This window comes from Clostridium sp. (assembly GCF_047777555.1).
Lineage (GTDB): Bacteria > Bacillota > Clostridia > Clostridiales > Clostridiaceae > Clostridium_H.
In genome coordinates this window covers 1-57,671 of record NZ_JBKEEV010000006.1, presented here as the reverse complement: position 1 = coordinate 57,671, position 57,671 = coordinate 1, and the positions used below count along the sequence as shown (strand labels likewise).

The window sequence follows — 57,671 nt, the reverse complement described above, 5'->3', positions numbered from 1 at the left end:
TTTATATTTATCAAAAATCTGATAACAGGCTTTCCTAATATTACTTTCTGCATTTTCTTTTAATTGCTTCAAGTTCTTATCGTTTATAATTAAACCTTTTTGAACACATCCAAGCGCTGTATTCACCTTAATATCTTTAATTAATTTTACTTTATTATCCTCTTGTTTTATATTCGTATTGGTTTTACTATTTAGTATTTCCAAAGTAACAAATGCATCTTTATATTCAGGATTAGTTACTTCTAATGTTCCAAATGCCACATTATTCATTAAAAAATTGAATCCTTGCCCTTCTTCTATTGATATACTTCCTATCATTTTATCATTTTTTATTATAGCTCCTCCATTTACAAATATCTTTTTAAATTCCCCCACATCCTTTTTTACTTCTATCATAGATACTACATTAACCTTATCACCAATTAATCTTTGATTATTATAGTCATTGATACTTCTAAAAATTCCTCTTGAAGAAGATGCTATATTATCTAATAACCTATCTACATATATTCCTGTATATTCTCCTTCACTGCTTTTCATAGAAAGCAGCTCTTCTGGATCTCCTATTAATACACATACATATGGTCTTACAAGAAGCTCCTGATCTCTATCAAAAAAGTCAATAAAATTACCTATACCATATTCTGCAGCCTTCTGAGTAAATGCAATAATTTTATTTTGATTCAAATTAAGTTTATAACTTGACCCTAAGTCTATGTTCCTTAAGGCTTCAAATATAGTTTTTCCTTCTCCTTTAAATATTACCTTTTGTCCTTCTGTAGTCCCTTCCATAGGTCTAAATCCCTCTATATATAGCACAGGATTATTATACTCATTTATATCTACTACTAAAGCAATAGAAAAGACTAATTTATTTATATCTTTATAATTAAAGCAGCCAGTAAATATAAGAGAACACATAATTATTAAACATAGTGCTATCTTTTTCATTGGTTATCATCCTTTAATTCATCCTTCTTTTGAGTATCCTCATTCTGATTATTATCCTCTTCCTTAGTATTTTTTAAGTCATCACTCTTATCATTAACATATTTTTGTTTATTCTGCTTTGAGTCACTATTTTTTTCATAACTATTATTTTGCTCAATATCCTTTGAATCATCGCTCTCCTGGCTATCACCTTTTTCAATATTATCTTTTGAAGCATTCATTTCTTGATCACCATTTTGAAATATGTTATTTGATATTTTATTTAGATCTCCTCTCAATATTACATCTTTATACTTAAACAACTCCAAAGTTCCCAAAGGATACAGATATGGATATCCACAGGTTTCTAATGCTGATAAATGGGCTATAAATACAAAAAAACCCATATAAAACCCAGGCAATCCTAAAATTGCTGCAAAGACTACTATAATTATGCTCCAGATAGACACATTTTTATAAAGGTTAGGTACTAAAAATGTGGATATGGATGATACAGCTATTATTACAATAGTACCTTGAGATGCAAGCCCTGCCCCGATAGCTGCGTCTCCTAAAATAAGAGCACCTACTATACTCATAGTTTGCCCTGTTGGCTGTGGAAGTCTTATACCAGCTTCTCTTAAAAGTTGGAAAAAGAATATCATAAGCAGCACTTCAACGACTGTAGGAAAAGGTACTCCTGCTCTAGAATTAGCTAATCTAAATACAAAAGATGTTGGTATAAGAGAAAAATGGTGTGTTCCTATAGCTATATAAAGTCCCGGGAGCAACAGTGCTATAAAAAAGGCTGCCCACCTTTGAATTCTTATAAAACTAACAAAATACTTATTAAAAGAATAGTCATCGCTAGCTTCAAAGTTTTCAATAAAAAAATATGGTGCTGTTATAACTTCAGGGCTACCATCAACGAGAATGGCTACTCTTCCTTCGAGCAACTTAGATACTACTTTATCTGGTCTTTCTGTGGTATCTATTGTATTAAAAATTGTTCCCTTAGCTCTTAGTCGCTCTTCAATATAACTTGCCTCTAAAATAAACTCTAAATTTGCACTTTCTATCTTACTCCTTACATATTTTACCAATTTATCAGGAGCAACTCCTTTTATGTAAGCTAATACTGTAGTAGTATTAGACTTTTTTCCTACTTTTATAGTTTCAAATGTTAAATTCTCATTTATAATTCTCTTTCTTATTAAAGCAATACTATCCGCTATCAGCTCATTAAAAGCTTCATGAGGTCCTTTTATTACATTTTCTCTTATATTTTCTGAAACGGCTCTCCGTGCAATATTTTTTGTCTCACAAAATATAACAGATTGAAAAAATTCAAATATTAATACTACATCTCCAGATAAAATATGAATAATAGCATCCTGCTCATCTTTCACATCTCCAAGTATACTTGTATATAAAACTTGACTTTTTACTGCTTCTATGTCCTCAAATTTATTTGTTTTCATTAAAGGTAAAATTATATACTCACTTATATACTTTTTGTCAACTAAACTATCTATAAAAATTGCATATATTTTTCCTTCCTTAGCCTGAATTTCTCTAAACTGAACATCAAAGCTATTTTTTAGTTTTTCTTTAATATAATTAATATATTTTTTATCCATAAAACCTCACCTTTAATATTGTTTGTGAAAGAATAGAATATTATTCACTTAGCTGTAGATACTAGAATTATAATAAGGAAAAATTTATTAACAAAGGGAAGGATTTTATGGATAAATTAAACAGCAGACATCTCATATTTATTATTTTAGGAACTTGTATAGTTTCATATAAAACTTATCCAAATATAATTGTTCAATGTGGGAGAAGGGATTCTTGGATAGCAGTTTCGATAGCTTCTATATTTCTAATTTTATATGCTATTTATACTTTAAGAATTTTTATAAAAACTAAATGCTATGATTTATACAATATATATACTTCTGCACTAGGAAAAAATTTGGGAAGCATATTTTACATATTGTTTATTTTTACCCTGTTTTTAACTTTAGTCGAATCTGCTTCAGTGGAAGCTAATTCTATGCATCAAAATATGATATTAGAAACCCCAACTTGGTTTATACTTTTACTTTTTATAATAACTACTGCTTATTGTGTAAAAAAAGGGCTTAGACCTCTTATAATAACTACAATTGCCGGAATGTTCTTTGTAATGTTAGCAGGCACTAATTTAGGAATACTTACTCAGAAATACAAAGATAATAAATATCTATATCCTATATTGCAGTGGGGATTTGATAAGAATATGATTATAGCTACATTAAGATCCCTAGCTCTATATGGACCTATATCCATACTATTTCCATACCTAAATAATATAGTTGATAAACATAGAATAATAAAAACTTCCTTAGTTGGTATATTAATCGTAGTACAGATGCAAATATATTCACTTATAGGTGTAGTTACCACCTTTGGATACAAAAAAGCTTTAACTATATATTATCCTAAGTTAATTCAAACTCAGCTAGTAAGTCACTTTGATTTCTTAGAGGCCGGAGAGCTGTTTGTTATGCTGCAAATAGTAGGTGGATGGTTTATAAAATATATTCTAACCTTCTACGCATTTTTAAAATTAATAGAAATATTCTATAATAAAAAAAAGAGTACAGCTATATTGGTAATTTCCATATTAGTTTTTATCCTTTCACATTTTACTTCAAAAAACGGATTTTTGATGCTAAAATTGCTGGTTATTTATAATTATATTGTTTTAATAAACTTTATAATAATCCCTGCAATTATATTCACCATATATTCAGCTAGAGTTTCTAATCATAAATCCAATAAAGATGAATCCGGAGATAAATCCTCCAAAAAGGAAGAAAACTCAGAAGATGTTAAGCTCCTGGAAGCTAAGAAAAATCTTAACAGTAAAAACATTGACAGTTGACAATGATAGATAGTCTTGCTATTAGAAAACTATGATAAAACAAAATGCTGAATTAAGATATCTTAATTCAGCATTTTGTTTTCCACTTTAAACTAACTTTCCTAACATTCTAACTTTCTCTTTTATGGAAGTTCTATCTTTGGTTTATTCTTTGATTTTTTATAAAGTACTAAAGTGTTTCCTATAGCTTGAATTCCTTCACAATTTATTTTTTCACAAATTTCATCTGAGGCTTCTCTTGCTGTATATTCGCTATTATTAAGTACTTTTATTTTTATGAGTTCCCTTGCCTCTAGCGCATCCTCAACTTGCTTTAAAAATGGTTCATCTATTCCATTTTTGCCCACTTGAAAAATAGGCTGAATTGTATTTGCAAGTCCTCTTAAATAGCTTCTTTGCTTACTACTTATCATGTCTATCCTCCTAATAATTACAATAAAAATTCAAATTCAAAATCGTTTAGTCTTACTAAATCTCCATCTTCAATTCCCATTTCTTTTAATTCATCCATGATTCCTTTGCTCTTTAGAACCTTTTGGAAATATCTTAGAGAGTCTGGATCATTTACATTTACACTTCTTAAAAGTCTATCTACAAAACTTCCCTCTATAATATAAACTCCATCTTCCACTCTAATATCATAAGTAAATTTCTTGTCTTCCTCTACATACATTTCTTCTGGATCGATTTCTAAATCTTTTACTGGAATTGTACTTAAAATTCTTGCTGCTTCTTTTATTAATTCATTTACTCCTTCATTTGTAGCTGCAGAAATCTTAAATATCTTATCATATCCCATATTATTTAATTCATTTTTAAAGTTTTCAAAAACCTCTTCATCATATAACATGTCGCTTTTATTAGCTGCAATAATTTGAGGTCTATCCCAAAGTTTTACGCTATAATTCTTTAACTCCTCATTTATTTTCTTAAAATCATCTACAGGATCTCTTCCTTCAATTCCTGATATGTCTACTACATGTATTAAAAGTCTTGTTCTCTCTATATGTCTTAAAAAGTCAAAGCCAAGACCTACACCTTCTGAAGCACCTTCTATTATTCCTGGTATATCTGCCATAACAAAAGCTGGTACTCCTTCAACTTTTACCACACCAAGATTAGGCTTTAAAGTAGTAAAATGATAATTCGCTATTTTAGGTCTAGCTTTACTCACCATAGATAACAAGGTAGATTTTCCTACATTAGGAAATCCTACTAGACCAACATCTGCTAATAACTTTATTTCTAAAGTAATTTCTCTTTCCTCTCCTGGCATCCCTGGTTCTGCAAAATTGGGTGCTTGTCTTGTAGGTGTAGCAAAATGATAATTTCCTTTACCGCCTTTACCGCCCCTTGCGACTACACAAGAATCCCCATCATGAGATAAGTCCGCCATTATTTTATTGGTTTTAGTGTCTCTTACCACTGTTCCCATAGGCACTTTTATGTATAAATCTTCACCTTTCTTGCCAGAAGATTTAGAACCTGAGCCGTTTTGTCCTTTTTCTGCCACATATTTTCTACGGTATGTAAAATCTAATAAAGTGGTTAAATTTCTATCTGCTACAAGAATTACACTTCCTCCATTTCCTCCATCTCCTCCATCAGGACCTCCTAAAGGTACATACTTCTCTCTTCTGAAGGAAATAGCTCCATCCCCTCCATCTCCTGACTTTACAAATATCTTCGCTGTATCTATAAACATATATATCACCTTACCTCAATTTTTAATTTACGCCAAACAAAACTTTTAGTTATGCCATTTTTAAAACAATCCTTACAGACCAAAAGTCAATCTATAACCTATTTTGTTATTATACATATATTTGTGTAACTTTATGTCTTGTATTTCAGATTCAATTACCTGCCAATCTTCCATCCAATCTAGCTCATTAGCGCAGGACTCTTCGTTAGTAATAAGAATACTTTCTCCCATATCATCTTTAAATATATATATGTATACAAATTTACATTTGTTATTTTCAAGTTCATTAATTATATTATTTACTAAATCAATTTTTTTATTGCTCTCTGATTCAAAAACTTCTCTTGAAAAACTATCTATTTCTATATCGAGTTCTACTGAAACTTGTTTTTTTCTGAGGTTTTTTAAGAGTTTCTCCATAGCAAAAGCAAATCTATTATCACCTAGTGCATACATTCTACTTAACATCATGTTGTTTTTCGAAATATTAGCTATATAGTTTAAAGCTTCATTTTTTTTGTTCAACTGTAAATATCCATAAATTATTTGAATATCATTCATATGATCATGTCTTGCTCTTCTAAGTTCACTTACAAAATCATGAAAACTATCCATTCTAATCCCCCATCAATGAGTTTTAAAAAAGCACCCTTGTGTGGGTGCCTTAAACTATTCTGCTACTTTTTCTATTTCTACAGGATAAACACTAGCTTGTTTTTTATCTCTTCCAACTCTTTCATATTTTACTATACCATCAACTTTAGCAAAAAGTGTATCATCTCCACCTTTACCAACGTTAACTCCTGGATGAATTTTTGTTCCTCTTTGTCTTACTAATATATTTCCAGCAAGAACAAATTGTCCATCTCCGCATTTAGTTCCAAGTCTCTTTGATTCAGAATCTCTACCGTTTTTAGAACTACCTACTCCTTTTTTATGAGCAAATAATTGAAGGTTAATTAATAACATGAATTACACCTCCTCTACCTTTACATTTATATAGTCACCGTAAGTTATTTCAATGTTCTTTAATCCGAGCAACATAGTTTGAAGTAAAACCTGGCACTTTTCAACTTCTTCCATGGAATTCTTCTCTAAACTCAAATTTAAAAAACCATCTTCGATGTAGTATTCTACATCAATTTTTAAAACTTCCAAAATACCGATTAAAGTGGTTTGTGAAATCATAGATATAGCACTGCATACTATATCTTCTCCTTCTTCCTTAAACCCTGCGTGACCTTCTATTTTGAAAGCAATTAAGTATTCATACTTCTTTTTAAAAAAAACACTTGTCATAATTAAGCTTCAATCTTTTCGATTTGTAACTTAGTATATGGTTGTCTGTGTCCTCTTTTCTTTCTAGAATCCTTCTTTGGTTTGTACTTAAATACAACAACCTTTCTAGCTTTTCCTTGTTTAAGAACCTTAGCAACAACTTTAGCTCCGTCAACAACAGGAGTTCCAACTACTAAGTTACCATCTTTATTAACAGCGATAACATCAGTTAATTCAACGTTTGTATCTACTTCAGCATTTAGCTTTTCAACGAATACAACGTCTCCTTCTTGAACTCTGTATTGCTTTCCACCTGTTTCAATTATAGCGTACATTAAAATACACCTCCTTATAAGAGTCTCGCCGCCTTCGGTACGCAAACTTTTGCGTTTTTTGACCTTATGCGTGCGGTTTACAAATGCCATTGTAACATACAGGCTTTTGTTTGTAAAGATAAATTTAGCCATAAATCTTTAAATCTTCAAACTTTTTTATCTGACTTGCAAAAAGCAAAGGTTCCACTTTGAAATATTCTAAATTCTCCATAAAGTTTATATACACTTTCTTATCTAAACTATCAATTTCACCTATAAACTTTAAGACATCTCCTAAAATTTCCTTTTCGTATATTTTGTCTATTTCAATATATATATCTTTAATTTCATAATCATTGCTGATTTTTACTATATCATTTCTAATCAGTTTATTTAGATATGAAAGTTTTATTCTCTTTGCCTTTCCATGACATACATTGCAGTCTTCCTCTATATAGTCATAAATAGATTTTCCTCTTCTTTTTCTTGCAATTTGAACTAGATTTAGTTCTGTGAATGGGTATATAACTGTCTTTTTCTTATCATCCCTAAATCCTTCTTTTAATGTCTTCATTATTTTTTTCTTGCTTTCAAGACTATTCAAATCTATAAAATCTACAACTATTATTCCTCCTAAATTTCTTATCATTACTTGTCTTGCAATCTCTTCTGCCGCCTCTAAATTTGTGATAAAAGCAGTTTTATCTATGGAACTCTGTTTTGTATTTTTCCCCGAATTTACATCTATAACATACATTGCCTCTGTCTTTTCTATTACTATGTTTCCTCCACTTGGAAGGGCAACCTTACTATTTCTAAGAGAAAGAATTTCTCTTTCTATATTATAATAAGAAAAAATACTTTGCTTTTCTAAGTGGAGTTCTATTTGTGGATTTAAGTCTGATTTACCATTTACAAAGCTCTTTATGTATTCATAATCTTTCTCATCATTAAGTACTACCTTACTTGTTGAACTGCTTAGTACATCAATTCCTACTCTTCCCAAGCTTCCTCCTCTATATAAAAGACCAGGTTTAATAGAATATTTACCTTCATTAACTATTCTTTTATAATGCTCATATAATTCACTTATCTCTGTATTGACATCATCTATATCTACTTCTAAAGCATTAGTTCTAATCATAATACCAACGTCTAAAGGTTTAATTATATTTTCTTTTATGTATTCTTTGAAATTTTCATTATCACTAATCTTTTTAGAGAAATTAATTTTATTGTTATAAGTTATAATAACAGCATATCTTCCTGGAATACTTATAAAATTTGTAACTTTAGGGCCTTTCTCTCCGATGGGCTCCTTCATAACTTCTAGTAAGAGTTCATCACCCTTTTTTATATTTTCGTTATTAAATTTTTTATGCAGATACATATATGCATTTTTCTCAAAACCAATATCTATAAATGCACATTTAATGGCAGGAACTATATTTTTAACTATACCCTTATATATTTCTCCGGGAGAGGGCTCATTGTTTTCCTCTTCTATAAAGCATTCTTTTAATCTTCCATCTTCTTTTATTGCAATTCTTAAAATATCTTTTTCTCTTTCTATATAAACTTCTTCCAAAGATTTCACCTCATTTAGTACATTCTATAAATCTTTTATAAACCTTTCTTCAAGTTCATATCCATTAATAAGCATATTCTCCGCTATTCTCATTACTAATCTCGCATCTGGCAGTGCAATATGCCTATTTTCTATAGGGATATTTAAAATACTCAAAGCTCTATCTAAAGATGCATTTTGCTTCAGTTTATAAAATTTTTTAAATTCTGCAGATAAATCTAAATAATCTTCCTTCAAAAAAGGCATTGTAATATTATAAACTGCACATACCTTTTTTAAAATATCATACTCAGATCTTCCCCAAGATATCCATATTGTTTCTTTAGGAATATACAGTTCCTCCATATCTTTAAAAGCTTCACTTATATCTATTCCGTTTTCTATTTCTTCAAAAGATAGCCTTCCTCCATAAATACTTTGATGCTTATTTGGGGAAGACATAAAATATCTCGGCTTAATAATTTTGCTGTATTCATTAACTAAATTTTCACTTTTTTGTACTGCACCTATCTCTACTATTTCTTGAAAGTACTTTTTTGCCTTATTATCTATAATTCTTGTAGTTACAAATTCAAAATCTACAGCCATTATGTTATAAGGAACAAAAACTAAATTATCATCACTTAATAAATAAAAACTCATTTATGTTTTCTTCTCCATAGAGCATAAAATTTGTCATTTTTTATTATACCCTAACTTTCATGAAAGTAAAAGTTGAAAACCAGAAAGGTTATAATATGGCAAAACTTGATATGACAGGTTATACTAATAATGTTATACTAATAATATTCAATCACTCTAAACTATATAGAAAGGGATCATAATATGAATTTTACTAAATTAAACAACAAATATAAAGGCATATTATTTATAATAATGTCTGCTTTTGGCTTTGCTATGATGTCAGCTTTTGTTAAATTATCTGGAGATTTGCCCTCTTTCCAAAAAACCTTTTTTAGAAATATAGTAGCAGTCTTAGTAGCACTTATATCAATAGTAAGTCACAAAGGCAAATTCTTTGGAAAAAAGGAGAATCAAAAATTATTATTACTCAGATCTTCCTTTGGAACCTTAGGAATAATTTTTAACTTTTATGCTATAGATAAACTAGTTTTATCTGATGCTAATATGTTAAATAAACTTAGTCCCTTTTTTGTAATTATATTTTCATATATATTTTTAAAAGAAAATATAAACTTAAAACAAATACTATCAATAATAGTTGCTTTTATAGGAGCATTATTCATAATCAAGCCATCTTTTAACTCAGAGATAGTTCCGGCAATTATTGGAGTATTAGGTGCAATATGTGCAGCATCAGCATATACCTGCGTTAGAGCATTGGGAAATAAAGAAGCACCAGATACAATTGTATTTTATTTTTCTTTTTTCTCTAGCATTGCAACTTTTCCATTAATGCTGCTCTCCTATAATCATATGAGCATACTTCAATTAACTTATTTAATTTTAGCTGGAGTCTTTGCAAGCGTTGGACAATTTGGAGTAACTTATGCTTATAAGTATGCCCCTGCTAAAGAAATATCAATATTTGATTATTCAAATATTATTTTTTCAGCAATAATAAGCTTAATCTTCTTTGGAATGCTTCCAGATTATCTAAGCATCATAGGTTATATTATTATATTTATGGCTTCTCTATACATGTTTCTATATAATAAAAAATGCTGAATCAAGATAACTTGATTCAGCATTTTTATTATAAATTCTGGGTATAGAACTTTTTAACTATGCCATTAACCTTCTCTAAATTGCATCAATTAAAATATTCATTAAGTGGAAGCATCTTCTTCCCCTTATATGCAAACATATCTATTCTTTCAATATAAGTAAATGCCTCTTTATCCAATCCATCAATATTTCCTTTTAGATACTCCGTAATAAGCTGTGCTGATAAATTTTCCTTGCTTCCAGCAGTTACTAAAGTTTCTATATGAAGAACAGAGTCTTTTATACTAAATTTAAATTCTTTAATTAAAGGCTTTATATTTACTTCCTTTTCACCTTTTTTACTTCTTTTTACTATGCTCCATTCTGATGACTTCATTAATTTATTTAACTCTTCTTCCACATTCTTTTCATCAATACATCTTAAATCGAGAGTATATTTTGCAGCCTCTACTGCTGCCATAGCTTGAGGCAGCTTTTTCTCTCCATCTTTATCTTTAACTTTCACCACATCTAATACTTTAATTCCTGCGGGTGCATTTTCATTAAATTCTCTTTTTATATAATCTTCATCCACTTCTTCGCTAAACTCTACATCCATATATTCTCCTTTAGAATACACTCCCACAGAAAGAGGTTGAGCTATTGATAAAATTATATGAGGATTAAATCCTTTTGAATATGCTACAGGAAGGTCAGCTCTTCTAAGAATTCTCTGAATAGTTCTCATAAGTTCTAAATGAGATACATATTTTATATCACTACCCTTAGTATATTTAATTAAATATCGCATTTTCAAAACAAGCCCCCTCTTTAAAGCATTCTGATGTGTTTATACCACAATTTGTACATCCAAGCCTACAGTCGCGAGTAACTTCTGTCTTCTTAGCACGTTCATTCTCTTTTATTAAAAATTCCTTTGTAACTCCTATATCTATGAAATCCCATGGTAAAATTTCTTCATAATCTCTTTCACGATAAGCATAGAAATCTCCATCAACACCACATTCAGCCATAGCTTCTTTCCAAATTTCAAAGTTGAAGTATTCTCCCCAACCATCGAACTTAGCTCCTTTTTCAAAAGCCCTTACAAGAACATCACAAAGCTTTCTGTCTCCTCTTGCAAATACAGCTTCTATATAGCTAACTGGAGACTCGTGCCAATTATATACTATTTGTTTGTTCTTTATTGAGCCTCTTAAAAGCTTAATCTTTTCTTTAACTTGCTCCATAGTGTCTTGCGGTGCCCATTGGAAAGGTGTAAAAGGTTTTGGTACAAATATAGAAGTACTTAAAGTAACCTTAAGTCCTTTTTTCCTCTTTTCCTTAGGAACTTTATAATACTCTTCTACAACCTTTTCTCCAAGGTCTGCTATGCCAACTATATCTTCATTGGTTTCATATGGAAGTCCTAGCATAAAGTAAAGCTTTATAGTAGACCAACCTGACTTAAAAGCACTAGATACGGATTCCATAAGATCCTTCTCTGTAACACCTTTATTTATAATATCTCTCATTCTTTGACTTCCAGCCTCTGGTGCGAATGTAAGTCCTGTCTTTCTTACCTTCTGAATTTCATTTATTAATTCTACTGAGAAGGAATCTATTCTTATAGAAGGTAAAGATACTCCTACTTTTTTTTCTTTATACTTTTCTATTAAAGATCTTACAAGATTTTGAATATCTGAATAATCACAAATGCTTAAAGATATAAGAGAAACTTCTTCATATCCTGTAGATTTTAATAATTTATCTACCTGTTCTATTATTTTACCTGTAGTCTTTTCTCTAACTGGTCTATATATTATTCCTGCTTGACAGAATCTACATCCTCTAGTGCATCCTCTAAAAGTTTCAACAGTAACCCTATCATGTACAATTTCTCCATATGGAACTATTAATTTATCTGGAAATTCTACTTCATCTATATTTCTAATTACTGCCTTAGTAACCTTTGCAGGTACATCTTCATACTTAGGTTTAAATTCTTTTATAGTTCCATCTTCATTGTAGCTTACTTCATAAAGACTTGGAACATATATACCCCTTATTTTAACTGCTTCTCTTAAAAATTCTTTCTTACTTAACCCCTTCTTTTTGCATTCCTGATACATATCTAATACTTCATTTAATTGCACTTCGCCTTCTCCTAAGGCAAACATATCAGCAATGTCATAAAGTGGTTCTGGATTATAGGCACATGGTCCTCCACATATAACTATTGGATCTTCTTCACTTCTTTCAGAAGCTCTTACAGGAATACCTGCCATATCAAGCATGTTTAGTATATTGGTATAACTCATTTCATACTGTAGTGTAAAACCAACAAAATTAAATTCCTTTAAAGAATCCTTAGTTTCTAAAGTATACATAGGAATGTTATTTTCTCTCATAAGCTTTTCCATATCTGGCCATGGTGCAAATGCTCTTTCGCAGAAAGTATCCTTTCTTTGATTTAGGACATAGTATAGAATTTTAGTTCCTAAGTGAGACATTCCAACTTCGTATACATCTGGAAAACAAAAGGCAAATCTTATGTCTACCTCATCTTTATTCTTATAGAAAGAATTTAATTCTCCACCTGTATATCTGATAGGTTTTTCAACCTTATATAATATATCATCTGATATTTTATTCATCAATCTTCCTCCTGTGTTAATTCTTCAATCATATCTTTGTATTGTACCATAATTTTAAAAATAAAATCAATTGGTTAAAATTCTTTCTTATCTTCCTTCCATTGTTTCCATTCGTCAATAGTCATTTTAGCAAGCTTATCCATCTTATCTATTTCGTCTGTATTCTTCAAATATTCTTCTATTGTCATATTTCCATATATCTTTAACGCCTCCACTAATTCTTCTTCATATATTACATTTATTGCCTTCATCTCACTATCCAATACTATAAAAATATTATATTTATTTTTATCCACTATGCTCAAAGCATCTAACAAAGTCTTTTTGTAATATATGGACATACTTCTATTTCCTATATATCCTCTCTTTATAAATTTATATTTTTTTTTCACAATATCACTCATAATTAAATATACTATCCTTTCCTTTTCTTTATATGATGTAATTATTATTAAAACTCCTATAATGCCAATACCAATATATCTATATCCAAATACCACGAGCATTAAAAAATAACCCGTTATGATTATTCCTATACTAATACTAATATTAACTGTTATCTTGTTAGCTCTTTTATAAAATGTCCTGAATGATAGAATATCTCTAATTATTCTCCCTCCATCCAAAGGAAAGGCTGGAATAAGGTTAAAAATTCCTAATGATAAATTGCTCATATATAATATATCCAAATAACCACTTTGAAATCTAAGATTTAATAAATAAACAATGGCAGCAAAAACTAAATTAAACAAAGGACCGCTCAAAGATATTATTAAATCTTCCTTTGGATCAGCTTCATCTAGCTCTTTAAATTTAAGTACTGCTCCTATTGGCAAAATTTCTATGCCAAATCCCCTAAATCCCAACTTTTTAGCTGTTGCATAATGTACAAGTTCATGAAGAAATACAAGCACAAAGGAGACTAAAATCTTTCCTTTAAATCCTATGATTATGAGCACAATTATATAGGGAATAAAAAGCTTGCTGATTTTTATGATTAGCTCTTCTTTTTCTTTCATTGTTTATTTCTCTGCCCTAACCATCTTTTCTAAGCCTTTGTTCTGTCCCATAAATAGAATTTCAAAATGAACATTTTTTATATCATTATTTTTATTTTCTGCTATACTATCTCCCTTTTTTACTATGTCATTTTCCTTTACTAATACTTTATCTAAATTGGAATATAAAGTTTCTATACCCTCTCCATGATCTATTATTATATAATTTCCAAGATTAGTATCTTCTCCACATTCTTTTACTCTTCCATCATAGCTTGCAGAAATCTCTCCTTTTTCTGAAGTTCCTATGTTTATGCCCTCTTCTTCTTCTTTAATAATACCTTCAGCAGGTAATGTAAATTTTTCTCTTATTTTTTCTTTTATAGTTTCTCCTCCTGTAAATTTTGTTTTTATCTTATCTATGATTTCTACTGCTTTATCTTGAACACTTTCATCTTCATCCAAAGCTTTTACTTTACTTACAATTCCTTTATAATCTAAATTAGTGTTTACAACCTGTTTAGAATAATTATAAATTATTTGTGTTTGTGGAATTTGTATAATCTTACAAATGATAACTATTATAAGCATAACAAGTACTCCACATAAGTCTTGAATTATTCTCCTTGTTACAGGATTTCCCTTAGACCTTTTTTCTGAATATTTTTCGAAATAATTTTTACTGTTACTCCTTTTATTTATAATAGATTTATAATAATTTTCATACTGAGAGTTATAGTTTCCCATCTTTTATCCCCCTATCTACAAACTTACACTATAATATATATTTGCTTAGAACTATTTCTATTACAATGAATAAAAAAAAGGCACTTCTTCATATGAAATGCCTTTTTACTGCTATTCTTTATTTAGTGCTTCTAACAAAGCATTTAAATCAATTCCATGTACCATAGCTGCCTCTTCAAGAGTTTCACCTTGAGATGATGGACACCCTACGCATCCCATTCCAAAGTCCATTAAAACTTCTGCTTTTGATCTGTCTATCCTTATTACTTCTCCTATTGTCATATCTTTTGTAAATTTCATAATATAATTCTCCTTTTCTTTTAATACTGTAGGATATGATTTAAAATTGTAGAATTCATTAGATTTCAAAGCCGTTTGAAATCACATTTCATTCACCAATTTTTAAAACATAGCCTATTATATATTTCCCCAATAAGATAAAAAATAAGCATTTTCTAAAGTGCTGTCTTTAGAAAATGCTTGTTTTTATTGATCCACAATTTGAGTCATTTTTAAAGAATATTCTTCTTTTTGAGCAGTTTTTTTGCTAATCTTACTTAAGATCCAGTATGAAATCCCAAGAGCTACAATTCCCAATAAAAAGCTTAGAATTTCAGCATTTCCATATCCTAACGCAGCGAATACTTTCATACCTACTCCTATTCCAACTGCTAGCATAATCAATGGAAAAACATATACCCATAAAAGCATTTTGTTAAAAGCATTCTGCTTCATTTCAACTTTTACCTGATCACCTATCTTAGCTCCCAGTGTATTTTTTATTTCAGTTGTAACCCCTGCTGTTGAACAAGCTAACTTACAGCTAGCACAGCTGTCTCCACAGCCTCCTTGTCTTTTAAATGCAACTACAGCATATTCTCCATGAATAGAAGTTACATATCCTGTTTGTACCATTGCAACCAACTCCTAAAAGTGTTCTTAATCACTACGTTTTCGTTGTTATTATATCATATATCTATTTAAATTTCTAAGATTTTAATCACACTTTTTATTGAGGAATAAACATAGTTTGAGTAGTATATATCTTATCACAAATTACGGATACATCTACTGATACTGCATATCCTGGTTCAGCTAATCCAACTAGGACAGGTATAATACCCCTTTCATTATTTTCTATCACTCCTGAATAATAAACATCTCCAGTTTTATAATGACAGACTATCCTAACCTCAGCTCCTGCTGGACCTGTCACGGTTATATTTACAATTGAATTTTGTGAAGGTAAAGCATTATCAACACTTGCTGTCACGTTAGGAGAAGATTTTTCAATTTCAACTTGAAGAGCAAATGCTGTTTGTCCCTTAACATCAGCCATTACTACTTCGGCAACTAAAATAAAGAGAATCGTTGTTACTATTATAACAAGTCGTTTATTGTTTAGTCTTATACATCTTATCATTTCCTGTCCTTCTTTCATTATCCTCATTATATTGAATATTAAAGATATGAACTACAAGAATGCATAGTAACACTAGGTAAAAGTAGTATATAACAATATTATTATAATATACTTAAAATAATTAAATTGATGTTTATATTATTTTAGTTGTCCACTCCTCACAATTCCATATTTCAGTTACTACATCTCTATAAAATTCTGGTTCATGGCATACAAGAAGTATTGTTCCCTTGTATTCCTTTAAAGCACGTTTTAATTCTTCTTTTGCATCTACATCAAGATGGTTTGTAGGTTCGTCAAGAATTAATATATTTGTTTCCATATTAATCAATTTTGCAAGCCTAACTTTCGCTGCTTCTCCTCCTGAAAGCACCATCATCATACTTTCAATATGCTTTGTAGTAAGCCCGCATTTAGCAAGTGCTGCACGTACCTCATACTGAGTATATCCAGGAAACTCATTCCAAAATTCCTCTATACATGTATTTTTGTTTCCTTCCCTACTTTCTTGCTCAAAGTAACCAATGTGTTGATAATCTCCTAAGATTACTTCTCCACTTATGGGTTTAATTTGCCCCATTAAACTCTTAAGAAGAGTAGTTTTACCTAAGCCATTAGAACCTACCAAAGCAATTTTTTGACCTCTTTCCATAGAAAGATTAAGAGGTTTTGTTAGTGGATGATCATATCCTATAACTAAATCCTTAGTTTCAAATATCATTTTACCTGAAGCTCTGGCCATCTTAAAATTAAAAGTTGGTTTTGGTTTTTCATGAACAAGTTCAATTCTTTCCATTTTATCAAGCTTCTTTTGTCTAGATTTAGCCATATTAGCCGTAGCTACATTAGCTTTATTTCTTGCAACAAAATCCTCTAGCCTGGCAATTTCTGCCTGTTGTCTTTCATAAGCTTGTTCTAATTGTTTCTTTTTAGCTTCATATATTCTTTGAAACTCATTATAGTTGCCTACGTATCTTGTAAGCTGCCTGTTTTCCACATGATATATAATATTAACTACTGAGTTTAAAAATGGAACATCATGTGATATTAATATAAAAGCATTTTCATACTCATTTAAGAACCTCTTAAGCCATTCAATGTGTGCCTCGTCTAAATAGTTAGTAGGCTCGTCTAAGAGTAATATATCAGGAGTTTCAAGTAAAAGCTTAGCAAGCAAAACCTTTGTTCTTTGTCCTCCACTTAAATCTGTAACATCTCTATCTAGACCTACATCTAAAAGTCCAAGTCCTTTAGCTGTTTCTTGAATCTTAGCATCAATAACATAAAAACCGTTATGATCAAGCATATCCTGTATTACTGCTGTTCTTTCAAGCATCTTCTCAAGTTCTTCTGGAGCTGCCTCTCCCATTTTTCCATAAAGTTCATTCATCTCAGTTTCTGCATCAAACAGATATTTGAAAGCCCCTCTTAAAACTTCTCTAATTGTAAGTCCTTTTTCTAGTACAGCATGTTGATCCATGTATCCAACTCTTACATTATTGGACCACAGAACTTGTCCCTCATCCGGCATAAGCTTACTTGTTATAATGTTCATAAAGGTAGATTTACCTTCTCCATTGGCTCCAATCAGCCCAACATGCTCTCCTTTTAAAAGTCTAAAGGATACATTCTCAAATATTGCTCTATCTCCAAAGCCATGGCTTATATTTTTAACTGTTAGTATACTCATACTTTATTTTTCTCCTTACGTACAAAATTACACAGTATATAGTTTAATTTATGCGAATATGCCTTGTCAAAGAAATTTTAAAAAAGAAAGCCATAAGCATAATTTATCAAATAAATCAATGCTTATGGCTTCTTAAACACTTTTTAACTTTAATCCTTTTTACTTGCTTTGTGTTCTCTAAATCTCTTAACTTTTATATTTTTTAAACTACTCCTTGTGCCATCATGGCCTCTGCAACTTTTACAAATCCAGCAATATTTGCTCCTACTACAAGATTATCTTCATATCCATATTCTTTAGCAGCCTTAGATGAATTTTTATAAATATTTTTCATTATATCTTTTAGTTTTGCATCTACTTCTTCAAAAGTCCAAGAATATCTCATGCTGTTTTGAGACATTTCTAAAGCAGAAACAGCAACTCCGCCAGCGTTAGCAGCTTTTGCAGGTGCAAAAAGAACTTTATTATTTATAAATACATCTATAGCTTCTAAAGTTGAAGGCATATTAGCTCCTTCTCCAACAGCAATTACTCCATTTTTAACTAGCATCTTAGCGTCTTCTTCATTTATTTCGTTTTGAGTAGCACAAGGAAGAGCTATATCACATGGTATACTCCATACGCCTTTTCCTTCTGTGTACTTAGCTTCAGGATGATATTTAACGTACTCTGTCAATCTCTTTCTTTCCACTTCTTTGATTTTCTTTAATACAGCTAAATCAATTCCATTTTCATCATAGATATATCCATTAGAATCACTGCATGATACTACTTTTGCTCCTAATTGTTGAGCTTTTTCTATAGCATAAGTAGCAACATTACCTGCTCCAGATACAACTACAGTTTTTCCTTCAAGGCTCATACCTTTTGCATTTAACATTTCATTAACAAAGTAAACTAATCCATAACCAGTTGCTTCTGTTCTTGCAAGGCTTCCTCCAAAAGTTAATCCTTTTCCAGTTAAAACTCCTTCATAAGAATTTGTCATTCTCTTATATTGTCCATATAAATATCCAATTTCTCTTCCACCTACTCCAATATCGCCAGCAGGTACATCTATATCTTTTCCTATGTATTTTGCAAGCTCTGTCATGAAGCTTTGACAAAATCTCATGATTTCTCTATCAGATTTTCCTTTAGGATCAAAATCTGAACCACCTTTTCCTCCTCCTATTGGAAGCCCAGTAAGAGAATTCTTAAAGATTTGCTCAAATCCTAAAAACTTAATAATGCTTAAATTTACACTTGGATGAAATCTAAGTCCTCCTTTATATGGTCCTATAGCACTATTAAATTGAACTCTAAATCCTCTATTAACCCTAACCTTTCCTTCATCATCTACCCACGGAACTCTAAACATTATTTGTCTTTCTGGCTCAACAATTCTATCTAAAATTCCCTCCTCAATATATTCAGGATGTTTTTCTAAAACTGGAACTAAAGACTTTAAAACCTCTTTTACTGCTTGATGAAATTCGCTTTCACCTGAATTTCTTTTTAATATACCTTCAAATACCTGTTCTACATATTGTTTTGCTTCCATAAAACAACCCCCTAGTATTTTATTCCTTTGTTATTTAATATAATATCATAAATTTAATAAAACTAACATAGTTTTTTTTAAACTTATATAAATTTTTGCAGTTTTTTTTAGCAATTTAATAATATTTTTATATACATGCTTTATTTTCGAAAAATAAATTTAATTTATATATAAATCATAATAATTGTTTAGTATACATCTTTTTGTACTTATTATGCAATATTAACCTATAAATTATTGCAAATGGCTTCAAAAAAGTTAAAATACACTGCTTAAAAACTGCAGTGTATTTTAATTTATTATCTAATTTATTAATCATAAAGTTTGCTCTGATTTTAAAATATCTTTAATTATTTCTCCGGCCATTATCATACCTGCAACAGGTGGAACAAAGGATATACTTCCTGGAATCTGTCTCCTATGTGAACATTTTTTACTTCCTCCTGTGCATACACAGCCTTCCTTGCAGGTAATAACTTCTTCTAATTTGGGCTTAAGAGGTGCTTCTTCTGAATACACTACTTTAAGTTCCTTTACATTTCTTTTTCTAAGTTCGTATCTCATAACCTTTGCTAAAGGACAAATCTTGGTATTATAAATATCTGAAACTTTAAATGCTGTTGGATCCATCTTATTTCCAGTACCCATACAGCTTATTATATTTATATTTTTTTCTTTGCACCAAACTATAGTAGAAATTTTAGATGATACAGTATCTATAGCATCTGCTACATAATCTGCATCTTCTTTTATTATTTCACCTATGTTATCTTCTTTTATGAATGTTTCGTAAACTTCTACATTACACTTAGGATTTATATTTAATATTCTATCTCTCATAACCTCTACTTTTGGCTTGCTTATAGTATCAAATTTAGCATGTATCTGTCTATTTAGGTTAGTTAAACAAACAGTATCATCATCCACTATAACTAAATTTCCTATTCCTGCTCTTACTAAAGCCTCAGCAGTAAAACTTCCAACTCCACCTAAACCTAAAACTATCACTTTGCTGTTTTTTAATCTATCTAATCCTTCTTTCCCAATTAATAATTCAGTTCTCGAAAATAAATGTTGTTTCATAAAGCCCTCCTATATCCTACTTTTCCTATAGGATATATTAAGCAATTATCATGTGAAAGTCAATATATTTTTATAAACCTCACCTAAAATCAAGGTTAATAAATAGCTCAATTACTTTCTTTATTTGAAAGTAATTGAGCTATTTATTAATACAATTATTCTCATCAACCATCTCTTCAATTTTTTTAGCAAACTCATTGCTTATTTTTTCTACTAACTGCACATCTTTAGATTCCGTATATATCTTGCATAAAGGCTCCTCTACATCTGGAATAACAAGTATCCAAGCATCTCCGTATTCAAATTTAATTCCTTCTATAATTTCTGTAACTTTATAATCCATTTTCTCCATTAAACTGCGCATTATTTTTCCTTTAATATTGGAAGGGCATCTTACCTTTTGTTCTTTCTTATGATAAGTAGAAAATCTAGATATAATTTGAAATAGAGAAATGTTATCATTTGCCATTAAATTTAAGGTAAACATCAGTATTCCTACAGCATCTAAAGTAATCAAATATCCATTTATAATATCCATTTTTGTTAAACTTTTTTCATTTTTTATATACTCATCTAAAATACTCTTTTGTGATGTCTTTGTTCTTATAAATTTAACTTTACACATAGAAGCAACTTTTTTTATTGCTTCAGATGAAGTTACTGGTACCACTAAGGTATTAATTTTAGAGTATTTCAACATTATAAAATACCTTAATGCATCATATGAATCTTCTTTTATTATATTTCCTTTTTCATCTACAAAAATTGCATATTCCCCTTCATCGGAAATATATACTCCTAAATTAGCTTTGTTTTCTATAACATTCTTGCTAAGCCCAACTAAATCCTTAACCTTTTCATATAATACAGCATTAACTTCCAGTTCAGAAAAAATTTCTTTTATCATATAACATATTAAGGAATTTCTAGTACTTATTACCACCTTATATTTTTTTAGTTTAATCTTTTGTACTTCTAATTTATTAATAATGGATCTGATATAGTATTTTTCATTATTATCAAAAGGAACTACACTTTTAAAGCAATCTGTCCTTACCCTTCTAAAGTCTTCTCTTATAAAACTATTTTCAATTTTTCTTTCCATGGATTTATCAATATCTATACCATTCTCATTCATAAATAATATATTAACCTTTTGTGGATTATCTCTATCTACTATAACGTGAATAGCTCCGCTAACTCTGAAAAACTTAACAGCATATCTTGTCATAGCTGTAGTCATTTCTTTCAGATCATAAACTTCCATGCCCATAGATAATAGCCCTGTAGCAAGAGAATATCTAATCATCTGAGCCGCTCCATTATCATTACAGCTTATAGCTACTCTACTTCCACATCTTAGCATGGAGCCGTATGCAGAGCCTAACTTTGAGACAAATTCTGGAGTTATATCTATGTTTATACCTCCACTTATCCCTTTCTTTCCAAAGAGAGTTCTAGAAAACTTTTCACCCCAGATAATATTTGACTTTACTATAGTATTTGACTCTATTAACTTGTTAGGCCATATTTTAACTCCCGGCTTCACTATAGATTTTGTTTTAATTAATGTATCGTCACCTATTGCAGTACCTTCGAATACTGATGTTCTCGATTCTAACTGTACATTTTTACAAAGAACCGTTCCCCTTACCTCTGCATTGTTTCCTATATAACAATTGTCAAATAATATGCTTCTTTTTATAGTTGCTCCAGCTGATATAATGTTGTTTCTACCAAGTACAGTATACGGCCCTATCTCAGCGCCTCCATATATTCTCGTATTATTTCCTATAAATACAGGAGGTATTATCTTTGTTTTTATATCTATTTCACAATTTTTTCCTACCCATATTTTATTTTGATGTTTTTCTAAATTCACTTTTAATTTAGCATTTCCTCTTAATATATCGAAGTGACACCTATTATACTCTTGAATAGTTCCAATATCGCACCAATACCCATCAGCAACATAGGTATATAAAGTTTCTCCATTATTAATTAGCATAGGGAATAAATCCTCACTAAAGTCGAATTTTTTGTTTTTTTCATAATATGAGAAAATTCTTGGTTCCAATATATATATCCCTGTATTTACCTTATCACTAATAACTTCATTCCATCTCGGCTTTTCCAAGAATTCAGTAACTCTTCCTTCTTTATCAGTTAAGACTACTCCATATTCTAAAGGGACTTGTACTTCTTTTAGTACTAAAGTCCCTATAGAATTTTTACTCTTATGATAATCAATAACTTTAGATAAGTTTATGTTTGTTAATGAATCTCCACTTATAACAATAAAAGTATCATCTAAAAAATCTTCCGCATTCTTTACACTTCCCGCTGTTCCTAATGGAGTTTCTTCAATGAAATATGTTATCCTAACTCCAAACTTATTCCCATCTCCAAAATAGTTCGTTACTTCATCTGCTAAGTATTGTAAGGTTATTCCTATATCCTCTATGCCATTTTTCTTTAATAACTCTATTATATATTGCATAATAGGCTTATTCAGTATTGGCATCATAGATTTAGGTGTATTACAGGTAAGCGGCCTCAGTCTGCTTCCAAATCCGCCTGCCATAATAATTGCCTTCATGCACTTCACTCCTCTTACAATCCTTATCTCTACATCTCTACTCCTGACCTGCCCACTCAGTTCCTTTAGCTTCTTCTAGTACCTGTTTATATACTTCAGTTGTAAGCTCAGCAGCGCGTTGCCAAGAGTAGTTTTCCTTTACACTTTTTAATCCATTCTCCCTTAATTTATTTGCCAATTCAGTATTATTTAATAGTTCTAGCAAACTGTCATTTAAACTACTAGTAGAGCCACTCATAAATTTCAACCCATTAATTCTGTCCCGTATTATTTCTGAAAATCCTCCTATATCAGAGACAACCACAGGACATCCTGCTGCCATAGCCTCTAAAGCCACTATTCCAAAAGGTTCATATATAGAAGGGAAAACCGCTGCATCGGATATTCGATATAATTTATTCTTTTCTTCCTCACTTACATATCCTGTGAATATGACTTTTTCTTCAAGTCCTTCATTTAATACCATATCTTTTAATTCTTCTGTCATGCTTCCTGTCCCAGCTATTACAAATTTAATTTTATTATTTTCTTTTAATATTTTAGGCATTGTATTTATTAGTATATGTATTCCTTTTTCAAAAACGTGTCTCCCTATATATAAAACAATCTTTTCATCTTCTTTTGCATATCTTTTCCTGACATTGTATAAGTCATTTTTTTCCAAAAAGTTTTCAACCTTTACTCCATTAGGTATAATCCATATTTTTTCTCTCGGTGTAGAAAATACATTTGCAATCTGTTCTTTCATATAATTACTGCAAACAATTACCTTCCAAGCTTCATATGTAAGATTCCATTCTGTAGAAGATATATAGTTTTGCATATCTGTTTTAATTCCACCATTTCTTCCATATTCGGTAGCGTGGATAGTGCCTATAACTGGTATATTATAAGCCCATTTTAGGGTTTTAGCAGCAAATGCGGAAAGCCAATCATGAGCATGTATTATATCCATTCTTCCTTGTGATTTTATTATCCTTATACTTTCTTCTATCATTGCAAAATTTAACTGCATTACCCACTTTACAAAATCTTGAGTTTGTATTTTATACGGTTCTACTCTATAAATAAAAACTCCATTATCATTTTCCTTTATAGGAGCTGTCCCATCTTGACAGGTTACTACATGAACTTCATGCCCCATTTCACACAAACTATGGGATAAATAATAAACATGATTGGATAAGCCTCCAACATTTTTAGGTGGATATTCCCATGATAACATTAATATTCTCATTTATTTACTACGCTCCTTTAACCTGTATACTAATCTTTAGATTAATTTATTCTAATTTTTATTATAATGTATAAATATATATTTTCAACCATTTTATGTAAATATACTTCAAAAGAAAAACAGATGCTTAATCTAAGCAACTGTCTTTCCTTTCACCATACTTTAAGTTATTTTTCATTTTTAAGCATTTCACCTATAGCCGCTATGCTGCCAAGAGAAGATAAAGTTTCATTTGGAAGTATAAGTTTATTTGCAGGGGAATTTGCCATTTCTTTAAGAGCTTCTACCTGTTTTAAAGCTATTACAGTTTCATTGGTTCCAGATTCAATTATAGCTCTATTAACTCTATTTATCGCCTCTGCTTCTGCCTTAGCCACAATCTCTATGGCTTTAGCTTTACCTTCAGCTTCAAGAAGCTGAGATTCACGAAGCCCTTCAGCACGTCTTATATTAGCTTCTTTTTCTGCTTCTGCCTGAAGTATTCTTGATTGCTTTTCTCCCTCTGCTCTTGCAATTTCACTTTGCTTTTCACCTTCAGCTTGTAATATTGCAGCTCTCTTATCTCTTTCTGCTTTCATTTGTTTTTCCATAGCCTGCTGAATTTCTGCTGGTGGTATTATATTTTTTATTTCTACAGAGAGAATTTTAATTCCATAGGCATCTGTAATTTCATCGATTATTTCTAAAAGCTTGGAGTTAATTCTATCTCTTCCTGATAAGACCTCATCTAAAGACATATCTCCTACTATATTTCTCATATTTGTAATAGTAGAGTAAATTATACCTGATTTATAATCTTCAATATTATAAACTGCATCCTTTGCATTTAAAACCTTAAAAAATATAACATTATCGATAGAAATTTTAACATTGTCCTTAGTTATAACACTTTGAGGTTGTATATCTAAAATTTGCTGCTTAGTTGATATCCTTTTTCTTACAAAGTCTGCAAATGGGATTGTAAAGTGCCATCCTGGCTCAAGAGTCCTATGATATTGACCAAATCTCTCTACAATGTATACATATCCCGTATTTACAATTTTAATAGATGATATTAATGAAACTAGGATTATCACTAAAATTACTATACCTAAAATATTAAAAAACATTTTCTTGCCCCTTCCTTATTATAATTTCTTAATTACCAATTTATTACCTTCGATACCAATGATCTTAACCTTATCCCCTTTATTTATACTCTCCCCTTCATTTTTTACAGTCCAGTATATTCCTTCGTATTTTATTGTAGCTTTATCTACTATATCTTTATCAATTGTAAATTCTCGTCCAATGTAATTCTCTTCCATAGTCAGAGTTATGGGAACAGTTTTTTTAATGGTCTTTTTAACATATGGATAACCTACAGCCATTAAAGCTATGCTTAACCCTACAAAGCTAATAAATTGAGCTGAAAAAGAAAATCCTAAAATTGCAAGTATCAATGATACAATTCCTCCAATTGTAAACCATATAAATAAGAAACTACTAGTTACTATATCTATTCCTAAAGTCACACCAGCTATAATTATCCATAATATTATATATCCCCTCATAATTAATATCACCTTCTTTCATTAAATATTCTCAATAATACTACAAAGTTATTATACATTAAATATATGCAATTTAACATAATTAGTAAAATTATTCTTTCCTTAGTTTATGTACATTGATGTTCGATATAATATGTTGACAGACAAGCATTTTAGGGGTTAAAGTTTAATAGTAAAAATATTATAAATTTAATACACAAACAAAAAGATGGAGTGTGAATTTAATGAACTTTATTAGAGTAGCAGCGGCATGCCCTATGGTCAATGTTGCAGACATAGAATTCAATGCTAAAAATATAAAAGAATGTATAAATACAGCTTTAAAAGAAAATTCAAAATTAATAGTATTGCCAGAGCTAGCTATAACCTCTTATACTTGTGGAGATTTATTTCTACAGCAGCATCTTATTGATGAAGCTATTAATGGAGTACAGGATATTTGTAACTTTTCTTTGAGCAAAGATATTTTAATAGCACTTGGTGCTCCTTTACTTTATAAAAATCGCTTATATAATTGTGCTTATATTATATATAACGGAAAAATACTTGGAATTGTTCCTAAAAATTATATTCCAAATTATACAGAGTTTTATGAAAAGCGATGGTTTACTGAAGGTTATGATATAATTAATCAGTATGTAGATCTTTTTTTTCAAAAACATATACCTTTTGGAATAAACTTAATATTCTCAAGTGGAGTTTTTAAATTTGGATTTGAAATTTGTGAAGATTTATGGACTGTAGTGCCACCTAGTTCATATCTTGCTCTTCTTGGTGCCAATATAATAGGAAATCTTTCTGCATCCAATGAACTTGTATCAAAATCTAGCTATAGAAAATCTATAGTATCTTCGCAAAGTGCTAGATGCATTTCTTCTTATGTTTATTCTTCTTCAGGAGTATTTGAATCTACCACAGATTTAGTTTTTAGTGGACACTTGATTATAGAAGAAAACGGAATTCTCTTAAAAGAAAATCATAGATTTCAGAGAGAAAATGAAATTATCACTTCAATTATTGATGTAGATAAGTTGCTTAATGAAAGAATGAGAAATTTGAGTTTTAGAGATAGCAGCAGGCTTTGTACTTTTGAGCCATTAGAAATCAACTTCGACTTCGAAAACACTAAACCTTATAATTTTGATAGATTTATAGATAAACATCCTTTCGTACCTTCTAATGAACATGAAAGAGAAGAACGCTCAGAGGAAATACTAAATATACAATCTGCTGGACTTGCAAAGCGCTTAAATCATACTGGAATTAATAAAGTTGTTATTGGAATTTCTGGTGGATTAGATTCTACTTTAGCTTTGCTTGTATCAATTAGAACTTTAGATATGCTAAAACTTCCTAGAAAAAATATTATAGCTATAACAATGCCTGGTTTCGGAACTACAGACAGGACTTATAATAATGCAGTTCTTTTATGCAAAGAACTTGGTACCGATTTTAGAGAGATAAATATAGTAGATGCATGTCTTCAGCATTTTAAGGATATCGGACATGCAGCAGAAATTCATGATGTTACCTATGAGAACGTGCAAGCAAGAGAAAGGACTCAAATTCTTATGGACATAGCCAATAAGGAAGGTGCTCTTTTAGTTGGAACCGGCGACCTTTCTGAGCTGGCTTTAGGATGGGCTACATACAATGGAGATCATATGTCTATGTATTCTGTAAACTGCTCTATCCCTAAAACCCTTGTTAGATATTTGGTTGAATATTCAGCTAATCATAATTTTTCTCCTACAATCTCAAAAACTTTAAAAGATATATTGGATACACCAGTAAGTCCTGAACTTCTTCCAAAAGACAGTAATGGAGAGATAGCTCAGAAAACTGAAGATATTGTAGGACCTTATGAATTACATGACTTTTTTCTATACTACTTCATGAGACATAGTGCCACTCCTGAAAAAATTCTTTTCCTTGCAAAAGAAGCTTTTAAAGGAGACTATGATGATGCTACTATTGAAAAGTGGTTTGATAAATTTATAAGAAGATTTTTCACTCAGCAATTTAAACGTTCTGCTATACCTGATGGTCCTAAGGTTGGAACCATAAGCCTCTCTCCAAGAGGAGATTTACGAATGCCATCAGATGCTAGCTATAAACTATGGATTAAGTAGTCAGTAACCAAATTACTGTTATTTAAGTTTTAATGCAATAACAAATAAGATTTTGTTTAATCTATAGCTGCTAATCACTTGTCCAAAGATTAAGAATAAGTGATTAGCATTTTTTATTTCTATTATTTAAAAGCAATAGCACGCCTACAGCTCCATTTGGCGCCTCCACTTACTTATATATGTCTACTATGAGCCCACTTATTTCATCAATAGTACTTGCTATACTTAAGTTTTCCTTTTCATCACTTAATAGCATTTGTGTAAGTTCTTCTAACTTACTATCTATTATTTCAACTGTTACAAAATATTGAGTTTGCCAAAAGCTTATATCTTGTTTAACCCTATACATATAGTCTAAAACTGACTCTAAATATTCCTTTATGATTCTTTTATAAGCTGCCACATCAGCATAACATTTTGTAATAACTAGTCTATTACCTTTCTTCTTTATATCTTCTAGCATCTGCTTTAATTGCTGTTCTGATTTTTTTTGTTGTGCAAAGTTAAAACTTTGTGAAAAGCCTTTTTTACTTGATACAGCTCTTCTTTTAGAATTTATTTGAGTTCTTCCATTTATTCTTGATATTTCCACACAATCACCTCTATCCTATACTCTAGTTAATCTCATTTTCATAAATATTATAACATATGTAAGAATTGCTATAATATCTATTTTTACATTTAGTTATCCACAGCTTTTAATTGATCCTATTTTAGGAATAATCCTTATGTAATTTCAATATTATCATAGGTAGAATGAAATCCTCTTTATTCTCTTTAAAGTATATTTTTTTAAATCTATTATATAAATATTATGAGGTGATTTTAATGTATCATAGTTTAGAAATTGAAGATATAATAAAAAACTTTAGCACTGACCCTTCTAACGGTCTCTCATCACAAGAAGTGGAAAAAAGAAGAGTAAAATATGGATTAAACAAGTTAGCAGCTCAAAATCGTGATACACTCCTTACTCTTATCTGGTCTCAAATTAATGATATTCTAATTTATATTCTTATTGGAGCTGCAATAATATCTTTTCTAGTAGGAGAAACTAGTGACGCTGTTATAATAGGCATAATCATAATTTTAAATGCAGTAGTTGGAGTTGCTCAAGAATATAAAGCTGAAAAATCCTTAGAAGCTTTACAAAATTTATCCACTCCAAAAGCTATTGTAAAGAGGAATAGCCAATTAATAGAAATTCCTTCTGAGGAAATAGTACCCGGAGATATTGTAATCATAGACGCCGGAAGATATATTCCTTGTGATTTGCGCCTCATTGAAACAGCTAATCTAAAAATTGAAGAATCTGCTCTTACAGGCGAATCAGTACCAGTAGATAAAGATGCTAAGCTAATACTTGAAGACAGTAAAACCACATTAGGTGATCAAAAAAATATGGCTTTTATGTCTACCTTAGCCACCCATGGAAGAGGTATTGGAGTTGCTGTAAGTACTGGAATGAATACTGAAATAGGAAAAATAGCTTCTCTTCTAAAAGAAAATAAAAAAGAACTTACTCCCCTTCAAAAGAAACTTGAAGAATTGGGTAAAACATTAGGTATAGCTGCTATATTCATATGTGCTTTGATGTTTTTAATAGGTTTCATTCAAGGAAGAGACCTATTTGAGCTATTCTTAACTTCCATAAGTTTAGCTGTTGCTGCTATTCCAGAAGGACTTCCTGCCATTGTAACTATAGTATTAGCCTTAGGGGTTCAGAGAATGATAAGAGAAAACGCCATAATAAGAAAGCTTCCTGCTGTAGAAACTTTAGGTTCTGTAAATATCATATGTTCTGATAAAACAGGAACTCTAACACAGAATAAGATGACTGTGACAAAGTTCTATGCAGATAACATTTTTGACAATATAAATAAACTAGATATTAATAATCAAATTCACAAACTGCTTATAGAAAACTTAGTTTTATGCAATGATGCCACATCTTCTGAAGAAAGCTCCACCGGTGACCCTACAGAAATAGCCCTTTTAGATGTTGGTGCTTCCTATAATCTTTTTAAAGATGAACTTCAGAAAGAACATGAAAGAGTTAATGAAATCCCATTTGATTCTGATAGAAAACTTATGACTACAGTAAACAAGTATGAAGACAATTTTTATGTAATGACTAAAGGTGCTGTAGGCAGACTTTTAAAAATTTGTACCAAAGCATTTATAGGTGGAACTGAAGTACCTTTGACGGACAATATAAAAGACTCTATTTTAAAAGCTGCCTCAGCTATGTCCAGTGAAGCTCTCAGGGTTTTAGGTGCTGCCTATAAAACTATCAATGATATTAATGTGGAAACAAATACTTTAGAGAAAGAGTTGATATTTATAGGTTTAGTAGGGATGATTGATCCTCCTAGGTTAGAGGTGAAAAATTCCATATCCTTATGTAAAAAGGCTGGAATATCTACAGTTATGATAACCGGTGATCATAAGGATACTGCCTTTGCCATTGCTAAATCCTTAAATATAACTGAAAATCCACTAGAAGTTATATCTGGTTCAGACTTAGATAAACTATCCCAGGAAGAATTAAATGAAAAAATAATGAATTTAAGAGTATTTGCTAGGGTATCACCAGAACATAAGGTTAAAATAGTAAAGGCTTTTAAGTCCAAAGGAAATATAGTATCCATGACTGGCGATGGTGTAAATGATGCACCTTCGCTAAAGATCGCAGATATAGGCGTAGCTATGGGCAATACGGGAACGGATGTGGCAAAAGAAGCCTCAGACATGATATTAACTGATGATAATTTCTCTACCATAGTTTCAGCTATTGAAGAAGGAAGAAATATATACAATAACATCAAGAAATCCATCTTATTTCTAATATCTTGCAACATGGGAGAAATAATGTCCATTTTCTTTGCCATACTTTTAGGATGGGCATCTCCTTTAAGATCAATACACATACTATGGGTTAACCTTATAACAGACTCCTTCCCTGCTCTAGCCTTAGGTGTAGACCCTAGAGATGATGATGTAATGAAAGAAAAGCCAAGAAACTCTAATGAGACTATTTTTACAGGCGCCATAGGAAATCTTCTCTTTAGCGGAGCCTTAATAGGTGCTTTAACTTTAATGGCTTTTCAGATAGGACTTCACAGATATCCTGGTTCTGTAATACATGCACAAACTATGGCTTTTTTAACCATGAGTATTTCAGAGCTAATTCATTCTTTAAATATGAGGAATGAGAAAAAGTCTATATTTAAGATTGGATTCTTTTCAAATAACTTTTTAATTTTTTCAATTATACTAGGTATACTGCTCCAAATTATAATACTATATATTCCTTATTTAAGCAGCATATTCAGTGTATATCCTCTTAATACTACAGATTGGAAATGGATCACTCTATTAAGCTTAATGCCGCTTGCTATTAATGAACTTCTAAAGCTTTTAAGAAACAGAAATTGATAATCTTTTTATATTGAACTGTAATATGAGATTTGCATTGTAGAAAGCGTTGAACAAGCGTTAAAAGCTATTTATTTCTGGATTTAAAACACCGTAAGAACCTTCTATTGTCTGAACCACAGTGAGTTTAGAAGGTTTAAGGGTTTTAAAGTCAGAAATATTAGAGCTTCTTTGCGTAGTGAAGCTTTCCTAAATGCAAATCTCATATAGAATATTCAATATTAAAGATTGTCACAATTTATTTCTATTACTCCCAGTTCATGTTTTCAATAAGTATTTTCACAAACTTAGTGAAGTATTCTTCTTCCAATTCTCCAAATCTTGAAAACTCCTCACTATCTATATCCAAAACTCCGTATACTGTGTCATCTTTTATTATTGGAATGACTATTTCTGAATTTGAAGCAGAATCGCAAGCGATATGGCCTTCAAATTCGTGAACATTGTCCACCCTTTGAAGCTTTCTTTCTGACACTGCAGTACCACATACTCCTTTTCCAACCTTTATTCTATTACAAGCAGGTTTTCCCTGAAAAGGTCCTAAAACTAATTCTCCATCCTTCATTAAATAAAAACCAGCCCAATTTATATTATCTGTCATAAGATTTACAATAGATGCTGCATTAGATAGATTTGCTATTAAATCATCTTCTCCTGAAATCTGTCCTTTGAGCATTAAAAGCATAGTCTCATAATTATCTTTTTTATTCATTAGTTTTTTCCCCCTATTCTTTGTATATCATATATATTCCTCCACGCATAAGTTTCTTATTGCATATTTTGTTCTTGAAGAATCATATTATTTACTATATAATACTACATGTAGTATCTGAAATCAATCCAATTACTACATATAGTATCAATAATTAGGAGGGTTTATATGAATTCCATATCTAATTTATTTAAACGACACTTTACCAAGGAACTCGAAAAAGATAATTCCAAAACTGTTTACGATTTATTTGCTTGGAAAAAGGTTGACGTTATTTTAAAAGACTATAAAACTGGTAAAATTATTACAAATATAAAGAATCTGGAGTTCCCAAAACATTATTCTCAAAATGCCTGTGATATAATAGCTTCAAAATACTTCAGAAGAGCTGGAATTCCTAATGAACTAGGATATGAAAACAGTATGAAAATGGTAGCTCATAGACTAGTAAGCTTTTGGATGGAAGCTTTAAAAGATGAAGGAATAATCAAAACAGAGGAAGAAAGCAAAATATTTTATGATGAGATGGTATATGGATTGCTAAATCAGATGTACGCTCCAAACTCTCCTCAATGGTTTAATACCGGACTTGCTTTGGCTTATGGTATAAAGGGTAGTAAACAAGGTAATTTCTATTTTGATGAAAAAGAAAACAAAGTTATGGAATGTAAAGATGCCTACAGCAGGACTCAAGCTTCTGCTTGTTTCATAATCTCTATAGAAGATAAACTTTTAGGTCCTCATTCTATATCAGAGCAATACATAACAGAAACAAGATTGTTTAAAGGTGGTTCTGGAACCGGAACAAATTTTTCTCCTATAAGAGCTAAAGGAGAACCTTTATCTGGTGGAGGATATTCTTCTGGCCTTATGAGTTTTTTAAAAGCTCTTGATAGAAATGCAGGTGCCATAAAATCTGGTGGAACTACAAGACGTGCTGCTAAAATGCTTTGTCTTGATATAGATCATCCTGAAATTATGGATTTCATAACTTGGAAGGCAAAAGAAGAGGACAAGGTTAGAGCTCTTGGAAAGGTTGGTTATGATACAAGCTTTGAAGGTGAAGCTTATGAAACTGTATCTGGCCAGAATGGAAATAATTCTGTTAGATTATCAGATGAGTTTATGAAAAAGGTTGATAATCTTCAAGCTGACCCTGATGCTACTATAGAACTTAAAGGTAGGGTTAGCAATATAGTTAATAAGAATATAAAAGTATCTGAATTATGGAATGCCTTTAACGAATCTGCTTGGAAGTGTGCAGATCCAGCTCCACAATTTTCTGATACTTTTAACGCTTGGCATACATGTCCATGCGGTGAAGATGGAAAATTTAACGCTCCATATAACAGAATAAACTCTACAAATCCTTGTGGTGAATATGCCTTCTTGGACGATACTTCCTGTAACTTAGCTTCAATAAATATATATAGGTTTTATGATACAGCCTCAAAAGAGTTTGACTTAAAAGGATATGTACATATAATTGGATTAATTCAGCTTGCCCTTGAAGCTTCTATTCACTGGGGACAATTTCCAACGGAAGATATAGCGAGAAAGACTTATTTATTTAGAACCACTGGCCTTGGAATTGCTAATATATCTTCACTTTTAATGGCTTGTGGATATCCATATGACTCTGAAGAAGCTAGAAATTTAACAGCTGCACTTATAGGAATATTAACTGGACATTCTTATTACATATCATCATTAATGGCAAAAGAGGTTGGAACCTTCTCCAAATATGATATAAATAAGAATTATATGCTAAGTGTCATAAGAAATCACAGCAGAGTAGCTGGAGCCCTTGATGATTCTTATGAAAACTTAAATTATACTCCAGTAAAAGTCGATCATATCTTATTAGAACAATTAAAACTTAAAAACTTAAGCAAAGCTTTAAAGGATGCTTGGAAAAATGCTTTGGAATATGGCGAGAAGTACGGTTATAGAAACGCTCAAGTTTCCGTTATAGCTCCAACAGGTACAATATCATTAGCTATGGACTGTGGTGCCACTTCTATAGAACCATTTTTCAGCCATGTAGTATATAAAAAACTATCTGGCGGTGGATTTATGACTATTGTAAATCCAGTACTTGAAGTATCTCTTAAAAATCTAGGATATTCTGATAAAGAGATCAAAGACATAGTAGATTATATAATGAGAACAGAGATTGTGGATGAGAACGGATTCCAGTACGAAAAAATAATGGATGGAAAAATTGAAGGTGCTCCACACTTAAAAGAAGAACACTTACCAATCTTCGATACAGCTAATAAATGCGGCAGCGGAAAAAGGTATATTTCTCCAATGGGACATGTTAAGATGGTTGCAGCTATAACTCCTTTTATCTCTGGTGCTGTATCTAAAACTGTAAATCTTCCAAAGACAGCTACTATTGAAGATTTTAAAGATGTAATCTTATCTTCTTGGAAGCTTGGAGTTAAGGGTATAACTCTTTATAGAGATGGCTCAAAGGCAAGTCAACCTCTTAATACTACTCTGTCTGAAGATGGAAATAAAAAACTGGAAGATTTAACTTATGATGAGCTATTACAAAAGGTTAAAGAACTTCAAGCTAAACATCATTATTCAAGAAGAGATAAATTAATAGGTATAAGGCACGGCACTACTCATCCTGCTCAAATTGATGATGTTAAAATTTATACTACTGTTAATAGAAACTCTGAAGGAGAAATTTCCGAAATCTATATAACTACAGATAGAGAAGGAACTATAATCACTGGACTTTTAAACTCTCTTTCTAAATCTATATCTGTTATGCTTCAATATCACGTACCACCTCAAGACATTTCTAGAATGTTAAGAGGACAAAAATATGAACCATATGGTTTTGTAAATAAGCATCCTTATATTAAATATGTAACTTCTATATCGGATTTAATAAGTAAAATCATAGATATAGAACTCGGCGATTTTTCAAGATGCCAGATTAAAGATGAGGAATATTTGTCAAATATGTTCACTATAAATTCTGAAACAGCCTTTGGATCTTCTAAAGATATTGGTTCAGCAGGTGAAAAAAAAATAGATGGAGAACGCCTTTATGATAGCACCTGTCCTATGTGCTCAAGTACAAGAATGGTAAGAAACGGAACTTGTAAGGTTTGCTTAGACTGTGGATCTACTACTGGATGCAGCTAAAGCAGCACCCACTTGGGATATTCTAAACGTAATTAAGTTTAAAGTTTATATTTTAAGGCAAAAAAGACTGCATAGTCCTGCAGTCTTTTTTACTTATTGAATTTTATCTTATATCATCTTATATCAATGTTTATTCTACTACAGTTTCAATGGTCAATGAAAGTTTATTCATTAAGTCTATCTCATAAGGTTGTATAGGCATTTTTGTAATGCTGTCATATACAATCCTAATAACGGGCCTATCCGGTAAATTTTTGTTTTGTCTTATAACATATCCTTCTACTCCATTGGAAAGTCTTACACAGCATCCTAGTGGATATATTGCAAAGTTCTCCTTGAACTTCTCTATAACTTTCTTATCAAATTTACTTCCCATTCCTGATAAAATAAGTTCATAAGCTTCCTTTGGCTCAAACTTATTCCTATAACTTCTATTTGCACTTACTGCTGTAAAAACATCGCTAACTGATATTATCTTTGCATAATCAGATATTTTATCTCCTCTAAGTCCATTTGGATACCCGCTTCCATCCACTCTTTCATGATGATGAAATACTCCATCTATAACCTTTTGTGAAAATATTCCCCTCTTCTCCAAAATCTCTTTTCCATAAGTAGGGTGATTCTTTACTATTTCAAATTCTTTTTCTGTTAATACTCCTCTTTTATTTATAATTTCATTTGGGATTTTTATTTTGCCTATATCATGAAGAATGGCAGAAAGGCCTAATTCCTTTATCTCAGAACGATTTAGTTTTAGACAATTTCCTAGGTAGATTGACATGATACTGGTATCCACACAATGTATATATGTATAATTGTCATAGGCTTTTACTTCATATAGATTTATGTTTATGCTATTTTGACTAATAATATCTTCAACTAACTCTTCAATCATGCTCACGGATTTGTTACAATTATCTCTATCTCCTTCTAATAAATCATTAAACAAATTAGGCATCATTTCTAATGTAACTTTTTTTAATTCTGTTAAATCATTAACACATGTAATATCAGAAAATCTGTCATCTTCTACATATATCATAAAAACACCATACTTAGAAAGTTTAGATATTAGATTTTTACTCAACTTTGCTCCAGACCTTAAAAGTACTTCTCCATTGCCGCCTATTATGTCTTTAGCTAATATTTCTTCTCCCTTTAAATTCTTAAGAAATTCAAGTCTCATATCCTATCTCCTATCCTATGAACGTTATGACTTTAGTTAAATTATAACATATCTTACATATAATACACACAATGTTTTTAATAAAATAAAATATTAATATAGACCTTTAACTATAGAATTTTAAGCATAAGGAGATAATGTAATGTTAAATCAACTTTTTATAGCTGTTCCTCAAAATAATGCTACTTTGACTGATAGGCTTCCTGAGATTTACTTGACAACTTTTAATGATAAATATATTGATAGCTTAGTTGATATAAAAATGTATGTAGACAATAAAAAGGTTCATCACAAAGTCTATAAAAATAAAATTATATATATTCCTAAAAAGAGACTTAGCTCTGGAAAACATGATATTAAAATCTTCATTAAAGATTTCACAAGGCAGATACAAGAAATTCAATGGTCATTTACTGTAGCCAGCAGTTCTTCTAAGTCAGAGAAATATAATTTTTATTATGGAATTCCTCATGCTCATACTTCCTTCTCTACTGGAAAAGGTACTCCATTAGAAGCATTTAAATATGCTTCTAAAAAATCTCTAGACTTTTTAATAATTACGGATCACTCAGGGTTTCTTAATAAAAAAGTCAAATATAATTCTAATGAAATCTCAAGATGGAATGCTGTAAAAATCAGTTCCATATATTTTGCAAAGGAAAGCAAAAAACTTTTACCCCTATATGGATTTGAGGTTTCATCTAGAGGTCTAGGTGATTTTAATATTTTAAATACAATAAATCTGTACAAGGGCAAAATAAGAAACTTTAAGGATTTTAAGGCCTGGCTTCAAAAAGAAAAAAATCCTATAGTTTGTATTAACCATCCACATAAATACATTGAATCTCTTCAATATGATGATGTTCTAGATAGGTATATAAACTTTATAGAAGTTGGAAACGGATCCCCTCCTTTTAAATATTTAAGAGGAGAAAAATATTACTATAAACTCTTAGATAAAGGATGGCATTTGGGAGCTATAAACGGACAAGATAATCATAAGGAAAATTGGGGAGATACAGATAATCTAACTGTAGTCATATGTAAATTTCTAAGATATGATGAGTTCTTTGAGGCCCTAAAATCTCGTAGAACTTATTCTACAGAAACCCGTTCCTTAAAGCTTGTTTTTAAAATAAACGGAAAATGGATGGGAAGTATAATTGAAAACAACTCTAGTAAAATAAACTTGGAGATCATAGCTGAAGATAAGAGAGTTCCTATAGATAAGATACAAATTATATCCAATGGTGGAATTGTGGTAAAGAAAAAAAGTGCTCATAAAAAAAATAAGGTGAAATGGAATCTATCCTTACCTTTTAAAAAAGGTGCTTGGTATGTAGTAAAGGTGCTTCATATCAACGGAAAAATTGGGATATCATCTCCAATATTTACTTAATATTTGGTGCTAAACACTTAAAATTAAGTGTCTAGCACCTTATGCAAATTCCATACATTACATTGCTAAATTAATTCCATTTTTCTATTTTTAAAATATACCATTCTTAAATTACATGTTTCTACCATTTCCTTTGCTATATTAAAATAGCTTCCTATGGCTTCAGCAGAATGAGCATCAGAGCCTATAGTTAAAAACTCACCGCCTAGCTCCTTAAATCTTTTGTATATCTTAAGAAGATTGCAAACAGATTCCTTGTTCTCCATCCTTCTGGTATTTAATTCTATAACAATTCCTTTGTCTATTATAGTTTTCAATACATTATCTATAAGCTCCTTATAATCATCATAGTATATTTCCGTATCCTCATATTTAGCATATCTACAAATATAATCTATATGTCCTAAGCTATCTATAAAAGGATGTTCATTTATACAACTGACCATTTCAAAAAGATACTCTTCATAAAACTCCTTTTTGCTCTTGCTTCTGTACAGTTCATCAGCTTCATATAAATCCGTATCATACATTTCATGTAGGGATCCTAAAACATAATCAAATGGATATTTCTCAACTAAATTTTTATATTCATGTGAAAATTTATTGTTCATTCCAATTTCAATTCCTAAAAGCAGATTATCTGTTCTATAATCGGAATAGCTTTTAAAATAATCCTCAGGATCTATTCTAAACATACTACTATCTCTATAATTTAAATCCATATGTTCTGTAATTATAGCTCCTAGATTTTCTTGTTTCATCTTTTGAAGTACTTCTTCTATCTTCATCTTTGAATCTGTAGAAAAGTTTGTATGAATATGAGTATCAAACATAATTTCCTCCCAAAAAACAGCAAAACCTTAAGTTTTGCTGTTTCTTAAACATTATTTTTTCTTTTTCTTACCTGCTTTAATAACTTCCATATTGTTTTTATTAATTCTATTTGGCTTAGCTTTAGCTTTTATTGCAGTGCTATTCTTATTGCCTTGATTAGATGCCTGTCTATTAGATAATCCTGCTAAATCCATAAACCATAAAAATAGTATTAAAAATACTCCATTTTGTATATACATAAGCCAAGGCAGCGTACGCAGCTTGTTACCCAATACAATATTAGGAATAAGAAATACCATTGCTGCAAGTATAAGCACTACCCACTTATTAGCTTTAATATGTTCTAAAACGTAAATCTTTAATATGTTGTATAATGACAAAACAACAATTACCATTATAAGCATTTGTATCAATGCTTTAAAAAAAGCCATTAACCTCATTCCTTTCCTCTAAACGTTTATTATATTATTATACATTCATATATGCATATTTATCAAGATTAATTATAACTTCAACAATATAAGAAAAAATAACTTTTATAGCAAGTATCAATCTGAAGCGAATTTAATATTTTTACTTTATAACTCTTTTATTATTAAGCATATATTTATTTTGATAGTTTATTAAAAATTCTGATATAATGTTAATAAATATTATATTCTTTTGAGGTGATTTCTGTGGATTTAAAAATAAATGGTCTCGATGACTTAGATATTCAAATATTAGAAATATTAATAAAAGATTCTAGAACTCCTTACTTGGAAATAGCAAGAAAATGTCATGTTAGCGGTGGTACAATTCATGTAAGAATGAAGAAGATGGAGGATATGGGCATAATTAAAGGTACCAAGCTGATTTTAGATAATACTAAACTTGGTTATGATGTATGCTGTTTTATCGGTATATATTTAGATAAAGCTTCTTCTTTTTCCCATGTATTGTCAGAGCTAAATAAAATTAAAGAAGTTGTAGAATTACACTATACTACTGGAGAATATTCAGTATTTACAAAAGTAATATGTAAAAGTATAGCAGACCTTCAAAATTTGCTTATGAATAAAATTCAGGTTATTCCAGAAATTCAAAGAACAAATACTTTTATCTCTCTTTCGCAGCCTATTGACAGGAATATACAATTATAATTTATTCATACTTTTAAAATATTACATAATTAAAAAAATGCCTTTACTCTAGAGAAGGTGCAACTTTTTTTACTTTTTTCATATTTTCACTAATATTTTTATTTTTTTACTAATATTTTTTTTAAAACTGTAAATAATAATGCTGTAGAAATTATTATTTAAAGGAGATGTAATTTTTATGAGAACATTAGATACGCTTGCACTTATACTAGTAGTTATAGGCGCTGTAAATTGGGGATTAATTGGCTTTTTTAGGTTTGATTTAGTTGCTGCTTTATTTGGAGATATGTCAGGCTTTAGTAGAGTGGTATACGCATTAGTAGGATTAGCTGGATTATATGCTATTTCTTTCTTTGGAAGAGATAGAGAAACTCATGAAGTTAAATAATAAAAAATAGTGTTTAAAAAAGCTTCAAAACTTTTAAAATTTGAAGCTTTTTTTATTGACTTTATAACTTTATTATATTAAACTTTAATATAACAAACATTTTAGTAAATAAAGTAAAAAATCATTGATCGGGAATAGTAGCTAATGATCTTAGTTTAAGAGAGTTGAGGATGGTGGGATCTCAATACTTTAGACTTTAGTGAATGGACCTGTTAGATGTAAACCGAAATCTATTTTTAGAAAGTAGTATTTACCGTGTTTCGCACGTTACAGCGATAGGATATGTTAGTATCTGAAATGAGATATGTTTAAGTATATATAGATTAAATTTATGTCTATGCCTTAAACATAATATAGGTGGCAACGCGAATAACACTTCGCCCTATTATTTAGGGTGAAATTTTTTTTATTATATTATAAAAAATTAGGGGGGTGAGTTAATATGGCATGAACTGAAGATGTATCACATTGGTACAGATTACTTTATAATTTTAAAAAGATTTGTTTAAGAAAGGATGATATCATTATGAAATCAAATTTTAAAAGAAATATTATTAACTCACTCTTGCTTGCTATAGGATTTATTTTGCATCAAGTTGCTCCTCCTATATTTTTCGGAATGAAGCCAGACTTGTCTTTAACTATGGTTTTTATAATTATAATTTTAAACGAAGACTATAAAACTACATTGATGGTAGGTATAATTGCTGGAATTCTATCTGCTCTTACTACAAGTTTCCCAGGTGGACAGCCAGCCAATGTTATAGATAAAATTATTACCTCAAATGTAATTTATTTAGCATTATTACCTTTTAGAAATAAGTTAAATAATCAAATTAAAGTTATAATCTTTACTGCTATAGGAACTGTATTAAGTGGAACCGTATTTTTGACTGCGGCTTCTATACTAGTTGGATTACCTCAATCATTTACAGCAATGTTTCTAGCTGTAGTCCTTCCATCAGTCTTAGTAAACACAGTAACTGCTCCAATATTATTTAATGCTATCCAAATATCTTTAAAACATTCAAAAGTCACATTATAAGAAAATTGCGATGCAATTTTCTTAAGTGAAGAAGTGGAGGCGCCTGTGGCGCCTTCACTAGAAAGCATAAAAAAAGAACTTAAGACTTTCGTCTTAAGTTCTTTTTTTATGCTCCTTGCTTTGCTTCAGTTTCCTGCAGCATTTCTTCTGTTTCTACAGGTTTACCTACAAATCTAACTAGTAACGCAATTAAAATTATATCTATTGGTAAAACCAAAGCTATTGGTGCTCCAAATCCTACTGGAATATATCCGGCAAATATAGTTATAGCTCCAACAGTTATAACGTAATATAATTGAGTTTTAACATGGTCCATATGGTCACAAGCGGAGCCCATTGACGATAAAATGGTTGTATCCGAAATTGGTGAACAGTGATCACCAAATATGGATCCTGTAAGTACTGCACTTATAGCAGCAATCATATATGCATGTTCTGGATTTATATTGAATGCAAGAGGTATTGTAAGAGGCATTAATATACCCATTGTTCCATAAGAAGTACCTGTTGCAAAAGAGATTATTGAAGCTAGTATAAATATAATTGATGGAAGTACAAAAGCTGGTAAGGTATCTTTCAAAGCACTTACTAAGAAAGCAGCTGTTCCAAGTTCCTTAACAACTGAGCTTAATGACCAAGCAAGAAGTAGTATAACACCTGTAATAATTAAAGACTTCATTCCTTGTACCCATATATCAATAGCTTCTCCAATTGTAAATATCTTTTGACTAACTCCCATTATCATAGCCACAATACTTGCTACTAAAGCAGCTTGGAATAATACTACACTGGCATCAGAAGCACTAAAAGTTTCTCTTATTGCCATAAATGATATTGGTGAAGTTTGAAGTAACTGTATCAATGCTTTATCCTCTCCACCCATAATTGAATTGTAACCATTGTAGTAAAATCCTAAAAAGGCTCCTATTATTAAAACTAATATAGGTACTACTGCATTAGCAACTCTTAAATTAATTCCTTCTTTTGGTTCAAGATCTGTAGCTTCTGATGAAACCATAGGTTTTGCACCTTCACGTAAAACCTTACCTGTAGATCTAGCACGCCTTTCTGCCTTAAGCATAGGACCAAATTCTCTTAAAAATAGAGCTGTAAACACTATAAATATTAGAATTAAAATATTATAAAATCTATATGGAATGGTTTCAAGAAATATATTATATGCACTTACACTTTGTCCTATAGACTCATAACCATCTTTAATTAAGCTAAGCTCAAGTCCTATCCATGTAGATATAACTGCAATACCAGCTATTGGAGCAGCAGTTGCATCAACTATAAATGATAATTTTTCTCTTGATATTTTCATTTTATCAGTAACAGGTCTCATCATAGGACCTACTATTAATGAATTTGCGTAGTCATCAAAGAAAACTGCTATTCCTAAAATCCAAGTAATAAGTTGAGCACTTATTGGACTTTTAGCTTTTTTAGATAAAGATTCAGCTACAGCTTTAGCTCCCCCCATTTTAGAAACTAGAGCTATAAGTCCACCAATTGTTAAACATTGAAGTATAATACCAGCATTCCATGGGTCTGCTAAAGATCCTAATAATCTATTAATAATATCTAAAAATCCGTGAAATAAAGCACCAAATATATTAGCACCTTTTAATTGTAGTAAAAATGTTCCTGAAAGTATTCCTAAAAAAAGTGATATAACTACGTTCTTAGTTATAAAAGCCAAAATTATAGCAACTAATGGTGGCAGCAATGTCCAAATTCCAAATTTATCCGCATTTACCTTTGCTGGATCCAATTCAGCTCCTAGTGCAGTAGTGGCCAATACAAAAATCATAAGCATGAAAGTAACTATAAAGACTCTTCTTTTTCTCATCATTTTTCCTCCTAAATAAAATTTTACTGCACATATATCGAAAATTTTGTGAGAAAACACTCTTGTGGAAATTAAAAAGCCTTGAGAATTCACTCAAGGCTTATTAAACACTACATATACACATGATATATAAACAATAGTACCTAATAAGTTGAATGATAGCTCTCCACAAATTGCTTTGTGACAGTCTTGCATATATTCTATGCAAGACCAGCTATATAGCCTTAAAGCTTCAGCTATATGCTTCGGCGATATTTCCTTTCTTGATGTTTCATCGTGCTTTTCTCCACATCAGTACTCTTAAATACCGCACCTCTATCACTAAACTTCGATATACGCTTTTATTACATTATAAATTAAAACTTTCTTATAGTCAAATACTTTTGCTAATTATTATTTATATATTTTTTTATTCCCCTTGTCAAAGTTTTGCTATAATCTATAAAGTCATATATATCTTCATCAAATAATTCACTAAACTTCTTTAATGTTTCTACATCTAATTCCTCTATAGCAACATCATTTTCTTCGCAATATAAAACTATAGAACCTATTACCCCATGAGCATCTCTAAATGCCATTCCTTTGTTAACAAGATAATCTGCAGCTTCTGTAGCATTAAGGAATCCCTTTTTTACAGCTCTATACATATTGTTTTCTTTAACCTTAAGTCCAGACAACATTCCATTCATAACCTTTAAGCATTTCATAACTGTATCTGAAGCATCAAAAAATCCTTCTTTATCTTCTTGCATATCCTTATTATAAGCTAATGGAATTCCTTTCATAGTTGTTAAAATCCCCATCAAATCTCCATATACTCTTCCACTCTTTCCCCTTATAAGTTCTGCTGCATCGGGATTTTTCTTTTGAGGCATAATACTGCTGCCAGTTGAAAATTCATCGCTTATTTCTACAAAATCAAATTCTTTACTGCACCATAATATGATTTCTTCACTTAGCCTGCTTAAATGCATCATAATTATAGAAAAAGCACTCATAAGATCTATCAAATAGTCTCTATCACTAACACCATCCATAAAATTATCTACTGGTTTTTTAAAACCTAGTTCTTTTGATGTAAAATCTCTATCTATATTATAAGTACTTCCTGCTAAAGCTCCACATCCAAGAGGACTTTCATCCATTATATCAATATCGCTTAACAATCTTTTTTTGTCCCTACTAAACATATTATAGTAAGCCATCAAGTGATATTTAAATGTTACCACCTGAGCTCTTTGAAGATGAGTATACCCAGGCATCATTACATTATTTTTTTCTCCTACATCTTTAATTGTATTCATCAGTTCTTCTATTTCTTTTAAGATTTCAAAAGCTTTAGCTTTGGCATACATTCTCATATCTACTGCAACTTGATCATTTCTGCTTCTTCCTGTATGAAGCTTTTTTCCAACTTCACCTATTCTTTTTATAAGGTTGATTTCTACAAAACTATGGATATCCTCATAATCTCCTTCAATAAGCAATTGACCTTTTTCTATATCCTGCAATATAGAGTTCAACCCATCTATTATTAATTTCGCTTCCTCTTCTTTTAAAATATGGCACTTTGAGAGCATCTTAACATGAGCAATACTTCCATTGATGTCCTCTTTATATAATCTTTTATCAAAGCTTAAGGAACTATTAAAATCTTCCATAAGCTTATTCTCGCTTTCTTTAAATCTTCCACCCCAAAGCTTCATTTAAAAAATCACTCCGTTCTTCTATAAGTTGCAACGTTTCGCTAAGATATATATCTTTTTAGATATTAGTGACTAATTATTACGTTTTTTTATTTATTTTTATTTAGCATTGCGTTGATTTTATAAGGAAGACCAAATAAATTAATAAATCCTTCTGCATCCTTGTGGTCATATAGTTCACTAGCTCCAAAGGAAGATATGGTCTCTTCATATAAAGCATAAGGTGATTCCATTCCTGCTATCATAATATTTCCTTTATACAATTTTAGTTTTACACTTCCAGTTACCTTTTCTTGAGTTTTATCTAAGAAAGCATCTAATCCTTCTCTCAAAGTAGAAAACCATAATCCATTGTAAACAAGTTCACCGTATTTTTGAGATACAATTTCTTTAAAGTGGAAAGTTTCTTTTTCTATAGTTAAATATTCTAATTCTTTATGAGCAGCATATAGTATTGTTCCACCTGGTGTCTCATAAACTCCTCTTGACTTCATTCCAACTAATCTATTTTCTAGTAAGTCTACAACTCCAATTCCATTTTCTCCACCTAATTTATTCAATTTATTCATCATATCTATTGGATTTAATTCTTCTCCATCAATTTTTTTAGGTATTCCACTTTCAAAATATATTTCTACATAAGTAGGCTCATCTTTAGCCTTCTCTGGTGGCACTGTCATAAGATACATTTCGGATTTATGTTCATTTTTTAAATTCTCAAGATCTCCTCCTTCATGACTAGTATGCCATATGTTTCTATCCCTTGAATATATTTTTTCTTTAGTTACTGGAACTTCAATTCCATTTGCATTAGCATAGTCTATAGCATCTTCTCTTGATTTTATATCCCAAATTCTCCAAGGAGCAATTATCTTTATAGTAGGATCAATAGATGCTATACCGACTTCAAATCTTACTTGGTCATTTCCTTTTCCTGTACATCCATGACATATATATTTTGCTCCTTCTGCATGAGCTATCTGTACTAATTTTTTAGCAATTAAAGGTCTTGCAAATGATGTTCCTAAAAGGTATTTTCCTTCATATACTGCATTTGCTTTAATTCCTTTAAAAAGATAGTCTGTTATAAATTCTTCTGTTGCATCCTCTATATATATTTTAGAAGCTCCTGATTTAATTGCTTTTTTCTTAATTTCTTCAAAATCCTCATCTTGACCTACATTAACGCAGCATGCTATAACTTCTAAATCATAATTATTTTTTAGCCAGTGGGCTATAATAGAAGTATCTAAGCCTCCTGAATATGCTAAAACAACCTTATCTTTCATATATATAATACTTCCTTTCATTTGGTAAATTTATAAACTCATATTAATTTAAAATTAAGCTTTATCTATAATATCCTGTCTAAAAACAGTTTAGTTCTTTCTTCTTTTGGATTCGAAAATATGTCCTTTGGAGCACCTTCCTCTATAATTTTTCCTCCATCCATGAAAACCACTCTATCTGCTACTTCCTTTGCAAATCCCATCTCATGAGTCACAACTATCATGGTCATTCCATCTTTTGCAAGTTCCTTCATAACATTTAAAACTTCTCCTACAAGCTCTGGATCCAGTGCTGATGTAGGTTCATCAAATAACATTATATCAGGGTCCATAGCTAAGGCTCTTGCAATAGCTACCCTTTGTTTTTGTCCTCCTGATAACTTGGAAGGATAATAATCTTTTTTATCAGCCAATCCCACCTTATCCAATAATTTATGAGCCTTTTTTAGAATAATATCTTTATTTACCTTCTTAACTGTAATTGGAGCTTCAATTATATTTTCCTCCACAGTCATGTGAGGAAATAAGTTGAAGTTCTGAAATACCATGCCCATTTTTTCAATTTTTAATCTGGTATCTTTTTTATTATGAACATTTAAAGGCTCTCCCTCTATGATAATTTTTCCAGAATCAGGTATTTCCAAAGTATTTAGACATCTCAAAAATGTACTTTTGCCAGATCCTGATGGACCTATAATTACAAGAACCTCTCCTTTTCTTACTTTCATATTCAAGTTTTCAAATACTTTTAGACTTCCAAAACTTTTAGTTAAATTTTGGGCTTCAATCATATTCATTAATAAACACCTCTCTTAATATACAGACAGTTTCTTTTCAGTTGCTGAAAATATAGTTGTAAAAACTGTTGTCATAAGCAAATAAAGGCATCCAGCTGTAAGAAAAGCTTCTACTGGCCTTGCTGTAGCTGAAATTTGAAGTTGGGCATTTCTCATAAGTTCTTCCATTGCAATACTGGATACTAAAGAAGTATCTTTTAGCATAGTAATAAATTCATTTCCTAAAGACGGAATAATCACTCTAAAGGTCTGTGGTAATATTACCCTTTTCAGTGTTTGAAAATTAGTAAATCCTAAAGCCTTGCAGGCTTCAAATTGGCCCTTGTCTATTGAAAGTATGCCTCCTCTTATTATCTCAGCCATATAAGCTCCTGAGTTTAAGCTTAAACCTAATATAGCAGCTTGCATAGAAGTTAGCTCCAACCCCATAAAAGGTAAAGCATAATAAAAGAAGAATAATTGCAAAAGCATTGGTGTTCCCCTAAACAACCAAGTATAAAAAGATGCAATAATGACTATTCCTCTATTTTTAGATAATTTTAGAGTGGCAATAATTACACCAATAATACTTCCTAGCACAACTGATATCACTGTGAGTTCTACGGTAACAATACATCCTTTAAGAAGTATAGGAAACATATTTTTTAAGATTTCTATATCCATTTCGTCCTCCATTCTTCATAAATTTTAATGACAAAGATTGGGACCTACTTTTATTTTTTATATGCATCATAACCAAACCATTTAATAGAAAGCTTTGACAAAGTACCATCTTTCTCTAATTCATCTACTATCTTTTGAATTTCATCTTTTAATTCTTTATCTCCCTTTCTATATCCAATACCCATTGGCTCTTCGCTTACCATTTCATTTAATACCTCAAACTCACCTGGTTTCTTAGAAATATAGTAACCTCCAACTTGAGCATCCATAATAACAGCATCTATTCTTCCTATTGTAAGTTCACTAAATGCCTGAGTAATTTTTTCATATTTTTTCAGTTCCTTTATATCTTTTAAATTATCCTCTGCAGATTTTTGTCCAGTTGATCCTAATTGACATCCAATTATTTTTCCTTTTAAATCTGCAAGAGTTTTTATAGATTTATTTCCACCTTTAATTGCTATTACTTGTCCTCCCATTACATAAGGTTCAGAAAAATCTATAGACTTTTTTCTCTCCTCTGTAATGTTTAATCCAGCTATTATAGCATCAAATTTTTTAGATTGGAGAGCTAATAATATACCGTTCCATTCTGTTGGCATAAACTCCACTTTCACTCCTAATTTTTTACCAATTTCATTAGCAAAATCAACATCAAACCCTACCAAATTATTCTTTTCATCTCTAAACTCCATTGGTGGATAACCATCATCTAATCCAATCACTAATTTACCAGCTTCTTTAACCTTTTCTAAAGAAGTATCTGTTTTACCGTCTGAAGTCGATGCAGTTGATGAATTCTCCTTACCCCCTATACTTGTTTTTGTATTTCCTCCACATCCAACAAATAGTGAAAGTCCCATAGTAATAGTTAGCAAAATTACCCCTATCTTTTTCATATTATACGCCCCTTCTCATACTTAACTAAATTTATGATTACATGGTAATGTAAAATCATGTATCCATTTTTTATGATTATAATTATACATTTATAATCATAATTATGCAATAGTTTTTTGTATATTTATAATATATATATGTATTCTTATTCACAAACTCAATATTTTGTGCGTACATTTATGAAAAAACCCCAGTTATAAAATAACACCAATATTTTCATAGGTATACTTATGCTATAAAAAAGAAAGATACGCACTTAAATGCGCATCTTTCTTGCATATATTATAATATATATTTATAATCTTTTTATTATTTCCTCTGCAAATTCTGTAGTTTTAGCATTTCCTCCTAAATCGCAAGTAAGAATTTTGCCTTCTTGCAATACTTCCGATAGAGCTTTATCTATTTTCTCAGCTGCCTTAAATTCCCCTAAATGTTTAAGCATCATAACCCCAGTTAGGATAGCAGCAGTAGGATTAGCTATATTTTGTCCGGCAATATCTGGCGCTGAACCATGTACAGCTTCAAATACAGCTATATCATCTCCTATATTTGCTCCTGGCACTACTCCAAGCCCTCCAACTAGTCCTGCAGCCATATCTGAAAGTATATCTCCATATAGATTTGGCATTACAAGTACATCATACTTTTCTGGACTTTGAACAAGCCTCATGCTCATAGCATCTACAATCATATCAGAGAATTCAATATCCTTATTTGCTTCTGCCACTTCCCTAGCACACTTTAAAAATAAACCATCTGATAGTTTCATTATGTTTGCCTTATGCACCGCTGTAACCTTTTTTCTTCCCTGCTCTTTAGCAAGATTAAAAGCAAACTCAACTATCCTATTACTAGCCTTTTTAGTTATTATCTTTATACTCTCTGCTGCTACATCTCCTACATTATGTTCGATTCCTGCATATAAATCCTCTGTATTTTCTCTAACTATTATAAGATCTACATCATCATATCTAGAAGGAATACCTTTGTAAGTCTTCACAGGTCTTACATTAGCATAAAGATTTAATGCTTGACGTAATCCAACATTTACACTTCTAAAACCTTTTCCTACTGGTGTAGTAACTGGTCCTTTAATAGCAATTTTATTTCTTTTTATGCTCTCTATTACATAATCCGGAAGAGGAGTTCCATGCTCTTCAATAACTCCTTCTCCTGCATCTACTATTTCCCAATTGATTTTAACTCCAGATGCATCTATAACATCCTTAGCAGCTTTCATTACCTCTGGACCTATGCCATCCCCTGGAATTAATGTTATGTTATAACTCACTGTTTCTCCCCCTTTTTTAATAAGGAGTAGGACTTTAAATTACTTAACTTAAAATCCTACTCTTTAATATATAACTTTTAACCTGCAGATTATTTTTCTTACTTGATACTATTTATAAGTCCACCCTTTAATATCATTTTCTTTTGTCTTTCAGAAAGTTGAAGGCTCATAGTATACTCTTCATTTTTAGTTTTATTCTTTACTATAATTTCTCCTTCTTCAACACCATTTATAGCATTAACTATTAATAGTTCGTCAAATTCATCAATTTTATCGTAATCATCTGCATTTTTAAATACTAAAGGCATTATTCCATTATTTATAAGATTAGCCATGTGTATTCTTGCAAATGATTTTGCTAGTACAGCTTTAATTCCAAGGTAAAGAGGAACTAATGCTGCATGTTCCCTGCTGGAACCTTGACCATAATTTAATCCTCCGATTATAAAGCCTCCATTATTTTCTTTAGCTCTCTTTGGAAATTCTGGATTGCAAGGTGCAAGACAGTAATCTGATAAATAAGGTATATTAGATCTAAAAGGTAAAAGTTTTGCATTAGATGGCATTATATGATCCGTAGTTATATTATCTCCTACCTTTATAAGCGCTTTTCCTTCCACTGTGTCTTTTAATTCTTCTCCCTTTGGGAAAGGCTTAATATTAGGTCCTCTTACAACCTCAACTTCTTCTCCATTTTCTGCTGGCTTTACTATCAAATTATCATTAATTAAGAATTCTTTTGGCATTTCTATATGTGGAGCCTCTCCAAATTCTCTAGGATCTGAAATATATCCATTTAGTGCAGATACAGCTGCAATTTCAGGACTTACAAGATATACTCCAGCAGATTTTGTTCCACATCTTCCTTCAAAGTTTCTATTTATAGTTCTTAGTGATACTGCGTTATTTGCAGGCGCTTGTCCCATTCCTATACATGGTCCACATCCTGATTCTATTATTCTAGCCCCAGCTGATATCATTTTTGCAAGTGCTCCATTTTCAGCCAGCATATTCAATACCTGCTTTGATCCAGGTCCTATAACCAAAGATACATCCTCATGAATAGTTTTTCCTTCTAAAATTTTTGCTACCTTCATCATGTCTACATAAGAAGAATTTGTGCAACTTCCTATAGTAACTTGATTAACCTTAATTCCTTTTAATTGTGATACCTTCACCACATTATCTGGACTATGAGGACATGCAACCATTGGTTCTAATTCGCTTAAATTTATTTTTATAACTTCATCATAATCTGCATCCTCATCAGCCTTAATTTCCACAAAATCTTCTTCTCTGTGCTGAGCTTTTAGGAATTCTAAAGTGACTTCATCACTTGGGAATATGGAAGTAGTAGCTCCTAACTCTGCTCCCATATTAGTTATAGTTGCTCTCTCAGGAACAGAAAGAGTTTTTACGCCTTCTCCTCCATATTCAAAAACTTTGTCAACTCCGCCCTTTACAGTAAGTCTTCTTAAAAGTTCTAGTATTATATCCTTCGCAGATACCCAAGGGTTTAATTTTCCACTAAGTTCTACTTTTACAACTTTTGGAGTTTTTATATAATACTCTCCTCCACCCATAGCTACTGCAACATCAAGTCCTCCTGCTCCAATTCCAATCATACCTATTCCTCCTGCTGTTGGAGTATGGCTGTCAGAACCTACAAGTGTTTGTCCTGGAATTCCAAATCTCTCTAAATGAACTTGATGACATATACCATTACCAGGCTTTGAAAAATAAATTCCATGCTTTTTAGTAACCGTTTGTATATATCTATGATCATCCGCATTTTCAGGACCAGTTTGAAGCATATTGTGATCTATATATGCTACGGACCTCTTTGTTTTAACCTTATCTACTCCAAGCGCTTCAAATTGCAAATAAGCCATTGTCCCCGTAGAATCTTGTGTCAAGGTTTGATCTATTCTAATACCTATCTCACTACCTTTTTCTATTTCTCCAATTACCAAATGTTCTCTTAAAATTTTTTCTACAATATTATAGCCCATATTTTTCAGCCCCTTTTTTTAGATTATTTATATATAATAAGATTAATCTATGAATTAATAATATAATATATGTCATATTTATACACGATTATATCATATTTATAGGTTATTATCAAAATTTTTTGCAACATTTCTATATAAATTATTCATTTTTGCAAAAATAATTAGTTACCACCTATTTTGTAATTGATTATTATTCCCTATTGATATGCATTATCATTAATGGTATTATATAAATTAATTTAGCGTATACTAAAAAGAGGTGATTTATTTGTTTGAAAATATTAAAAATAATAATATTTATAAGAATTTATATAATGGTGAATGGATAGAATCTATTAATCCACCTATAGATATCATTTCTCCCATAGACAATACATCATTTGGTAAAATTCAGTCTATGAATGAAAAAGAAGTGAATACAACTGTTACGAATGCTAAGCTATCTCAAATTACTTGGGGAGAAACTCCTATAAATGAAAGAGCAGGTATATTACACAAAGCCGCAGAGATTTTATTAGAAAATAAACATGAATTATCCCTTATACTCCAAAAGGAAATTGCTAAGGATAAAAAATCCTCACTTTCAGAAATTGAAAGAACTGCAGACTTTATCAAATTTACAGCTGATGAAGGAAAACATCTCCATGGGGAAACTGTAGGATCTGAAAATTTTCCTGGATTTAAGAAAAATAAGATTTCCTTTGTAACTAGAGTACCTGTAGGCGTAGTTCTTGCTATTTCTCCTTTTAATTATCCGATAAACCTTGCAGCTTCTAAGATAGCTCCTGCTCTAATTGCTGGAAATAGTGTAGTTTTGAAACCTGCAACTCAGGGTGCTATATCTACGCTTTATCTTGCTGAAGTGTTTAATAAAGCTGGCCTTCCAAAGGGAGTTTTAAATACAATCACTGGCAAAGGCTCTGTTATCGGCGATTATATAGTAACTCATAAGGATATAAATTTCATTAATTTTACTGGAAGCTCTGAGGTTGGAAGACATATAGCTTCAATTGCTGGAATGGTCCCTATGCTTATGGAACTTGGTGGGAAAGATGCTGCTTTAGTCTTAAAGGATGCTGATTTAGAAAAAACCGCAGACAATATAATATCTGGTGCATTTAGCTATTCTGGCCAAAGATGTACTGCTGTAAAGAGAGTTTTGGTTGAGGAAGAAGTAGCAGATAGTCTAGTAGAAAAACTTAAAGAAAGAGTAGAAAAATTAAAAATAGGAAGCCCTGAAGATGAGGTAGATATTACTCCTTTAATAAGCAGCGAAGCTGCTGACTATGTTGAAGGACTAATAGAAGATGCTATAGCTAAAGGTGCTTCTTTAATCACCAGAAGCAAAAGGAAGGGCAATTTAATTTATCCTGTTCTTTTTGATAAAGTCACTACTGAAATGAAAATTGCTTGGGAAGAACCTTTTGGTCCTGTATTGCCAGTAATCCGAGTTAAAGATATTGATGAAGCCATAAAGATAGCTAATGCTTCCCAATACGGGCTTCAATCCTCTATATTTACCAAGGATATAGATAAAGCTTTTTATATTGCAAATAAATTAGAGGTTGGAACAGTACAGATTAATAATAAAACTGAGAGAGGACCTGATAATTTTCCTTTCCTAGGGGTAAAATCTTCTGGAATGGGAACTCAGGGTGTAAGATATAGCATAGAAGCTATGAGCAGACCCAAAGCCATAGTTATAAATATTGAAAACTGATAAAAAGAAAGTTCATAGCAACATATGATATGCATATTGCTATGAACTTTACATTCTACTTATGGACATGTTCTCATATTTTACTTCTGGGAATGGCTTACCCCAAGAATCGTAGGTATAACTTACAACCTGAGTACCGCTCTTATCATATAATCCTAGTTTATCTTTCCAGTTATCATCGTCATAACCATAATCATAATTCTTTATAACATCTCCTAGTACTTCTGTAGTATAACCATACTCTTTCTTACTTGTTATATTTCCTCCACCATCATAAGAGTATGTTATAGTCTTGTTTAATACTTCATTATCTTCTCTTATAAGCTGATTCAATCCATCATAGTAATATGTTATTACTTTTCCATCTTCAGTAATTGTTTTAATATTACCATTAGCATACTTATATTTTAAGGAAGTTCTATAGCCAAGCTATAGAACTAAGCGATTCACACCAAATTAGAAATTTGGGTTCTCTACTTAAGATTTTGGTTCTCTGCTTATCTTTCCATTATTGTCTATTTCACTTACTTTTGTTGTTGTAGTATTTGCAGCAGCTCCCGCTTCAAAGGCATATTTTGTATTGTAATTAAATATCCCTGTATTTAGTGCCCTGTCAGTTAGTCTTCCTAAACTGTCATATTTATCTGATGATTACCCGCTCTAATACTTCCATCTTTTTCAAAGTGGAAGTAAAGAGCGGCTACATCCCTAGATAACGATTTCTAAGCCTCAGGTGGAGTAAAAACTCCATCTGAAGCTAAGAACTCTGTTTATAGCTTACCCAGTTTCCTCTTCCATTTGTGTATATGCTGTTTACTTCTTCAGAAGTTAATGCTGTATTATAGCTGCTTAGTCCTTCTAGTTGTCCATTTAGTTGATAAGCACCTGTTACTGTTCCTCCTACTGCTGTTTTTACTCCTGTAAAGTCTTTGAAGCTCGCGGTACTTCCTGAATAAACTCTATCGTTTAGATATAGTTTTGCATTTAAGGTTGTCCCTGATACACTCCAAGTGAAGGCTGCATAGTTCCATGTGTTTACTGTTACAGCTTCTGTAGATGTTATTAAAGTTAACCAGCCTCCGCCACTATCTCTTACGGTTAGGTTAAGCTTGTTGCTGCTATCTAAATAAATACTTAGTAAGCTTATATTCTATCCAAATACCAATGAAACAATGGCTGCCTCAAAACTTTGTTTTGAAACAGCCCCTTTATATTTTACTTGCAGACATACTTCCATATTTTTAATTTTTCGAGTAGTACCACTTGCTTTTTCTCTATAAATTAACTGATTTTTTCAGCTACACTATACTCGCCCTTGGTATTTTATGGCTTCGCCCCAGAGGAACTTCCAGAAAAAGGTCGACGCTAGGAGAGCTTTTTCTGGTTGCTATTAAATAAATCACTTATCTCCTTAAATTCACTTTCTTTAGCGTAATCTATTGCTGTTTTTCCCTCTTTATCTTTAATGTCCTTATCAGCACCAGCTTCAATCAATATCTTTGCAACATCGTAACTATTATACTTTATAGCATATATTAGAGGAGTCCATCCCATCACATCCTGTTTATTAATATTAAATTTCTCATTGTTAATCAGATATTTAGCGATTAAACTATTATCTGAGAAAGCTACATTGAAAAGAACATTCCTTCCTGATACATCCTCTACATAAATATCTGCACCTTGCTCTACTAATAACATAAATACCTGGTAATTAATTAACTCCTCATCTTTATTTTTTATTCCGTTCTTTTCTCGTAACACCTTTTCCGTCTCTATTAATATAGGTGCGTCACCATCAAAATTTTTTAAATTTACATCAGCTCCATGTTCGATAAGCAACTTAACAACCTCTAACTTATTTGGGTAATATCTCATTAATGCTGCCTCTAAAGGACGCCAAGAATATTTGCTAGTATTCATTGAAGCACCATTGTCTAAAAGTATCTTTATTATATTTATATTACCTTCAAAAGATGCTTTAGTTAAAGGACTATCATTAGGAAAGTCCCATAATAGCGGTATATGGGGTATACTATTAATATTTCCTGGAAACTTTAATATCTTTACAACCATTGATTCACTATTACTTTCTATAGCATTATTCAACCTTTTAGCATAACCATAATTATACTCATATAGTAATAAAATCCATACAGGTATCATTATAATTATAAAAATTAACTTTTCCTTTTTTTTCATAGTTTAATACCCCTTAATATTCACAGAATCAGGTCCAAAAATGGTAACTTTCATTCTATCAAAGAAATTTGTAGGATCATCAGGACTATTACCCCATATATAATATGGTATTACATCTCTAAATAAATGAGGAAGTCCAAATAGATCCTTGGGACCATTAAAATTATATGTTCCCATATTTACTGGATCTATTACTAATTTTCTAGTAGTAGGATTGAAAACCGCCTCTTTATGCCCATCCTTAGAAACATATTTCTCATTATTCTTATTATTTTTACCAATTTTATGGTAAATACTTTGAGATGGAGGCAATTGTTCATATTCTCCTTTGCTTACAGAACGCTGCATATCATCATACGTTTCTGGAATACCAGTATTAAAGCTTTGTCTGTTATAATGTTGTGTTTTATCTGCTTCTCTCTCTGAATATGTTGGAGCAAAAGCCATTACTATTGGTGCTATTACTATTGTTGCTATAATAGCTACTATCAAAATAGGAAAATGTCCTGACGGGTCACTATACATAATAGGATTATTTTTACAATAAGTAAATACATTGTGAGATAGTAGTTCTCCAACCACCCCACCTAATGCATCCGCATTAATAAACCTTCCCCACTCAGGATTATAGTACCTACTTTGAAGATAATATAATCCAGTCTCACTATCATACCTATATCCTCTGTATCTATAAGGATTCTTAACTCCTACAGTGTCTTTAAGACTTCCATCAATAGATATCAACTTACCCCATGAATCATAGATATAGCTTACAACCTGTATACCATTTTTATCATACAAACCAATTATATCACCTTGAGCATTTCTAATGTAGTAGTATTCTATTCCATTTAAGTTCATACTTACAAGATTAGCTCCTGCATCATAAGTGTAATAAATTTTATCAGTACCATTATCCTCAAAGGTTACCTTATCCCCTACAAGATGATATTTTGTTGTTATCCCATTTACTGTTTTTTCAGTCCTTATACCGTCAACGTTATATTTAAAGCTTATGTCATAATCGTTGCTCTTCATTGTTGCTAGCTGTCTGCCTTGTTCCCAAGTAAAGGTATAACCATCATAAGTTAATGGATTTCCTATGGCATCATAGGTTATATCTTTTTCATTATAGCTTGTAAGCTTGTCTTTCCAGTTAGTATCTTCATAATCGTAGGATATTGTTGAAGTTGGATCTCCTAAGGTTCCTGTTGTATGTGGATATTCTGTTTTACTTAGAATATTTCCTCCACCATCATAAGAGTATGTTATAGTCTTGTTTAATACTTCATTATCTTCTCTTGTAAGCTGGTTCAATCCATCATAATAATATGTTATTACTTTTCCATCTTCAGTAATTGTTTTAATATTACCATTCTGATCGTAAGTATAAGCTATCTTCTTACCATTATTGTCTATTTCACTTACTCTTGTTGTAGTAGTGCCTGCAGCAGCTCCCGCTTCAAAGGCATATTTTGTATTGTAATTAAATATCCCTGTATTTAGTGCCCTGTCAGTTAGTCTTCCTAAGCTGTCATATATATCTGATGATTACCCGCTCTAATACTTCCATCTTTTTCAAAATGGAAGTAAAGAGCGGCTACATCCCTAGATAACGATTTCTAAGCCTCAGGTGGAGTAAAACTCCATCTGAAGCTAAGAACTCTGTTTATAGCTTACCCAGTTTCCTCTTCCATTTGTGTATATGCTGTTTACTTCTTCAGAAGTTAATGCTGTATTATAGCTGCTTAGTCCTTCTAGTTGTCCATTTAGCTGGTAAGTTCCTGATATGGTTCCTCCTACTGCTGTTTTTACTCCTGTAAAGTCTTTAAAGC

General features: G+C 31.0%; 51 protein-coding genes, 1 riboswitch and 1 other annotated feature (1 of these 53 running past the window's edge). Of the genes, 10 read left to right on the top strand and 41 right to left on the bottom strand.

Features of this window, described 5'->3' with window-relative positions; all coding sequences use genetic code 11:
* Both ACFWTK_RS10230 and ACFWTK_RS10225 read right to left on the bottom strand, forming a co-directional pair.
* Window positions 1-951: the 5' portion of a Ger(x)C family spore germination protein gene (locus tag ACFWTK_RS10230; protein WP_415875918.1), read on the bottom strand. The gene continues 165 nt to the left of window position 1, outside the view; the window shows 951 of its 1,116 coding nt (coding positions 1-951); its start codon is at window positions 949-951; its stop codon lies beyond the left edge, outside the window.
* Window positions 948-2,570: a spore germination protein gene (locus ACFWTK_RS10225; protein ID WP_415875917.1), complete on the bottom strand. Its 1,623-nt coding sequence runs from the start codon at window positions 2,568-2,570 to the stop codon at window positions 948-950. Before ACFWTK_RS10225 ends, ACFWTK_RS10230 begins: the two co-directional genes overlap by 4 nt.
* 107 nt (window positions 2,571-2,677) lie before the next feature.
* Here ACFWTK_RS10225 and ACFWTK_RS10220 point away from each other — a divergent pair, with 107 nt between their 5' ends.
* Window positions 2,678-3,862, top strand: a complete 1,185-nt coding sequence (locus ACFWTK_RS10220) for a GerAB/ArcD/ProY family transporter (protein WP_415875916.1) — start codon at window positions 2,678-2,680, stop codon at window positions 3,860-3,862.
* A 122-nt stretch (window positions 3,863-3,984) separates the two neighbouring features.
* Here ACFWTK_RS10220 and yhbY read toward each other — a convergent pair whose 3' ends face one another.
* The 8 genes from yhbY to ACFWTK_RS10180 form a co-directional block, all read right to left on the bottom strand.
* The gene (yhbY, locus tag ACFWTK_RS10215; protein ID WP_415875915.1) at window positions 3,985-4,275 is read right to left on the bottom strand and encodes a ribosome assembly RNA-binding protein YhbY; all 291 of its coding nucleotides are present in this window, start codon (window positions 4,273-4,275) and stop codon (window positions 3,985-3,987) included.
* 17 nt (window positions 4,276-4,292) lie between these two features.
* Entirely contained in the window at window positions 4,293-5,567 is a 1,275-nt protein-coding gene (gene obgE / locus ACFWTK_RS10210) for a GTPase ObgE (RefSeq protein WP_415875914.1), read from the bottom strand.
* Between the two features lie 72 nt (window positions 5,568-5,639).
* Entirely contained in the window at window positions 5,640-6,182 is a 543-nt protein-coding gene (locus tag ACFWTK_RS10205; protein ID WP_415875913.1) for a Spo0B domain-containing protein, read from the bottom strand.
* A 54-nt stretch (window positions 6,183-6,236) separates the two neighbouring features.
* Window positions 6,237-6,536 (bottom strand): 50S ribosomal protein L27, encoded by a 300-nt coding sequence (gene rpmA, locus ACFWTK_RS10200; protein ID WP_415875912.1) that lies wholly within the window; start codon window positions 6,534-6,536, stop codon window positions 6,237-6,239.
* A 3-nt stretch (window positions 6,537-6,539) separates the two neighbouring features.
* The gene (locus ACFWTK_RS10195; RefSeq protein WP_415875911.1) at window positions 6,540-6,866 is read right to left on the bottom strand and encodes a ribosomal-processing cysteine protease Prp; all 327 of its coding nucleotides are present in this window, start codon (window positions 6,864-6,866) and stop codon (window positions 6,540-6,542) included.
* A gap of 2 nt (window positions 6,867-6,868) precedes the next feature.
* Window positions 6,869-7,180 carry a 50S ribosomal protein L21 gene (gene rplU, locus ACFWTK_RS10190; RefSeq protein ID WP_415875910.1) on the bottom strand — a complete coding sequence of 104 codons (312 nt, stop codon included), beginning with the start codon at window positions 7,178-7,180 and terminating at the stop codon, window positions 6,869-6,871.
* Window positions 7,181-7,304: 124 nt separating this feature from the next.
* On the bottom strand, window positions 7,305-8,747 hold the full coding sequence (locus tag ACFWTK_RS10185; protein ID WP_415875909.1) for an Rne/Rng family ribonuclease: 1,443 nt from the start codon (window positions 8,745-8,747) through the stop codon (window positions 7,305-7,307).
* Between the two features lie 24 nt (window positions 8,748-8,771).
* On the bottom strand, window positions 8,772-9,389 hold the full coding sequence (locus ACFWTK_RS10180; protein WP_415875908.1) for an exonuclease: 618 nt from the start codon (window positions 9,387-9,389) through the stop codon (window positions 8,772-8,774).
* Window positions 9,390-9,572: 183 nt separating this feature from the next.
* Between ACFWTK_RS10180 and ACFWTK_RS10175 the strand changes: the two genes are divergently transcribed.
* Window positions 9,573-10,436 (top strand): DMT family transporter, encoded by an 864-nt coding sequence (locus ACFWTK_RS10175; protein ID WP_415875907.1) that lies wholly within the window; start codon window positions 9,573-9,575, stop codon window positions 10,434-10,436.
* A gap of 85 nt (window positions 10,437-10,521) precedes the next feature.
* Here the strand turns inward: ACFWTK_RS10175 and ACFWTK_RS10170 are convergent, their stop codons facing one another.
* The 14 genes from ACFWTK_RS10170 to ACFWTK_RS10105 form a co-directional block, all read right to left on the bottom strand.
* The gene (locus ACFWTK_RS10170) at window positions 10,522-11,232 is read right to left on the bottom strand and encodes a TIGR03936 family radical SAM-associated protein (protein WP_415875906.1); all 711 of its coding nucleotides are present in this window, start codon (window positions 11,230-11,232) and stop codon (window positions 10,522-10,524) included.
* Window positions 11,210-13,072: a TIGR03960 family B12-binding radical SAM protein gene (locus ACFWTK_RS10165; RefSeq protein ID WP_415875905.1), complete on the bottom strand. Its 1,863-nt coding sequence runs from the start codon at window positions 13,070-13,072 to the stop codon at window positions 11,210-11,212. Before ACFWTK_RS10165 ends, ACFWTK_RS10170 begins: the two co-directional genes overlap by 23 nt.
* Before the next feature lie 74 nt (window positions 13,073-13,146).
* Window positions 13,147-14,091 carry a M50 family metallopeptidase gene (locus ACFWTK_RS10160; protein WP_415875904.1) on the bottom strand — a complete coding sequence of 315 codons (945 nt, stop codon included), beginning with the start codon at window positions 14,089-14,091 and terminating at the stop codon, window positions 13,147-13,149.
* A 3-nt stretch (window positions 14,092-14,094) separates the two neighbouring features.
* Window positions 14,095-14,817: a M23 family metallopeptidase gene (locus ACFWTK_RS10155; RefSeq protein WP_415875903.1), complete on the bottom strand. Its 723-nt coding sequence runs from the start codon at window positions 14,815-14,817 to the stop codon at window positions 14,095-14,097.
* A gap of 111 nt (window positions 14,818-14,928) precedes the next feature.
* A complete protein-coding gene (locus ACFWTK_RS10150) occupies window positions 14,929-15,117 on the bottom strand; it encodes a DUF1858 domain-containing protein (RefSeq protein WP_415875902.1) in 189 nt (62 codons plus the stop codon).
* A 186-nt stretch (window positions 15,118-15,303) separates the two neighbouring features.
* Complete coding sequence (locus ACFWTK_RS10145; RefSeq protein WP_415875901.1) at window positions 15,304-15,732, bottom strand: SoxR reducing system RseC family protein; 429 nt, start codon at window positions 15,730-15,732, stop codon at window positions 15,304-15,306.
* Between the two features lie 94 nt (window positions 15,733-15,826).
* The gene (locus ACFWTK_RS10140; protein WP_415875900.1) at window positions 15,827-16,240 is read right to left on the bottom strand and encodes a hypothetical protein; all 414 of its coding nucleotides are present in this window, start codon (window positions 16,238-16,240) and stop codon (window positions 15,827-15,829) included.
* Window positions 16,241-16,373: 133 nt separating this feature from the next.
* Window positions 16,374-17,930, bottom strand: a complete 1,557-nt coding sequence (locus ACFWTK_RS10135) for an ABC-F family ATP-binding cassette domain-containing protein (protein ID WP_415875899.1) — start codon at window positions 17,928-17,930, stop codon at window positions 16,374-16,376.
* A gap of 202 nt (window positions 17,931-18,132) precedes the next feature.
* Window positions 18,133-19,473 (bottom strand): NADP-specific glutamate dehydrogenase, encoded by a 1,341-nt coding sequence (gene gdhA, locus ACFWTK_RS10130; protein ID WP_415875898.1) that lies wholly within the window; start codon window positions 19,471-19,473, stop codon window positions 18,133-18,135.
* A 315-nt stretch (window positions 19,474-19,788) separates the two neighbouring features.
* The gene (locus ACFWTK_RS10125) at window positions 19,789-20,556 is read right to left on the bottom strand and encodes a tRNA threonylcarbamoyladenosine dehydratase (RefSeq protein WP_415875897.1); all 768 of its coding nucleotides are present in this window, start codon (window positions 20,554-20,556) and stop codon (window positions 19,789-19,791) included.
* Between the two features lie 139 nt (window positions 20,557-20,695).
* Entirely contained in the window at window positions 20,696-23,155 is a 2,460-nt protein-coding gene (locus ACFWTK_RS10120; RefSeq protein ID WP_415875896.1) for a sugar phosphate nucleotidyltransferase, read from the bottom strand.
* A gap of 37 nt (window positions 23,156-23,192) precedes the next feature.
* Window positions 23,193-24,392: a glycosyltransferase family 4 protein gene (locus ACFWTK_RS10115; RefSeq protein WP_415875895.1), complete on the bottom strand. Its 1,200-nt coding sequence runs from the start codon at window positions 24,390-24,392 to the stop codon at window positions 23,193-23,195.
* Window positions 24,393-24,559: 167 nt separating this feature from the next.
* Complete coding sequence (locus ACFWTK_RS10110; protein ID WP_415875894.1) at window positions 24,560-25,501, bottom strand: SPFH domain-containing protein; 942 nt, start codon at window positions 25,499-25,501, stop codon at window positions 24,560-24,562.
* Window positions 25,502-25,519: 18 nt separating this feature from the next.
* Complete coding sequence (locus ACFWTK_RS10105; protein WP_415875893.1) at window positions 25,520-25,945, bottom strand: NfeD family protein; 426 nt, start codon at window positions 25,943-25,945, stop codon at window positions 25,520-25,522.
* A gap of 224 nt (window positions 25,946-26,169) precedes the next feature.
* Here ACFWTK_RS10105 and ACFWTK_RS10100 point away from each other — a divergent pair, with 224 nt between their 5' ends.
* The gene (locus tag ACFWTK_RS10100) at window positions 26,170-28,077 is read left to right on the top strand and encodes an NAD(+) synthase (RefSeq protein WP_415875892.1); all 1,908 of its coding nucleotides are present in this window, start codon (window positions 26,170-26,172) and stop codon (window positions 28,075-28,077) included.
* 169 nt (window positions 28,078-28,246) lie between these two features.
* Here the strand turns inward: ACFWTK_RS10100 and ACFWTK_RS10095 are convergent, their stop codons facing one another.
* On the bottom strand, window positions 28,247-28,669 hold the full coding sequence (locus ACFWTK_RS10095) for a YaaR family protein (RefSeq protein WP_415875891.1): 423 nt from the start codon (window positions 28,667-28,669) through the stop codon (window positions 28,247-28,249).
* Between the two features lie 236 nt (window positions 28,670-28,905).
* Here ACFWTK_RS10095 and ACFWTK_RS10090 point away from each other — a divergent pair, with 236 nt between their 5' ends.
* A complete protein-coding gene (locus tag ACFWTK_RS10090) occupies window positions 28,906-31,515 on the top strand; it encodes a calcium-transporting P-type ATPase, PMR1-type (protein WP_415875890.1) in 2,610 nt (869 codons plus the stop codon).
* A gap of 247 nt (window positions 31,516-31,762) precedes the next feature.
* Here ACFWTK_RS10090 and ACFWTK_RS10085 read toward each other — a convergent pair whose 3' ends face one another.
* Window positions 31,763-32,227 (bottom strand): GAF domain-containing protein, encoded by a 465-nt coding sequence (locus ACFWTK_RS10085; protein WP_415875889.1) that lies wholly within the window; start codon window positions 32,225-32,227, stop codon window positions 31,763-31,765.
* A 168-nt stretch (window positions 32,228-32,395) separates the two neighbouring features.
* Between ACFWTK_RS10085 and ACFWTK_RS10080 the strand changes: the two genes are divergently transcribed.
* Window positions 32,396-35,395: a vitamin B12-dependent ribonucleotide reductase gene (locus ACFWTK_RS10080; protein ID WP_415875888.1), complete on the top strand. Its 3,000-nt coding sequence runs from the start codon at window positions 32,396-32,398 to the stop codon at window positions 35,393-35,395.
* A 130-nt stretch (window positions 35,396-35,525) separates the two neighbouring features.
* Here ACFWTK_RS10080 and ACFWTK_RS10075 read toward each other — a convergent pair whose 3' ends face one another.
* The gene (locus ACFWTK_RS10075; protein WP_415875887.1) at window positions 35,526-36,584 is read right to left on the bottom strand and encodes an HD-GYP domain-containing protein; all 1,059 of its coding nucleotides are present in this window, start codon (window positions 36,582-36,584) and stop codon (window positions 35,526-35,528) included.
* Window positions 36,585-36,726: 142 nt separating this feature from the next.
* Here ACFWTK_RS10075 and ACFWTK_RS10070 point away from each other — a divergent pair, with 142 nt between their 5' ends.
* Window positions 36,727-37,983: a CehA/McbA family metallohydrolase gene (locus ACFWTK_RS10070; RefSeq protein ID WP_415875886.1), complete on the top strand. Its 1,257-nt coding sequence runs from the start codon at window positions 36,727-36,729 to the stop codon at window positions 37,981-37,983.
* Window positions 37,984-38,048: 65 nt separating this feature from the next.
* Here ACFWTK_RS10070 and ACFWTK_RS10065 read toward each other — a convergent pair whose 3' ends face one another.
* Window positions 38,049-38,819: a histidinol phosphate phosphatase gene (locus tag ACFWTK_RS10065; protein WP_415876015.1), complete on the bottom strand. Its 771-nt coding sequence runs from the start codon at window positions 38,817-38,819 to the stop codon at window positions 38,049-38,051.
* Between the two features lie 48 nt (window positions 38,820-38,867).
* The gene (locus tag ACFWTK_RS10060) at window positions 38,868-39,248 is read right to left on the bottom strand and encodes a hypothetical protein (protein ID WP_415875885.1); all 381 of its coding nucleotides are present in this window, start codon (window positions 39,246-39,248) and stop codon (window positions 38,868-38,870) included.
* Window positions 39,249-39,494: 246 nt separating this feature from the next.
* Between ACFWTK_RS10060 and ACFWTK_RS10055 the strand changes: the two genes are divergently transcribed.
* The 3 genes from ACFWTK_RS10055 (at window position 39,495) to ACFWTK_RS10045 (ending at window position 41,392) form a co-directional block, all read left to right on the top strand.
* Window positions 39,495-39,959, top strand: a complete 465-nt coding sequence (locus tag ACFWTK_RS10055) for an Lrp/AsnC ligand binding domain-containing protein (protein ID WP_415875884.1) — start codon at window positions 39,495-39,497, stop codon at window positions 39,957-39,959.
* Between the two features lie 178 nt (window positions 39,960-40,137).
* Entirely contained in the window at window positions 40,138-40,347 is a 210-nt protein-coding gene (locus ACFWTK_RS10050) for a DUF378 domain-containing protein (protein ID WP_415875883.1), read from the top strand.
* Between the two features lie 115 nt (window positions 40,348-40,462).
* Window positions 40,463-40,735: a binding site (T-box leader), on the top strand.
* A 138-nt stretch (window positions 40,736-40,873) separates the two neighbouring features.
* Complete coding sequence (locus tag ACFWTK_RS10045; protein ID WP_415875882.1) at window positions 40,874-41,392, top strand: tryptophan transporter; 519 nt, start codon at window positions 40,874-40,876, stop codon at window positions 41,390-41,392.
* Window positions 41,393-41,498: 106 nt separating this feature from the next.
* On the opposite strand, the gene ACFWTK_RS10040 is transcribed toward ACFWTK_RS10045, so the two are convergent.
* From ACFWTK_RS10040 to ACFWTK_RS10005, 8 genes are all read right to left on the bottom strand, one after another.
* On the bottom strand, window positions 41,499-43,247 hold the full coding sequence (locus tag ACFWTK_RS10040) for a Na+/H+ antiporter NhaC family protein (protein WP_415875881.1): 1,749 nt from the start codon (window positions 43,245-43,247) through the stop codon (window positions 41,499-41,501).
* A gap of 151 nt (window positions 43,248-43,398) precedes the next feature.
* Window positions 43,399-43,573, bottom strand: a riboswitch (Lysine riboswitch).
* 60 nt (window positions 43,574-43,633) lie between these two features.
* Window positions 43,634-44,956, bottom strand: coding sequence for an argininosuccinate lyase (gene argH / locus ACFWTK_RS10035; RefSeq protein WP_415875880.1), 1,323 nt, complete (start codon window positions 44,954-44,956; stop codon window positions 43,634-43,636).
* An 89-nt stretch (window positions 44,957-45,045) separates the two neighbouring features.
* Complete coding sequence (locus tag ACFWTK_RS10030; RefSeq protein WP_415875879.1) at window positions 45,046-46,245, bottom strand: argininosuccinate synthase; 1,200 nt, start codon at window positions 46,243-46,245, stop codon at window positions 45,046-45,048.
* A 65-nt stretch (window positions 46,246-46,310) separates the two neighbouring features.
* Window positions 46,311-47,042: an amino acid ABC transporter ATP-binding protein gene (locus tag ACFWTK_RS10025; protein WP_415875878.1), complete on the bottom strand. Its 732-nt coding sequence runs from the start codon at window positions 47,040-47,042 to the stop codon at window positions 46,311-46,313.
* A gap of 15 nt (window positions 47,043-47,057) precedes the next feature.
* Window positions 47,058-47,705, bottom strand: a complete 648-nt coding sequence (locus ACFWTK_RS10020; RefSeq protein WP_415875877.1) for an amino acid ABC transporter permease — start codon at window positions 47,703-47,705, stop codon at window positions 47,058-47,060.
* A gap of 50 nt (window positions 47,706-47,755) precedes the next feature.
* Complete coding sequence (locus ACFWTK_RS10015) at window positions 47,756-48,604, bottom strand: ABC transporter substrate-binding protein (protein WP_415875876.1); 849 nt, start codon at window positions 48,602-48,604, stop codon at window positions 47,756-47,758.
* Between the two features lie 296 nt (window positions 48,605-48,900).
* Window positions 48,901-49,899 (bottom strand): isocitrate dehydrogenase (NAD(+)), encoded by a 999-nt coding sequence (locus ACFWTK_RS10010; protein WP_415875875.1) that lies wholly within the window; start codon window positions 49,897-49,899, stop codon window positions 48,901-48,903.
* Between the two features lie 98 nt (window positions 49,900-49,997).
* On the bottom strand, window positions 49,998-51,911 hold the full coding sequence (locus tag ACFWTK_RS10005) for an aconitate hydratase (protein ID WP_415875874.1): 1,914 nt from the start codon (window positions 51,909-51,911) through the stop codon (window positions 49,998-50,000).
* Window positions 51,912-52,182: 271 nt separating this feature from the next.
* Between ACFWTK_RS10005 and ACFWTK_RS10000 the strand changes: the two genes are divergently transcribed.
* Window positions 52,183-53,634: an NADP-dependent glyceraldehyde-3-phosphate dehydrogenase gene (locus tag ACFWTK_RS10000; RefSeq protein WP_415875873.1), complete on the top strand. Its 1,452-nt coding sequence runs from the start codon at window positions 52,183-52,185 to the stop codon at window positions 53,632-53,634.
* A 48-nt stretch (window positions 53,635-53,682) separates the two neighbouring features.
* On the opposite strand, the gene ACFWTK_RS09995 is transcribed toward ACFWTK_RS10000, so the two are convergent.
* The 4 genes from ACFWTK_RS09995 to ACFWTK_RS09980 all read right to left on the bottom strand — a co-directional run bounded on the left by ACFWTK_RS09995 (window position 53,683) and on the right by ACFWTK_RS09980 (window position 57,153).
* Window positions 53,683-53,967: a hypothetical protein gene (locus ACFWTK_RS09995; protein WP_415875872.1), complete on the bottom strand. Its 285-nt coding sequence runs from the start codon at window positions 53,965-53,967 to the stop codon at window positions 53,683-53,685.
* Window positions 53,968-54,391: 424 nt separating this feature from the next.
* Window positions 54,392-54,766: a LamG-like jellyroll fold domain-containing protein gene (locus ACFWTK_RS09990; RefSeq protein WP_415876014.1), complete on the bottom strand. Its 375-nt coding sequence runs from the start codon at window positions 54,764-54,766 to the stop codon at window positions 54,392-54,394.
* A gap of 233 nt (window positions 54,767-54,999) precedes the next feature.
* Window positions 55,000-55,836, bottom strand: coding sequence for an ankyrin repeat domain-containing protein (locus ACFWTK_RS09985; protein WP_415875871.1), 837 nt, complete (start codon window positions 55,834-55,836; stop codon window positions 55,000-55,002).
* Between the two features lie 3 nt (window positions 55,837-55,839).
* On the bottom strand, window positions 55,840-57,153 hold the full coding sequence (locus ACFWTK_RS09980) for an RHS repeat-associated core domain-containing protein (RefSeq protein WP_415875870.1): 1,314 nt from the start codon (window positions 57,151-57,153) through the stop codon (window positions 55,840-55,842).
* Window positions 57,154-57,671: the final 518 nt, after the last annotated feature.

Excerpts from the sequence above, each read along its gene's own strand:
- ACFWTK_RS10155 (WP_415875903.1), bottom strand. The coding sequence starts at position 14,817 with ATGGGAAACTATAACTCTCAGTATGAAAATTATTATAAATCTATTATA.
- ACFWTK_RS10120 (WP_415875896.1), bottom strand. The coding sequence starts at position 23,155 with ATGAAGGCAATTATTATGGCAGGCGGATTTGGAAGCAGACTGAGGCCG.
- ACFWTK_RS10150 (WP_415875902.1), bottom strand. The coding sequence starts at position 15,117 with ATGAAATTTACAAAAGATATGACAATAGGAGAAGTAATAAGGATAGAC.
- ACFWTK_RS10030 (WP_415875879.1), bottom strand. The coding sequence starts at position 46,245 with ATGAAAGATAAGGTTGTTTTAGCATATTCAGGAGGCTTAGATACTTCT.
- ACFWTK_RS10135 (WP_415875899.1), bottom strand. The coding sequence starts at position 17,930 with ATGAGTATACTAACAGTTAAAAATATAAGCCATGGCTTTGGAGATAGA.
- ACFWTK_RS10070 (WP_415875886.1), top strand. The coding sequence starts at position 36,727 with ATGTTAAATCAACTTTTTATAGCTGTTCCTCAAAATAATGCTACTTTG.
- ACFWTK_RS10175 (WP_415875907.1), top strand. The coding sequence starts at position 9,573 with ATGAATTTTACTAAATTAAACAACAAATATAAAGGCATATTATTTATA.
- yhbY (WP_415875915.1), bottom strand. The coding sequence starts at position 4,275 with ATGATAAGTAGTAAGCAAAGAAGCTATTTAAGAGGACTTGCAAATACA.
- ACFWTK_RS10125 (WP_415875897.1), bottom strand. The coding sequence starts at position 20,556 with ATGAAACAACATTTATTTTCGAGAACTGAATTATTAATTGGGAAAGAA.
- rpmA (WP_415875912.1), bottom strand. The coding sequence starts at position 6,536 with ATGTTATTAATTAACCTTCAATTATTTGCTCATAAAAAAGGAGTAGGT.
- ACFWTK_RS10080 (WP_415875888.1), top strand. The coding sequence starts at position 32,396 with ATGAATTCCATATCTAATTTATTTAAACGACACTTTACCAAGGAACTC.
- ACFWTK_RS10220 (WP_415875916.1), top strand. The coding sequence starts at position 2,678 with ATGGATAAATTAAACAGCAGACATCTCATATTTATTATTTTAGGAACT.
- ACFWTK_RS10085 (WP_415875889.1), bottom strand. The coding sequence starts at position 32,227 with ATGAATAAAAAAGATAATTATGAGACTATGCTTTTAATGCTCAAAGGA.
- ACFWTK_RS10020 (WP_415875877.1), bottom strand. The coding sequence starts at position 47,705 with ATGGATATAGAAATCTTAAAAAATATGTTTCCTATACTTCTTAAAGGA.
- ACFWTK_RS10005 (WP_415875874.1), bottom strand. The coding sequence starts at position 51,911 with ATGGGCTATAATATTGTAGAAAAAATTTTAAGAGAACATTTGGTAATT.
- ACFWTK_RS10105 (WP_415875893.1), bottom strand. The coding sequence starts at position 25,945 with ATGAGGGGATATATAATATTATGGATAATTATAGCTGGTGTGACTTTA.
- ACFWTK_RS10045 (WP_415875882.1), top strand. The coding sequence starts at position 40,874 with ATGAAATCAAATTTTAAAAGAAATATTATTAACTCACTCTTGCTTGCT.
- ACFWTK_RS10060 (WP_415875885.1), bottom strand. The coding sequence starts at position 39,248 with ATGGCTTTTTTTAAAGCATTGATACAAATGCTTATAATGGTAATTGTT.
- ACFWTK_RS10100 (WP_415875892.1), top strand. The coding sequence starts at position 26,170 with ATGAACTTTATTAGAGTAGCAGCGGCATGCCCTATGGTCAATGTTGCA.
- ACFWTK_RS10195 (WP_415875911.1), bottom strand. The coding sequence starts at position 6,866 with ATGACAAGTGTTTTTTTTAAAAAGAAGTATGAATACTTAATTGCTTTC.
- ACFWTK_RS09985 (WP_415875871.1), bottom strand. The coding sequence starts at position 55,836 with ATGAAAAAAAAGGAAAAGTTAATTTTTATAATTATAATGATACCTGTA.
- ACFWTK_RS10090 (WP_415875890.1), top strand. The coding sequence starts at position 28,906 with ATGTATCATAGTTTAGAAATTGAAGATATAATAAAAAACTTTAGCACT.
- ACFWTK_RS10110 (WP_415875894.1), bottom strand. The coding sequence starts at position 25,501 with ATGTTTTTTAATATTTTAGGTATAGTAATTTTAGTGATAATCCTAGTT.
- gdhA (WP_415875898.1), bottom strand. The coding sequence starts at position 19,473 with ATGGAAGCAAAACAATATGTAGAACAGGTATTTGAAGGTATATTAAAA.
- rplU (WP_415875910.1), bottom strand. The coding sequence starts at position 7,180 with ATGTACGCTATAATTGAAACAGGTGGAAAGCAATACAGAGTTCAAGAA.
- ACFWTK_RS10165 (WP_415875905.1), bottom strand. The coding sequence starts at position 13,072 with ATGAATAAAATATCAGATGATATATTATATAAGGTTGAAAAACCTATC.
- ACFWTK_RS10145 (WP_415875901.1), bottom strand. The coding sequence starts at position 15,732 with ATGGTACAAACAGGATATGTAACTTCTATTCATGGAGAATATGCTGTA.
- ACFWTK_RS10115 (WP_415875895.1), bottom strand. The coding sequence starts at position 24,392 with ATGAGAATATTAATGTTATCATGGGAATATCCACCTAAAAATGTTGGA.
- ACFWTK_RS10025 (WP_415875878.1), bottom strand. The coding sequence starts at position 47,042 with ATGAATATGATTGAAGCCCAAAATTTAACTAAAAGTTTTGGAAGTCTA.
- ACFWTK_RS10015 (WP_415875876.1), bottom strand. The coding sequence starts at position 48,604 with ATGAAAAAGATAGGGGTAATTTTGCTAACTATTACTATGGGACTTTCA.
- ACFWTK_RS10075 (WP_415875887.1), bottom strand. The coding sequence starts at position 36,584 with ATGAGACTTGAATTTCTTAAGAATTTAAAGGGAGAAGAAATATTAGCT.
- ACFWTK_RS10040 (WP_415875881.1), bottom strand. The coding sequence starts at position 43,247 with ATGAGAAAAAGAAGAGTCTTTATAGTTACTTTCATGCTTATGATTTTT.
- ACFWTK_RS10225 (WP_415875917.1), bottom strand. The coding sequence starts at position 2,570 with ATGGATAAAAAATATATTAATTATATTAAAGAAAAACTAAAAAATAGC.
- ACFWTK_RS10050 (WP_415875883.1), top strand. The coding sequence starts at position 40,138 with ATGAGAACATTAGATACGCTTGCACTTATACTAGTAGTTATAGGCGCT.
- argH (WP_415875880.1), bottom strand. The coding sequence starts at position 44,956 with ATGAAGCTTTGGGGTGGAAGATTTAAAGAAAGCGAGAATAAGCTTATG.
- ACFWTK_RS10160 (WP_415875904.1), bottom strand. The coding sequence starts at position 14,091 with ATGAAAGAAAAAGAAGAGCTAATCATAAAAATCAGCAAGCTTTTTATT.
- ACFWTK_RS10180 (WP_415875908.1), bottom strand. The coding sequence starts at position 9,389 with ATGAGTTTTTATTTATTAAGTGATGATAATTTAGTTTTTGTTCCTTAT.
- obgE (WP_415875914.1), bottom strand. The coding sequence starts at position 5,567 with ATGTTTATAGATACAGCGAAGATATTTGTAAAGTCAGGAGATGGAGGG.
- ACFWTK_RS10205 (WP_415875913.1), bottom strand. The coding sequence starts at position 6,182 with ATGGATAGTTTTCATGATTTTGTAAGTGAACTTAGAAGAGCAAGACAT.
- ACFWTK_RS10140 (WP_415875900.1), bottom strand. The coding sequence starts at position 16,240 with ATGATAAGATGTATAAGACTAAACAATAAACGACTTGTTATAATAGTA.